The sequence below is a fragment of the Vreelandella neptunia genome (assembly GCF_022489065.1).
Classification (GTDB): Bacteria; Pseudomonadota; Gammaproteobacteria; order Pseudomonadales; family Halomonadaceae; genus Vreelandella; species Vreelandella neptunia_A.
In genome coordinates, this window is sequence record NZ_JAKVTW010000013.1 from 1 (window position 1) to 57,395 (window position 57,395).

The 57,395-nt window shown below is 51.8% G+C and carries 54 protein-coding genes (1 of these 54 running past the window's edge); 39 read left to right on the plus strand and 15 right to left on the minus strand.

Annotated features, from left to right (window positions below; all coding sequences use genetic code 11):
- Window positions 1–92 precede the first annotated feature (92 nt).
- From guaD to xdhA, 4 genes are read right to left on the minus strand one after another with little or no spacing between them, the layout of a single operon-like run.
- Window positions 93–1,409, minus strand: a complete 1,317-nt coding sequence (gene guaD, locus MLE19_RS15545) for a guanine deaminase (protein ID WP_240719051.1) — start codon at window positions 1,407–1,409, stop codon at window positions 93–95.
- Window position 1,410: 1 nt separating this feature from the next.
- Entirely contained in the window at window positions 1,411–2,280 is an 870-nt protein-coding gene (xdhC, locus tag MLE19_RS15550) for a xanthine dehydrogenase accessory protein XdhC (protein WP_240719052.1), read from the minus strand.
- Complete coding sequence (gene xdhB, locus MLE19_RS15555) at window positions 2,277–4,700, minus strand: xanthine dehydrogenase molybdopterin binding subunit (protein WP_240719053.1); 2,424 nt, start codon at window positions 4,698–4,700, stop codon at window positions 2,277–2,279. The genes xdhC and xdhB overlap by 4 nt, the downstream gene beginning before the upstream one ends.
- Complete coding sequence (gene xdhA / locus MLE19_RS15560; RefSeq protein ID WP_240719054.1) at window positions 4,684–6,141, minus strand: xanthine dehydrogenase small subunit; 1,458 nt, start codon at window positions 6,139–6,141, stop codon at window positions 4,684–4,686. The genes xdhB and xdhA overlap by 17 nt, the downstream gene beginning before the upstream one ends.
- 189 nt (window positions 6,142–6,330) lie before the next feature.
- Between xdhA and MLE19_RS15565 the strand changes: the two genes are divergently transcribed.
- The gene (locus tag MLE19_RS15565) at window positions 6,331–7,005 is read left to right on the plus strand and encodes a TetR family transcriptional regulator C-terminal domain-containing protein (protein WP_240719055.1); all 675 of its coding nucleotides are present in this window, start codon (window positions 6,331–6,333) and stop codon (window positions 7,003–7,005) included.
- 7 nt (window positions 7,006–7,012) lie between these two features.
- Window positions 7,013–9,451, plus strand: a complete 2,439-nt coding sequence (gene hrpB / locus MLE19_RS15570) for an ATP-dependent helicase HrpB (RefSeq protein ID WP_240719056.1) — start codon at window positions 7,013–7,015, stop codon at window positions 9,449–9,451.
- 24 nt (window positions 9,452–9,475) lie between these two features.
- On the opposite strand, the gene MLE19_RS15575 is transcribed toward hrpB, so the two are convergent.
- A complete protein-coding gene (locus MLE19_RS15575) occupies window positions 9,476–9,694 on the minus strand; it encodes a hypothetical protein (protein WP_240719057.1) in 219 nt (72 codons plus the stop codon).
- A gap of 200 nt (window positions 9,695–9,894) precedes the next feature.
- Here MLE19_RS15575 and MLE19_RS15580 point away from each other — a divergent pair, with 200 nt between their 5' ends.
- The 5 genes from MLE19_RS15580 (at window position 9,895) to MLE19_RS15600 (ending at window position 14,529) form a co-directional block, all read left to right on the plus strand.
- A complete protein-coding gene (locus MLE19_RS15580) occupies window positions 9,895–10,068 on the plus strand; it encodes a DUF2970 domain-containing protein (protein WP_240719058.1) in 174 nt (57 codons plus the stop codon).
- Between the two features lie 126 nt (window positions 10,069–10,194).
- Window positions 10,195–11,310 (plus strand): cytochrome c oxidase subunit II, encoded by a 1,116-nt coding sequence (coxB, locus tag MLE19_RS15585; RefSeq protein ID WP_240719059.1) that lies wholly within the window; start codon window positions 10,195–10,197, stop codon window positions 11,308–11,310.
- 48 nt (window positions 11,311–11,358) lie between these two features.
- Window positions 11,359–12,993: a cytochrome c oxidase subunit I gene (ctaD, locus tag MLE19_RS15590; RefSeq protein ID WP_240719060.1), complete on the plus strand. Its 1,635-nt coding sequence runs from the start codon at window positions 11,359–11,361 to the stop codon at window positions 12,991–12,993.
- Window positions 12,994–13,036: 43 nt separating this feature from the next.
- Window positions 13,037–13,672 carry a cytochrome c oxidase assembly protein gene (locus tag MLE19_RS15595; RefSeq protein WP_240719061.1) on the plus strand — a complete coding sequence of 212 codons (636 nt, stop codon included), beginning with the start codon at window positions 13,037–13,039 and terminating at the stop codon, window positions 13,670–13,672.
- Window positions 13,669–14,529: a cytochrome c oxidase subunit 3 gene (locus tag MLE19_RS15600; protein WP_240719062.1), complete on the plus strand. Its 861-nt coding sequence runs from the start codon at window positions 13,669–13,671 to the stop codon at window positions 14,527–14,529. Before MLE19_RS15595 ends, MLE19_RS15600 begins: the two co-directional genes overlap by 4 nt.
- A gap of 5 nt (window positions 14,530–14,534) precedes the next feature.
- On the opposite strand, the gene MLE19_RS15605 is transcribed toward MLE19_RS15600, so the two are convergent.
- Window positions 14,535–14,726, minus strand: a complete 192-nt coding sequence (locus tag MLE19_RS15605; protein WP_240719063.1) for a DUF2909 domain-containing protein — start codon at window positions 14,724–14,726, stop codon at window positions 14,535–14,537.
- Between MLE19_RS15605 and MLE19_RS15610 the strand changes: the two genes are divergently transcribed.
- The 13 genes from MLE19_RS15610 to MLE19_RS15670 all read left to right on the plus strand — a co-directional run bounded on the left by MLE19_RS15610 (window position 14,725) and on the right by MLE19_RS15670 (window position 27,548).
- On the plus strand, window positions 14,725–15,438 hold the full coding sequence (locus MLE19_RS15610) for an SURF1 family protein (protein ID WP_240719064.1): 714 nt from the start codon (window positions 14,725–14,727) through the stop codon (window positions 15,436–15,438). The two genes, MLE19_RS15605 and MLE19_RS15610, sit on opposite strands and share 2 nt — an antisense overlap.
- A 10-nt stretch (window positions 15,439–15,448) precedes the next feature.
- Window positions 15,449–15,958 (plus strand): hypothetical protein, encoded by a 510-nt coding sequence (locus MLE19_RS15615; RefSeq protein WP_240719065.1) that lies wholly within the window; start codon window positions 15,449–15,451, stop codon window positions 15,956–15,958.
- Window positions 15,959–15,990: 32 nt separating this feature from the next.
- The gene (locus tag MLE19_RS15620) at window positions 15,991–17,040 is read left to right on the plus strand and encodes a COX15/CtaA family protein (RefSeq protein ID WP_240719066.1); all 1,050 of its coding nucleotides are present in this window, start codon (window positions 15,991–15,993) and stop codon (window positions 17,038–17,040) included.
- Window positions 17,041–17,055: 15 nt separating this feature from the next.
- Window positions 17,056–17,973, plus strand: coding sequence for a heme o synthase (gene cyoE, locus MLE19_RS15625; RefSeq protein WP_240719067.1), 918 nt, complete (start codon window positions 17,056–17,058; stop codon window positions 17,971–17,973).
- A gap of 498 nt (window positions 17,974–18,471) precedes the next feature.
- Window positions 18,472–18,939: a DUF2489 domain-containing protein gene (locus MLE19_RS15630; RefSeq protein WP_240719068.1), complete on the plus strand. Its 468-nt coding sequence runs from the start codon at window positions 18,472–18,474 to the stop codon at window positions 18,937–18,939.
- Between the two features lie 335 nt (window positions 18,940–19,274).
- Entirely contained in the window at window positions 19,275–20,144 is an 870-nt protein-coding gene (locus MLE19_RS15635) for an OmpA family protein (RefSeq protein ID WP_240719069.1), read from the plus strand.
- Between the two features lie 220 nt (window positions 20,145–20,364).
- Window positions 20,365–22,287 (plus strand): threonine--tRNA ligase, encoded by a 1,923-nt coding sequence (gene thrS, locus MLE19_RS15640; RefSeq protein WP_240719070.1) that lies wholly within the window; start codon window positions 20,365–20,367, stop codon window positions 22,285–22,287.
- Between the two features lie 60 nt (window positions 22,288–22,347).
- Window positions 22,348–22,839, plus strand: coding sequence for a translation initiation factor IF-3 (gene infC, locus MLE19_RS15645; protein WP_009287797.1), 492 nt, complete (start codon window positions 22,348–22,350; stop codon window positions 22,837–22,839).
- 82 nt (window positions 22,840–22,921) lie between these two features.
- Window positions 22,922–23,116: a 50S ribosomal protein L35 gene (rpmI, locus tag MLE19_RS15650; protein ID WP_240719071.1), complete on the plus strand. Its 195-nt coding sequence runs from the start codon at window positions 22,922–22,924 to the stop codon at window positions 23,114–23,116.
- A gap of 63 nt (window positions 23,117–23,179) precedes the next feature.
- Window positions 23,180–23,533: a 50S ribosomal protein L20 gene (gene rplT / locus MLE19_RS15655; RefSeq protein ID WP_007114344.1), complete on the plus strand. Its 354-nt coding sequence runs from the start codon at window positions 23,180–23,182 to the stop codon at window positions 23,531–23,533.
- Between the two features lie 160 nt (window positions 23,534–23,693).
- Window positions 23,694–24,713, plus strand: coding sequence for a phenylalanine--tRNA ligase subunit alpha (gene pheS, locus MLE19_RS15660; RefSeq protein ID WP_240719072.1), 1,020 nt, complete (start codon window positions 23,694–23,696; stop codon window positions 24,711–24,713).
- Window positions 24,714–24,739: 26 nt separating this feature from the next.
- A complete protein-coding gene (gene pheT / locus MLE19_RS15665; protein ID WP_240719073.1) occupies window positions 24,740–27,121 on the plus strand; it encodes a phenylalanine--tRNA ligase subunit beta in 2,382 nt (793 codons plus the stop codon).
- 127 nt (window positions 27,122–27,248) lie between these two features.
- Window positions 27,249–27,548 carry an integration host factor subunit alpha gene (locus MLE19_RS15670; RefSeq protein WP_035579533.1) on the plus strand — a complete coding sequence of 100 codons (300 nt, stop codon included), beginning with the start codon at window positions 27,249–27,251 and terminating at the stop codon, window positions 27,546–27,548.
- A gap of 139 nt (window positions 27,549–27,687) precedes the next feature.
- Here MLE19_RS15670 and MLE19_RS15675 read toward each other — a convergent pair whose 3' ends face one another.
- On the minus strand, window positions 27,688–27,894 hold the full coding sequence (locus tag MLE19_RS15675; protein ID WP_240719074.1) for a DUF2788 domain-containing protein: 207 nt from the start codon (window positions 27,892–27,894) through the stop codon (window positions 27,688–27,690).
- 143 nt (window positions 27,895–28,037) lie between these two features.
- On the opposite strand from MLE19_RS15675, the gene MLE19_RS15680 reads away from it, so the two are divergent.
- The 8 genes from MLE19_RS15680 (at window position 28,038) to MLE19_RS15715 (ending at window position 37,603) form a co-directional block, all read left to right on the plus strand.
- Window positions 28,038–28,502: a flavodoxin gene (locus MLE19_RS15680; protein WP_240719075.1), complete on the plus strand. Its 465-nt coding sequence runs from the start codon at window positions 28,038–28,040 to the stop codon at window positions 28,500–28,502.
- 3 nt (window positions 28,503–28,505) lie between these two features.
- Window positions 28,506–28,883 carry a hypothetical protein gene (locus MLE19_RS15685; protein WP_240719076.1) on the plus strand — a complete coding sequence of 126 codons (378 nt, stop codon included), beginning with the start codon at window positions 28,506–28,508 and terminating at the stop codon, window positions 28,881–28,883.
- A gap of 286 nt (window positions 28,884–29,169) precedes the next feature.
- On the plus strand, window positions 29,170–30,522 hold the full coding sequence (gene tig / locus MLE19_RS15690) for a trigger factor (protein WP_240719077.1): 1,353 nt from the start codon (window positions 29,170–29,172) through the stop codon (window positions 30,520–30,522).
- Window positions 30,523–30,590: 68 nt separating this feature from the next.
- Window positions 30,591–31,208, plus strand: a complete 618-nt coding sequence (gene clpP / locus MLE19_RS15695) for an ATP-dependent Clp endopeptidase proteolytic subunit ClpP (RefSeq protein WP_113270706.1) — start codon at window positions 30,591–30,593, stop codon at window positions 31,206–31,208.
- 74 nt (window positions 31,209–31,282) lie between these two features.
- A complete protein-coding gene (clpX, locus tag MLE19_RS15700) occupies window positions 31,283–32,563 on the plus strand; it encodes an ATP-dependent Clp protease ATP-binding subunit ClpX (protein WP_240719078.1) in 1,281 nt (426 codons plus the stop codon).
- Between the two features lie 212 nt (window positions 32,564–32,775).
- Entirely contained in the window at window positions 32,776–35,187 is a 2,412-nt protein-coding gene (gene lon / locus MLE19_RS15705) for an endopeptidase La (protein ID WP_240719079.1), read from the plus strand.
- A 196-nt stretch (window positions 35,188–35,383) separates the two neighbouring features.
- Complete coding sequence (locus MLE19_RS15710) at window positions 35,384–35,656, plus strand: HU family DNA-binding protein (RefSeq protein ID WP_007114333.1); 273 nt, start codon at window positions 35,384–35,386, stop codon at window positions 35,654–35,656.
- A 126-nt stretch (window positions 35,657–35,782) separates the two neighbouring features.
- Complete coding sequence (locus tag MLE19_RS15715) at window positions 35,783–37,603, plus strand: SurA N-terminal domain-containing protein (protein WP_240719080.1); 1,821 nt, start codon at window positions 35,783–35,785, stop codon at window positions 37,601–37,603.
- A 66-nt stretch (window positions 37,604–37,669) separates the two neighbouring features.
- Here MLE19_RS15715 and MLE19_RS15720 read toward each other — a convergent pair whose 3' ends face one another.
- Genes MLE19_RS15720 through MLE19_RS23045 form a run of 3 tightly spaced genes read right to left on the minus strand, consistent with a single transcriptional unit; the run spans window position 37,670 to window position 39,051 of the window.
- The gene (locus tag MLE19_RS15720) at window positions 37,670–38,443 is read right to left on the minus strand and encodes a UDP-2,3-diacylglucosamine diphosphatase (RefSeq protein ID WP_240719081.1); all 774 of its coding nucleotides are present in this window, start codon (window positions 38,441–38,443) and stop codon (window positions 37,670–37,672) included.
- Between the two features lie 13 nt (window positions 38,444–38,456).
- A complete protein-coding gene (locus tag MLE19_RS15725; protein ID WP_240719082.1) occupies window positions 38,457–38,957 on the minus strand; it encodes a peptidylprolyl isomerase in 501 nt (166 codons plus the stop codon).
- Complete coding sequence (locus tag MLE19_RS23045; protein WP_008956874.1) at window positions 38,929–39,051, minus strand: hypothetical protein; 123 nt, start codon at window positions 39,049–39,051, stop codon at window positions 38,929–38,931. The genes MLE19_RS15725 and MLE19_RS23045 overlap by 29 nt, the downstream gene beginning before the upstream one ends.
- A gap of 62 nt (window positions 39,052–39,113) precedes the next feature.
- Here MLE19_RS23045 and MLE19_RS15730 point away from each other — a divergent pair, with 62 nt between their 5' ends.
- From MLE19_RS15730 to MLE19_RS15780, 11 genes are all read left to right on the plus strand, one after another.
- Window positions 39,114–40,793, plus strand: a complete 1,680-nt coding sequence (locus MLE19_RS15730; RefSeq protein ID WP_240719174.1) for a glutamine--tRNA ligase/YqeY domain fusion protein — start codon at window positions 39,114–39,116, stop codon at window positions 40,791–40,793.
- A 12-nt stretch (window positions 40,794–40,805) separates the two neighbouring features.
- Window positions 40,806–42,197: a cysteine--tRNA ligase gene (gene cysS, locus MLE19_RS15735; RefSeq protein ID WP_240719083.1), complete on the plus strand. Its 1,392-nt coding sequence runs from the start codon at window positions 40,806–40,808 to the stop codon at window positions 42,195–42,197.
- Window positions 42,198–42,313: 116 nt separating this feature from the next.
- A complete protein-coding gene (osmF, locus tag MLE19_RS15740; protein ID WP_240719084.1) occupies window positions 42,314–43,225 on the plus strand; it encodes a glycine betaine ABC transporter substrate-binding protein OsmF in 912 nt (303 codons plus the stop codon).
- Window positions 43,226–43,250: 25 nt separating this feature from the next.
- Window positions 43,251–44,450 carry an ABC transporter permease gene (locus MLE19_RS15745; protein ID WP_240719085.1) on the plus strand — a complete coding sequence of 400 codons (1,200 nt, stop codon included), beginning with the start codon at window positions 43,251–43,253 and terminating at the stop codon, window positions 44,448–44,450.
- Window positions 44,447–45,409, plus strand: a complete 963-nt coding sequence (locus tag MLE19_RS15750; protein WP_240719086.1) for an ABC transporter ATP-binding protein — start codon at window positions 44,447–44,449, stop codon at window positions 45,407–45,409. Before MLE19_RS15745 ends, MLE19_RS15750 begins: the two co-directional genes overlap by 4 nt.
- On the plus strand, window positions 45,402–46,175 hold the full coding sequence (locus tag MLE19_RS15755; RefSeq protein ID WP_240719087.1) for an ABC transporter permease: 774 nt from the start codon (window positions 45,402–45,404) through the stop codon (window positions 46,173–46,175). Before MLE19_RS15750 ends, MLE19_RS15755 begins: the two co-directional genes overlap by 8 nt.
- A gap of 239 nt (window positions 46,176–46,414) precedes the next feature.
- A complete protein-coding gene (locus tag MLE19_RS15760) occupies window positions 46,415–47,617 on the plus strand; it encodes a thiamine pyrophosphate-dependent dehydrogenase E1 component subunit alpha (RefSeq protein ID WP_240719088.1) in 1,203 nt (400 codons plus the stop codon).
- Window position 47,618: 1 nt separating this feature from the next.
- On the plus strand, window positions 47,619–48,596 hold the full coding sequence (locus tag MLE19_RS15765) for an alpha-ketoacid dehydrogenase subunit beta (RefSeq protein WP_007114321.1): 978 nt from the start codon (window positions 47,619–47,621) through the stop codon (window positions 48,594–48,596).
- Between the two features lie 38 nt (window positions 48,597–48,634).
- The gene (locus MLE19_RS15770) at window positions 48,635–49,876 is read left to right on the plus strand and encodes a 2-oxo acid dehydrogenase subunit E2 (protein WP_240719089.1); all 1,242 of its coding nucleotides are present in this window, start codon (window positions 48,635–48,637) and stop codon (window positions 49,874–49,876) included.
- A gap of 5 nt (window positions 49,877–49,881) precedes the next feature.
- Window positions 49,882–51,744 carry a protein kinase domain-containing protein gene (locus MLE19_RS15775; protein ID WP_240719090.1) on the plus strand — a complete coding sequence of 621 codons (1,863 nt, stop codon included), beginning with the start codon at window positions 49,882–49,884 and terminating at the stop codon, window positions 51,742–51,744.
- Between the two features lie 451 nt (window positions 51,745–52,195).
- A complete protein-coding gene (locus MLE19_RS15780; RefSeq protein WP_240719091.1) occupies window positions 52,196–52,576 on the plus strand; it encodes a histone-like nucleoid-structuring protein, MvaT/MvaU family in 381 nt (126 codons plus the stop codon).
- Window positions 52,577–53,084: 508 nt separating this feature from the next.
- On the opposite strand, the gene MLE19_RS15785 is transcribed toward MLE19_RS15780, so the two are convergent.
- From MLE19_RS15785 to MLE19_RS15805, 5 genes are all read right to left on the minus strand, one after another.
- Window positions 53,085–53,711: an ABC-type transport auxiliary lipoprotein family protein gene (locus MLE19_RS15785; RefSeq protein ID WP_240719092.1), complete on the minus strand. Its 627-nt coding sequence runs from the start codon at window positions 53,709–53,711 to the stop codon at window positions 53,085–53,087.
- A complete protein-coding gene (locus MLE19_RS15790) occupies window positions 53,708–54,649 on the minus strand; it encodes an MlaD family protein (protein WP_240719093.1) in 942 nt (313 codons plus the stop codon). The genes MLE19_RS15785 and MLE19_RS15790 overlap by 4 nt, the downstream gene beginning before the upstream one ends.
- 6 nt (window positions 54,650–54,655) lie before the next feature.
- Window positions 54,656–55,480: an ABC transporter ATP-binding protein gene (locus MLE19_RS15795; protein ID WP_240719094.1), complete on the minus strand. Its 825-nt coding sequence runs from the start codon at window positions 55,478–55,480 to the stop codon at window positions 54,656–54,658.
- Entirely contained in the window at window positions 55,480–56,616 is a 1,137-nt protein-coding gene (locus tag MLE19_RS15800; protein ID WP_240719095.1) for an MlaE family ABC transporter permease, read from the minus strand. Before MLE19_RS15800 ends, MLE19_RS15795 begins: the two co-directional genes overlap by 1 nt.
- Before the next feature lie 119 nt (window positions 56,617–56,735).
- On the minus strand, window positions 56,736–57,395 hold the 3' portion of the coding sequence (locus tag MLE19_RS15805) for an IclR family transcriptional regulator (protein WP_240719096.1). 162 nt of this gene lie beyond the right edge of the window; the window shows 660 of its 822 coding nt (coding positions 163–822); the start codon falls outside the window, past its right edge; it ends in the stop codon at window positions 56,736–56,738.

Consider the following 57,395-nt stretch of genomic DNA (forward strand, 5'->3'; position numbering starts at 1 on the left):
GATGCCTTGGGGGATTTTTTTGCGTGAAATTTAGTGAGGCGTAAGTGGTGAATCGTGAGTAGAAAAACATTCTCACCATTCACCACGACCTTTCATACATCCCGGCGGTGTTGGCAAATGCCACCCGCCCAGGTTTCATAAATCGCGCGGTCGTCAGCCAGCATCATTAACGCAAATAGCCGTTCACCTAACGTGGTGCAGTGGCTGATGCGACGAGAAAGTAACGACGTCGCTTGAGTATCGATCACAACAAAATCAGCTTCCAGCGTGGGAGCCAACTGACCGATATGGCTATCTAGCGAGAGGGCTTTGGCATTGCCCATGGTTAAGCCATAAAAGCCTTGCCAAGCGGTCAGCGGTTGGCCACCCAATTGACCCACTTGATAGGCCGCTTTTAGCGTGCCAAAGCCCGACAGATCGGTGCCTGCGCCGATATCGCTAGCATAAGTAAATGCCATCCCAGTCTCTTTAGCGGCTTCTCGGTCAAAAAGACCGCTGCCAAGGAAAAGGTTTGAGCTAGGACAAAAAGCGATATTGGCGCCTCGATCCGCCAAACGCTTACGCATGCCGTTATCTAGGTGAATACCGTGCGCAAAGGTGCTGCGGGGGCCAACTAAGCCCGCTTCCTCATAAACAGCCAAATAGTCGCGACTACCGGGAAACAGTTCGGCTACCCAGTCTAATTCACCGCTGTTTTCAGCCAAATGAGTCTGTAACCAGAGACTTGGGTCATTACGTAGAAGGGCGCCTGCTGCATCCATCTGTATTTTAGTCGACGTAGGGGCAAAGCGCGGGGTGACGCTGTAGCCGAGCCGCTGCTTGCCGTGCCAATCTTCAATCAGTCGCTCGCTATCGGCAATGCCCGAAGCACCGTCCATTAGCGCCTCGGGTGCGTTACGATCCATCAATACCTTGCCCACCAGCATACGCAACTGACGCTTTTGACAGGCAGTGAAAAAGGCGTCCACGGAGCCAGGGTGGCTAGAGCCAAATACCTGAGCCGTTGTAGTCCCTGCGCGTAGCATTTCATCCAAAAAAGCGTTAGAGAGCGCTTCTGCATGGGCATGATTAGCAAAGCGACACTCTTCTGGAAAAGTGTAGTCGTTTAGCCAGTCCAGCAGTTGGCGCCCATAAGATGCCATGATATCCAATTGGACATAGTGCACATGGGTATCGATAAACCCGGGCATAATCAGTTTGTCATGATAATCGAGAACTTCCGCACCTTTGGGTAACGAAGGTGAAAGCTCGGCGAAATGACCGACAGCATGAATATGCTGGCCTTTTAGCCAGAGCAGGCCGTCGCCATAATGTTCTAAGCTGCCCGCTTTGGGGGTGTCGCCATTCCCTGGGTCGTGCACGAAGCTAATTAATTCGGCACGAATAAACGTATCGGTAAAAGAATTCATATTAACTCGTGGTCGTCAGAGGGTCGGTCAATAGTGTTCGCAGTGACTGGGAGTCCAATCCGCGGTTTTCTTGAGAAGAGGGCGTATCCGTTAGCCAAAGGAGCTCAGCCACCACCGTTAGCGCAATCGCATAGGGCGTTTTATTATGGAGTTTGGTGGCGTGAATGCGCCCAATGGGGCTTCGCACTCGAGCCATTTGCTCATCAGTGTACCCGTCGCGTTTCAGCCGCCCTGAAAAGCTTGCCCATTTGCTGTCTGAACCAATTAGCCCAATCGACGCTACATCATCGCGCTCAATCAGCGCTTTGATCAGCATGTAGTCTTCGTCATGATTGTGCGTCAATACCAGTGTATGGGTATTGGCAGGTAAGTCTGCGACGCTTTGCGCAGCATCGTTAAGCGAATAACAGTGAAGTCGCGGTTGCTGCTGCCTGGCAAAAACATCGCTACGGCTATCGTACCAATGTAACTGCCAGGGAAGCGGGGCGCCTAGCTTAACGATCTCTTGACCAACGTGGCCTGCCCCAAAGATGGCGATGAGGGCCGTAGCGCCGGGAAAAGCTTCCAGGAGGATATTCACGAAACCACCGCAACACTGCCCGCTTCGTCCACCTAGAGAAAAGGCTTCTAAGCTGAGGCCATAGCGCTGTTCGGCTAAGCAAGCCCGTGCGGCGGAGATGGTTTGCCACTCAAAAGTACCGCCCCCCAGCGTATCGAAAATGGCATCGGCGGTGATCACCATTCGCGCGCCAGGCTCGCGAGGCGTTGAACCTGCGCTGGTTACCTGAGTGGCTAATACATGAGGGGTACCATCGCGCTGCAAGCGGTTCAGCGCCGCGTGCCAGGTTTCGGGTACTTGCAGATTACTCACAGCGCTCGCTTCCTGATGGCATTGGACGCCAGCATCACCCGTTCGGGCGTGGCCGGTGTGTCTAAGTGAGGTGATATAGCGTAATCGGTAAGGCTCGAAAGGGCGTCACGCAGCGCCGACCAGACACAAATACCCAGCATAAACGGTGGCTCTCCCACTGCTTTTGAGCGGTAGAGACTGGCCATGGAGTTGGGGTGCCCCTCCAAAAGCGCGACATTGAAAATAGGCGGTAAGTCGCCAAAGGTAGGAATTTTATAAGTGGCTGGCCCATCGCTAACCAGCACGCCTTTATCATTCCACTTAAGCTCTTCGCTGGTTAGCCAGCCCATTCCTTGGATAAAACCACCCTCCACCTGACCAATATCAATGGCAGGGTTTAGTGAGTCGCCCACATCATGCAGAATATCGACACGATCCACCTGATACTCACCGCTTAACGTATCTACGCTCACTTCGGCTACCGCCGCCCCAAAGGCATAGTAATAAAAGGGGCGTCCCTGACCGATAGAGCGATCATAGTGAATAAGAGGCGTGGCGTAGAACCCTTTTTCTGAAAGCGAGATACGATTGAGGTAGGCCGTTTGCACTAACTCACCCCAGGGAATGCGGCGTTCGCTCTCGCCGAACCCTGCTACCAGCATGCCATCCGCTAAGCGCATACCTTCACGATCCAGGCCCTCTGTAAAGTGACTTGCAGCGAAGTCAAACAGGCGATCGCGCAGTTTGCTGGCGGCATCCCGTGCAGCCATACCATTCAAGTCAGCACCGCTAGAAGCAGCGGTTGGGGAGGTGTTGGGTACTTTATCGGTTCGTGTAGCAGTAATACGAACTTTATCCAAATCCAGGCCCAACTCCCGAGCCACTACCTGACAAATTTTGGTATGCAGCCCTTGTCCCATCTCGGTACCGCCGTGATTAATCATCACGCTGCCGTCGGTGTAAACATGCAGAAGGGCGCCTGCCTGATTAAGGTGCTGTGCGGTAAACGAGATGCCAAATTTAACCGGAGTCAGTGCCAGCCCTTTTTTAATGACAGGACTGGTGGTATTGAAGTCCTTAACCGCTTTGCGCCGCACCCAGTAATCACTATCGCTTTCGAGGGTTTCAACGAGGCTATGCAGGAGTTGGCGCTGATCGACCTGCTGGCCGTAGTGGGTCACCTCGCGGCCATCGCGGTAGAAGTTGCGCTTCCGAACGGTCAGTGGGTCTTCGCCAATCTGGCGAGCAATATCATCCATGGCCGCTTCGATAATCATCATGCCTTGGGGGCCACCAAAGCCCCGGAAGGCGGTGTTAGAGGCAGTGTGGGTTTTTGCTCGATGACCGACTACCTGAGCATCACCTAATGAGTAAGCGTTATCGGCATGAAACATCGCACGGTCAACAATGGCATCGGAAAGATCCGGTGAATAACCACAGTCACCAACAACGGTAATTTTGCCACCTTGAATGACGCCCTTGGAATCAATAGCAAGTTGATAGCAGTTATTGAAAGGATGGCGTTTACCCGTCGCGTGCATATCTTCACTGCGCGGTAAGCGCAGGCTGATTGATTTGCCCGTACGGCGGGCAATAATCGCGGCGATGCATGCCCATGGCGAAGCTTGAGTCTCCTTACCGCCAAAGCCCCCGCCCATCCGGCGCACTTCTACGGTCACTGCATGAAAAGGGATATTGAGCACTTCGGCCACTAGCTTCTGGGTTTCACTGGGGTGCTGGTTGGAAGTATGGACGATAACGCCCTCATCCTCGGTAGGGTGAGCCACGCACGCCTGGCCTTCCAGGTAGAAGTGCTCTTGACCGCCGACGAACAGCTCACCTTTAATAATCTGTTCCGCTTGATCAAGCGCCTGCGGCCAATCACCACGGGTCTGCACATGACTCGGGCGCACAAACTCTTCCCGCTCTACTGCAGCCACCGGGTCTAAACTGGCGGGCTGCTCGTCTATGCCAATGGTGGCTAGTTTGACGGCACGGCGCGCTGCCAGCAGCGACGTTGCCGCAACCGCAAACAGGCATTGACCTGCATAGCTAATCTCATGATCGACAAATATAGGGTCGCCTGGAAAGACCGGCCCAATATCGGTATGTCCCGGCACTTCATGAAAGGTAATCACATCGACCACCCCAGGCGCCTCTTTCACCTTAGAGAGATCAAGCTGAGTTAAGGTGCCGTGCGCCACGGGCGATAAGCCTAGCGCAACATACAGAGCATCGGCGGGGAGTGCTAAGTCATCAATATAAGCGGCCTTGCCGGTGACGTGTTTTTCAGCACTCTCGTGAAAGCTTGAGCTCCCTGCTTGACGCTTGCCGGTACTATCGACCGTATGACGTGCCAAAGGGCCAGAGCCTTGAATGTGGTCGTGTAATTCATCGCGGGCACGGCTGCTATCGCCGTCCAGTTTAGTGAGCGTACGCATGGAGCATCACCTCATGGTCGGGCGCTGAGAGAGAAAGATAGAGACGTTCAAACAGGTTCTTGGCAACTTGCTGGCGATAATGCTGACTGCCACGCACGTCACTCATGGGTTGAAAGTCGTCAACGAGTGCCTGCTGAGCGGCGCGAAAAGCTGCTTGAGTAACGTCGCACCCTTCGAGCGCCGATTCGGCACCGTGCGCGCATTTGGGAATAGCGGCCATGCCACCAAAAGCGATCCTTACATCGCGTAAGATACCCTGCTCTATGCGGTAGCTAAAGACGCCAAGTACCGCAGAAATATCGTCTTCACGACGTTTGGAAAGCTTCCAAATACGTAGCTGACTGCTGTGGGTCGGCTGCGGAATAAAAATCCGCGAAACCACTTCATCAGCCGCCAAGGCGGTCTTTTTGTAGTCGAGGAAGAAATCCTTCAGCGCTAAGCAGCGCTTGCCGTTCACGCTGGCAAGCTCTACCTGAGCACCCAAGGCAAGCAGCACAGGGGGCGTATCACCGATCGGGGAGGCATTGGCAATGTTGCCACCCAGCGTTCCTCGGTTGCGAATTTGCTGAGAGCCTAGCCGGTGCAACAGATGAGCAAACGCAGGAAAGTACTTTTCAAACAGCGGCTCAAGCTGGGTATAGGTAACCCCAGCGCCTATCCACCAGCCACTTTGGTTCTCATGTGTGGATTCTTCAACTGTTAACAGTTCGGCAACACGTGAAACGTCAATCAACTGGTCAAGGGAAGCCAAGCGCTGAGTGCTCTCAAGCCACAGGTCAGTGCCGCCAGCCACTATGCGAGCCTTGGGAGCGGCTTGGCGTAACGCTGTTAACGCTGTCAGAGTCGTTGGCTGGGCAAAAAATGGTGCTGTTTCCGTTAAGGCACTGGGTTGAGCGTCGCTCTCTGGCGCGGGTGATGTCGCGTCGAACCATTGAGGCCGCTCGTAGGGGATGTCATTCATGCGTACGGCAGCATCGCGGATAGGGCGATAGCCCGTGCAGCGGCATAGATTGCCTCCCAAGGTGGCCTCAAGACGTTCCGGAGTAAGCGGAGCAGGGCGTTGAGCAAGATCGTAATGCAAGCTGAAAAGGGACATGACAATACCTGGCGTACAAAATCCACACTGGCTGCCATGGCATTCAACCATGGCTTCCTGAGCCGGGTGGAGATTTCCATCTTTGGCCAATCCTTCGATGGTGACCAGATGCTTACCCTGGAGCTGGTGGGCGGGGGTGATGCAAGCATTGGCGGTGGCAAAGCCTTGAGTGTCTGCTATTGATTCACCGATAGCTACGGTGCAGGCACCACAGTCACCTGATGCGCAGCCTTCTTTGGTACCTGTATGGGCCAAATGCTCGCGTAATAGGGTTAAAATGCTCGTATCCGGTGAAACATCACACCGCTGAGGGGTACCATTGAGCAGGAACGCAATCGTTGCCATGCCAAACTCCATTGTGATTGTATAGACCGGGATTGTGCTGACCGATCGGTCAATATACGTTGAGCTTGGGACAAAACGCTGTACCTTGCAAGTATTTGCTCACTGCACGGGAGTGGGGCAAGCTTATGCGAAATGCCATAATTTGGGGCGATTAGCCTATCGCCGTCTCTTATCGAAGGAACACTGTTAATGACCGCTGTATCCGTCACGCATGAAAGCCCAAGCCGAGAAAGAATAGAGACAAATATTCTGGTGGCTGCTGAACAGGTGTTTTCACAGCACGGCTACCGAGGGGCGAGCTTACAAGTGATCGCCGATCAGGCCGGTCTTCCCAAAGCTAATATCCTTTACTACATGGGAAGCAAGCAAGCACTCTACGTGCGGCTACTAAATCGGATGATGCGTCGCTGGAACGAAGTGCTTGAAGACATTACGCCTGACAGCGATCCGGCAACGGTTCTCAGTGACTTTATACGCACTAAAATGGTGCTCGGACAGCGCTATCCAGAAGGTTCAAAACTCTTTGCCGCGGAAATTTTAGCCGGCGCTCCCTTTTTAAGTGATTATCTGGCAGGTGAGTTACGCGATTGGGTGGCTTCTCGTGCCGCTATCATTCGCCAATGGTCAGATCAGGGCAAAATGGACGCTGTCGACCCACGTTGGCTGATCTTCCTAATTTGGTCGGCCACCCAGCACTACACTGAATATAGTGCCCAAGTTAGCGGTATTCTAGGACGCGATGCATTAACAGACGATGACCTTGAGTCTATCTCGACCTTTCTGGAGCACGTTATCTTAAAAGGCTGCGGGGTCACTTTACCCGCGCCTAAGCCAAACACTGACGCTTGCAGGGTAGATAAGTGATCAATACATGAGCGATTTGCCGATTGATCAACATCTCGACCATCTTAAAAGCGTCTTGAGCGAAAGCAATCGGTTGATGCTAGTTGCCCAACCGGGTGCGGGAAAAACGACGCGGGTACCTATTTGCCTATTGGAAGAGGCATGGGTCAAAGGCCAAAAGTTGCTTTTGCTTGAGCCTCGACGAGTCGCGGCGCGACTGGCTGCTAGCTTTATGGCCCAACAGTTGGGCGAAAGCGTTGGGCAGACAGTGGGTTATCGCATGCGAGGTGATAGCTGTGTAAGCGTGCATACCCGCTTGGAGGTAGTGACCCAGGGCGTACTCACCCGGATGCTGCAAGATGACCCACTGCTGGAAGGCGTTGCCGGAATCATCTTTGATGAGTTTCATGAACGCAGTTTAGAGGCTGATGTTGGCTTGGCGCTAACCCTGGATGTGCAAACCAGTGTCCGTAACGATTTGCGCCTACTGGTGATGTCGGCAACCCTGGATATAAAAGCGCTCAAGCGAGTTCTGGGCGAGCAGGTGCCGGTGATCGAATGCCATGGTCGCCAGTATCCGGTAACCACCTTTTATCGACCTGCTTTAAATAGTGAAGAGGGCGTGAACCATGTGCTGCGTGTAGTGAATGAAGCACTGCAAATGCCCAATACCCAGGACTTATTGGTCATTTTACCGGGCGTGGTGGAAATAAAGCGTTTAGTACAGGCGTTGGAAATAGCATTACCTGACCTCGCTATACGGCCATTGCATGGCAGGATGAGTATCGCTGAACAGCAGGCAGCCTTGGCGGCTCACACATTAAAACAGCGCATTATTGTGTCCACTGCCATCACCGAATCGAGTATCACCGTGGATGGTGTGAACGTCATGATTGACGGTGGTCTAGAGCGGGTGCCGCTTTTTCAGTCCCGTACCGGTTTAACCCGTTTAGCGACCCGGCGTATTAATCGCGCCAGTGCTGATCAGCGGAGGGGGCGTGCAGGTCGCCAGCAGGAAGGCTGCTGTTATCGGCTTTGGGGTCAGGAACAAACATTAACGGCTTACGGTGAGCCTGAAATCCAGCAAGCAGACCTATCATCATTGGTGCTCGAGCTGGCGTGTTGGGGTGTCGCATTACCTCAAGCTCTAAGCTGGGTTACACCGCCGCCAGAGGGCGCATGGCGCAGTGGTCAAGCACTGTTGGTGCAACTGGGTATATTAGACGAACACTACAAGCTCACCCCCTTAGGCAGCCGCTGTGCCAAGTGGCCAGTTGAACCGCGTATAGCGGTGATGTTGGAGCGGGCTTCAGACTTCGGGGCCGTGCCCCTGGCGTGTGGATTAGCTGCCATGTTGGAGGAGCGCGACAGCACAGAGCGCTCTTTATACGATGCGCTAGCCCTGCGCTTTAATCAGCCTAAGCGTTTCCCAAGTTGGCAGCGCGAAGCGCTTAGGCTGGCGAAGAGAGCAAAAGTGAGGCTGTTTGATGCCAAACCAGAGCCCCTTGGATCACTTCTGGCGCTGGCATACCCCGAACGCATTGGTCAGCAAATAGAGCCCGGTAAGTTTCGGCTTGCGAATGGTAAAACCGCGACACTGTCTTTAAACGATACGTTGGCGCACCACTCCTATTTAGTTGCCGTTGCATTAAATAGCGCGGCAGGCGATCAAGCGCGAATTGTCACAGGTGAGCCGCTATCACTGGAAACACTGCTTTCGCTCTATCCTGTTATTCAGCATTGGCAGCCGCAGGTTACCTGGTCGCGAGAGCAGGGGCGTTTAATTGGTGAAGAGGTTCAGGCGCATGCAAACCTTATCATTGCCAAACGGCCTTTGGTCCACTTACCTGAAGAAGCGGTTAAAGAGGCGTTATTGAACGCGTTGCGTCAGCAGCCGGAAAAGCTGTTTAGCGAAAAGTTGCAGCAGTTGCAGGGGCGAATGGCGTTGCTGCGAGAGAACTTAGGAGAGGCGTGGCCCGATTGGTCAGAGCAGGCGCTACTAGCGTCGCTAGAGAACTGGTTAGCTCCTTACCTCATCGGTATTAATCGATTGAGTCAAATTGAGAAATTGCCGCTAGAACGCTATTTGCTCGATTCACTGCCTTGGGATGCGCAGGGTGAATTTGAGCAGTTAGCTCCGTTAGCTCTCGAGGTGCCTAGCGGCAAGAGGGTTGCTTTAGATTACCTACCTTGTCTCACTGAGCGGCCGCCAGTATTAGCATTGAAGCTGCAAGAGGCCTTTGGCTGGCGGGTAACACCGACTGTGGTAAATGGTGCCGTTGCGGTGATGATCCATCTGCTTTCGCCCGCGCGTCGTCCGCTACAAGTCACTCAGGACTTAGTGAGCTTTTGGCAGCAGGGTTATCCAGAGGTGCGCAAAGAGATGCGTGGCCGCTATCCAAAGCACCCCTGGCCTGAAGATCCCCTAACGGCACCTGCCACCGCTTATACCAAGCGAAAAGGTTAATTGATTTCATATACCTGCAGAGGGTTACTCGGTGTGGTTTTCCGGTATCTCATCTGGAATTCGGTAGCGCACGCCATCTACGCGCTCTTCCTCGTAACGTTGATTTTCTTCTTCTGGAACAACGCCAATGACAGTTTCCTGTGAGCCGTCGGGCCAAGTGTAGGTCGTACAACCTGTTAGAAGCAGAAGCGAAAGAGCAGTAAAAAAGCTTTTCGCGGGTAGGGACGGGCTGCGCTTGAGCATGAGTCACTCCATTGGATGGTGCTAGATCCTGTTAGAAATGTAGTATCGCATAATCAGAACTATAGATTGCCATTTACCTGCCTGTAAATGCTTACATTTTTTGGGTTTATCGCACCGTAATACCTTTGTCTCTCTATGATAATGAAAGGGAACCATGAATCCTTAGGAGCGTTGGTGGGTCAGTCCCGATCGGAGGTTTTATGTGGTCAGTGGTGAAATCTGTGTTAGCGGCGCTGTTGGGTGTGCAGAGTAATCAAAAGCGGCAGGAAGACTTTAGCAGTGGCAAACCAGCAGCGTACATTGTGACGGGATTAATCGTTACTTTTATATTCGTTATGTTGCTCCTCGTTCTGGCATCGTTTGCTGCCCGCTGAAAAGCGTTGATAGTAATAAGTATGTAAAGCGTGACGTATCCAACATATTTTCTATACTGCTAATATCTCATTTATCCTGCCCTAATCTAAAAGCAGGTAATAACAACTATAAGTATGGAGGTATCTATGCGAACAGCATGGCGGTGGCTTTTAGTCACTCTCTTTTCGATGAGCGGATCGCAGGTCCTGGCTAGCGATTGGAACATGCCTGTCGGGGTAACTGATGTGAGTGCCGATATCTTTGGTCTCCACATGTCGATTTTTTGGATATGCGTTGTCATCGGTATCGTCGTGTTTGGCGCAATGTTTTACTCCCTGTTTCGCTACCGCCACTCTCAAGGCGCTAAAGCCGCTAACTTCCATGAACACACCAGCGTTGAGGTGCTCTGGACGGCCATTCCTGTCTTGATCCTGGTAGGTATGGCTGTCCCTGCTACAGCGACGTTAAAAAACATGTACGACGCTTCAGATGCTGAGTTGGATGTCATGATTACTGGCCAGCAGTGGCGTTGGCGTTACGAGTACCTGGGGGAGGATGTCGCTTTTACTTCCAATATGAGCACGCCACGGACACAGATAAGCGGAGCTGAGACGCGGGGAGAACACTATTTATTGGAAGTGGATGAGCCACTTGTTTTACCTATCAATCGCAAAGTACGTTTTTTGATGACGTCAGATGACGTTATTCACTCCTGGTGGGTACCCGACTTAGCCGTTAAACAAGACACGATTCCCGGCTTTATTAATGAGAATTGGGTAAAGATCAATGAGCCGGGTATCTACCGTGGACAGTGCACTGAGCTATGTGGTGTTAACCATGGGTTTATGCCAGTGGTGGTTCATGCCATGGAGGAGGAGGAGTTCGATGGCTGGCTTGCCGAGCGTAAAGAGGCCGCTGAGGAAGAAGCAATGGGGGTCGATCGCGAGTGGGGTATGGAGGAGTTGGCGGAGCGTGGCCAGTCAGTTTATCAATCGATCTGCTCTTCTTGTCACCAAGCGGAAGGACAGGGGTCGCCGCCAGCCTTCCCGGCGCTGGCAAATAACCAACAGCTTATCGAAGACGTAGATTGGCATCTTGATAAAGTTATCAATGGTGTATCGGGTGCAGCAATGCCAGCTTTTCGGAGCACGCTAAATCCGGTTGAAATTGCCGCCGTAGTGACCTATACGCGTAATGCCTGGGGTAATGACACAGGAGATGTGGTCCAGCCTTCTGAAGTGGCTGAGTTAATTGCCCAATAATGATGGTTTGCCACTTAATGTGACAACAACAAAATTTTGGAGAGCGTTATGTCGCCCAAACTACCCCCCCAGCCACCTTTGCAACATAGCACCACGGCCGTTGCTGATGGGCAAAGCCATGGTCATGCTTCGCCACCAAAAGGGATATTACGCTGGTTATTAACCACTAATCATAAAGAGATTGGCTCTCTTTACCTGATTTTCTCGCTCACAATGTTTTTCGTTGGGGGCATCTTTGCCTTAGTGGTGAGGGCTGAACTTTTTCAACCGGGTCTTCAGTTGATCCAACCTGAATTTTTCAACCAGATGACCACGATGCATGGTTTGATTATGGTGTTTGCCGCCGTCATGCCGGCATTCACCGGGTTAGCTAACTGGATGATACCGCTGCAAATTGGGGCGCCAGACATGGCGTTACCTCGATTGAATAACTTCAGTTTCTGGTTGCTTCCTGTGGCTTTTACGCTACTTCTTTCAACTCTTTTTATGCCGGGTGGTGGGCCAAATTTCGGCTGGACCTTTTATGCACCGCTTTCGACGACTTATGCGCCCCCTTCAACCACCTTTTTTATTCTTTCCTTACATATTGCTGGTATCAGTTCGATTTTGGGGGCGATTAATATCATCGCGACTATTTTGAACATGCGTGCGCCGGGTATGCGCTTAATGGATATGCCGCTCTTTGTATGGACTTGGTTAATTACGGCCTTCCTGCTGATTGCGGTAATGCCGGTCTTGGCAGCAGTCATTACGATGATGCTGATGGACATTAACTTTGGCACCAGTTTCTTTAACGCGGCAGGCGGGGGTGACCCGGTATTATTTCAGCATCTCTTTTGGACGTTTGGTCATCCTGAAGTGTACATCATGATTTTGCCCGCCTTTGGTATTGTCTCCGCCATCATACCGACCTTTGCTCGGAAACCATTGTTTGGTTATGCATCAATGGTGTATGCGACGGCGGCCATTGCATTTCTGTCCTTTTTGGTCTGGGCCCATCACATGTTTGTGGTAGGTATGCCCTTGGTGGCAGAGCTGTTTTTTATGTATACAACAATGCTGATCGCCGTGCCCACTGGGGTGAAGGTGTTTAACTGGGTTACCACACTATTTCGCGGCTCCATTAGCTTTGAATCGCCGATGCTGTTTGCGCTTGCCTTTGTCGTGCTCTTCACTATAGGCGGTTTTTCTGGGCTAATGCTGGCGATCGCTCCAGCGGATTTTCAGTACCACGATACCTATTTTGTGGTTGCCCATTTCCACTATGTGCTAGTCCCTGGGGCGATCTTTGCCATTATGGCGGGGGTGTATTATTGGTTGCCTAAATGGACGGGGCACTATCCTAACGAGCGGCTTGCTCAGTGGCACTTCTGGTTCTCGATTATTGGTGTCAACCTGACGTTTTTCCCGATGCACTTCGCTGGCTTAGCGGGCATGCCTCGCCGCATCCCTGACTATGCACTGCAATTTGCTGACTTCAATTTACTCTCCAGTATCGGTGCGTTCTTCTTTGGCGCATCACAGTTGCTCTTCGTATTAGGGATCATTCTGTGCGTTCGTGGTGGAAAAAAAGCACCAGCAAAAGCCTGGGAGGGTGCAGAAGATTTGGAGTGGACAGTGCCCTGTCCTGCACCACTACATACCTTTGAAACGCCCCCGGTATTTCATCGCACTGCTCACTAACAAACGGCATAAACCACGTAGGTCAATAGGCCAAAGAGGTGTTATGGAGAGTCAAGAGCAAAACCGGGCGGGAGTGCGCCGGACGGTGATTAGAACACTGGCCGTGCTGGTCGGTATGTTCGCCTTTGCTTTTGCGTTAGTGCCGCTATATGACGTTTTTTGTCAAATTACCGGTATTAACGGCAAAGTCGATGCAACGGCACAAAGCATCGTGCATGAAGAAGTGGATGACTCCCGCTACGTTAACGTGCAATTTATCACGCGAGGTAGCCCGGGACTGCCGTGGAGAATGAGTGTTGAAATGCATCAGATGAGCGTACATCCGGGGCAAACAGCGGAAGTTGATTTTACCTTTACTAATAACAGCCACAATGAAAGTTGGGGGCGGGCTGTGCCGAGCGTCTCTCCTTCAAACGCGACTCGCCATTTACGCAAAGTGAGCTGTTTTTGTTTTGAGGAGCAGCTACTGCAGGGAGATGAACGCTTGACCATACCTCTGGTTTTCCAACTAGCGCGTGACCTGCCAGCAGAGATCAATACCATCACGCTGGTGTATACCCTTTATCCAGTTGACCATGGGACCCAGAGCGCATCACTAACGAATATAGGTAATGATAGCTTTATAAACGATCCCAAAAATGAGCAAAAAAACAATAAAGCGGCGGGAGAAACGATATGAGCAGTGGTAGCTATTACGTACCGGCGAGTAGTCGGTGGCCTGTTCTTGGTTCGGTGGCACTCGGAGCAATGATGGTCGGAACTGGCATTATGCTCGTTTACGACACAGGGCTGCCGCTTTTATTAATTGGTCTGATTGGCATAATGGCTGTCATGGGGCTCTGGTTTCGGGATGTGATCAGTGAGTCACGTGGTGGGCTGTACGATGCTCAAATGGACCGTTCGTTTCGCTGGGGTATGGGCTGGTTTATTTTTTCAGAAGTCATGTTCTTCGCCGCTTTTTTTGGGGCGCTGTTTTACGTAAGAATGTTCACCCTGCCTTGGTTAGGCGGGGAGGGGGCTAAAGGGGTTTCAGCGTTACTCTGGCCTGATTTTGTCTCGACGTGGCCGCTATTGAATCCGCCAGATACCTCCATTGAGGGGCCTCAACAAGTTTTTAGTCCCTGGCAACTCCCTCTCGTCAATACCCTTATTTTGATTACATCCAGTATTACGTTAACGGTTGCCCATGAAGCTTTAAAAGTGGGCTATCGGAGAACTTGCCGCAACTGGTTGGCAGGGACGGTGCTGTTGGGGTGCTGTTTTATAATGATTCAAGGCATTGAATATTATGAGGCTTATGCGCACTACGGTATTACATTGGAAGCCGGAATTTTTGGGGCGACGTTCTTTATATTGACCGGCTTTCATGGGCTACACGTGATTATCGGCACGATCATTCTTGCCACTATGTTGGTACGAATCATTAAAGGTCATTTCGCCGACGAGAATCATTTTGGTTTTGAAGCGTCGTGTTGGTATTGGCACTTTGTCGATGTCGTATGGGTTGGGCTCTTTATTTTCGTTTATGTTTTGTAAACGGGCTAGCCTAGTCGGCCGGACCAAAAGCCAAAAATAATGAGGGTCATTAATAGACAAGCTAGTCCAATGCGCCACTTAAGTGAAACAAGTAAGCGACGAGACGAGGAGCCATCACGTAAAAGAAAACCAGCTCCCATGGCTAGGCTGACGACCATGGCGATAAACACGGCGGCAATGAGTAGTTGTAACCACATGATGAAAACCTCTCTGCAATGGCGTTTTTATAGTTGGTGTCTTTTCTGGTCTTTGTTGGTGGTGTTAGGCACCTATTTAGGACTATGGCAGTGGGAACGGGCAGATGACAAGCGTTTAGCAATGACTGTTCGCCAGGCTGCTCCTGAATTGGTGCAACCTACCATGCAGCCGCCCCAAGGTGCCCAGGTAACATTGCGTGGCGAGTACCTGGCTGAGCACACCCTCTACTTAGATAATCGAATTGTAGATGGAAAGCTGGGTGTGGCGGTACTGACACCACTGCGTGATAGCTATGGACAACTTTGGCTAGTGCAGCGTGGTTTTTTAGCGACAGGCCCGCTTCGCGAGCCACCTCAGGCGGTTACCCCAAGCGGTAGTGTGGAAGTGAGTGCGGAATGGCAAGAGGTGCAATCAGGAGGGCCGTTATTTGGAGATAATAGAGAAGGTTTAAGGCTGCAGCAGCTAAGTCTTGACCCTTGGTATACGGCACTGGGCTCTTTTAGTTATGAGGGATGGCTGCACGCTAGCGAAGGCGATGGTGTTCTGACTCCCTGGTGGAAAGCCAACGTTATGCCAGCCAGTCGCCATATGGGCTATGCCTTCCAATGGTGGGGGTTAGCGTTGGCTGCTTTCATTGTCATGATTATCGGCGGTCGACGCTTGCGTCGCGATGCGGCTCAAACGATGTCATTGCTGAATAAAAATAAATAGGGGGAAGACTATGCAGGATGCTAAACACATTCGCCGCCAGCGGCTTAAATTAATGCTTATTTTTGTAATATTTGCTGCACCCATGGTCGCCGCTTGGGGGATGGTTGAGCTTCGTATTGGCATACCTGATCGCCATACGGCGCATGGCGAGGTCGATCTTACGCTGCCTATTTTAGATGAATGGCCATTGACAACGCTTGCCGACAATGAAGAAGAGACGTGGATTCTGGCTTTTGATTGCACTAAAGAGTGTGAAGCGCGGCAGGATGAGCTGTGGAGATTACACCGTGCTTTAGGTCGCGAAGCTCCCAGGCTAAAGCGTTTGCGAATCGGCGGAAGTGTTGAGTTGCTACCGGGTGAAGTGGTCAGTGAGTGGCAGCACTTACCACCATGGCATAAAGAAAATTCAGTATGGTTGCTCGACCCGATGGGTCGTCCAGCATTAGCATTTAATCAAAGTGTTGCGACCAAATACGTACTCGACGATATACAGCACCTTTTTAAAGTCAATCCTCAGTGAAGTGCACGAAACCTTGTCGTTAAGGAAGCACCATGTACGATATTTATGAGCGTCGCCTGAAGTGGTTAGTGCGATTAACGCTGATAGGAACTCTTTTTACCGCAGCGGTAATGTTGGTTGGTGCTTGGACACGATTAGTGGATGCAGGGCTGGGCTGCCCTGATTGGCCAGGATGCTATGGGAAGCTTTTAGTGCCCGATAACGATCATGCCACTCTACGCCATCCTGATGTGCCTTTAGAGCCCTTTAAAGCATGGGTTGAAATGATACATCGTTATATCGCTAGCCTACTCGGATTAGTGGTGCTGAGCGTTGTTGCGTTAGGTTGGCCGTTACGTAAAACGAGCGGTTACCCATGGGGGATCAGCTTGACGCTCCTGGCGGTGATTATAGTGCAAGGAGCCTTCGGTGCCTTCACGGTCACACTTCGGCTATGGCCTCAAGTCGTTACTCTTCATCTTTTGGGGGGGCTAAGTGTATTGCTGCTGTTTTTTTGGTTGCATCTTCGCTTACGCCGCGCTCAGCGAAGTCCAACAATTGAGCCTCGGCGAACTAATTTTTTGTGGGCAATGGCGGCCTGTTTACTCATAGGGCAATTAGCCTTGGGTGGGTGGGTCTCCAGCAACTATGCAGGCATTGCTTGCCAAGGATTCCCTACCTGCAATGGGCAATGGTGGCCTGAATTAGACTTAAGCGAGGGCTTTCACCTGACCCAAACCGTTGGCCCCAACTACTTGCATGGCCAGCTACATGCCGATGCTCGTACAGCTATTCATATGGTGCACCGCTTAGGCGCCATCTTGTTGGGGGTGGGGATACTAGCCCTTTGGTTGCGCTATCGTCACGCGCAGCATATCGCCAAACCATTAACGTTGGTTGTCTCTCTATACGCTTTGCAGGCCCTATTAGGCATCGCCAATGTAGTGTTATGGCTGCCTTTATGGCTGGCATTGCTACATACGGCAGGCGCCATTGCCTTATCTATGGGATTCATTTGGGCTTGGTGGTGCTGGCGCTACCATGAGGCTGGCGTTTACTCAGCGCCGCCTCGCACGATTTATAGCAACGTTATCGTTGACTGAAGAGGTCAGGCTTCCATGCGAAATATAACAATGACACTACCTGCATCCCTGCCTTTTGTAATGTGGGGCTGGAGAGAGTTACTTGGGCTGTGCAAGATAAAAGTCGTAGTAGTTATGTTGGTGTGTACTGCCGTGGGGATGGCATTAGCGACCCCAGGTTTACCACCGATGTCGAACGTACTCTTTGGCCTAGCCGGTATCGGCTTGGCTTCCTGCGGTGCGGCTGCTTTTAATCACGTTGTTGATCGCCATCTAGATGCGGTAATGACGCGTACCTCTCGCCGCCCAGTAGCTAGCAAGCGGCTACCGGTGCCGGTAGCGCTAAGTTGGGCGAGTCTACTTTCCGTAATGGGTGTGGCGCTCTTGGCTTGGCAGGTTAATCAACTAACGGCCCTGCTCACCTTTGCTTCTTTGATTGGTTATGCACTGATCTACACTGCGTTTCTTAAACGCGCAACGCCTCAAAATATTGTTATTGGAGGCGTGGCTGGCGCGGCGCCGCCGCTACTAGGCTGGGTTGCGATCACAGGTCAGATCTCCCCTGAACCGCTACTATTAATGCTGATCATTTTTGCTTGGACTCCGCCACATTTCTGGGCTCTCGCAATTCATAAGCGAGACGACTATGCACGCGCTGGTATTCCCATGCTGCCCGTTACTCATGGCATTCCATTTACGCGGCTGCAAATTTGGTTGTATGGATGGCTGACAGTATTAACGACATTGCTTCCGGTAATGATTGGCATGAGTGGCATTCTCTATTTAGCCATTGTGCTCTGTCTCAATGCGCGATTCATGTTTTGGAATTGGCGGGTATGGCGGGGGCAAGATCCTGCGGCGCCCATCGGTGCATTCTGGTTTTCGATTCGCTACTTATTAGGTGTTTTTGCCGCACTGTTGCTTGATCACTATGCAGCCACGCTGGCTTGGTGAGCCTGCGATGAGGGTGAAAACAGCAAAAAGTTATCGAAATAGTCGGATTAGGCCGTAGGCCAGCACCGTAACCAGGGCCGCGCTAAGTCATTTCAGCGTAAAACCCGCTGGGTTTTAATGTATTCGCCAGCAAATACCATAGCGAGCGGAGTCGCTAAAGGGATAAAGGACACTAGTAACAGGCTAACAGGGCCTAGCCGTACGCCGATGGGGGAGGCATTCAAAGGTTTTTTAATCTGATTTTGCTCTCGTTCGTCCATGCAGGTAATATCCTTATAATTGAGTTATAAAAAAATATCGTACAGCCTGTTCAGTTTAAATCGTGTTGTCGATTTGTGTATGAATAGCAACAGACACATTGAGCCTTGTGACTCTGTGTCAGAGGGTGATGTAGGCCATTTCGCTGGCTATCACGCGAACGTAGATGACATTGGCTGTTTGGTGGTATAAGGGTGTACAATTTTCGTCAAGTAATTTACACGCTTAATAAGGAGTTTCATGAACTCGACGGGAGCACTAATTTTACTGGCGGTGGCGATTGCAGTAATAGTAGGGTTATGCTTTTACGCATGGACCCTACGTAACGAAGTTAACCGCCGGGAAGCTTACCGACGCGATGAAGATGCTCGTGCTCAACAAAACAGCTTAGAAAATCTTGATTATGTAGCCAGTGCGCTTGTTCAAGAGCAGGTGGATATTACTGAGGGTGCCTGGCGCTGCAAAGTGTTGCTTGAAATTATCGATCCTAGTTTAACCGAGAGGAGTCAGTTTCAGGCATTTGCTGAGCACTACAACCGAACTCGTCACCTCAAAACGCATTCTGCTCGCCAGCAATTGACCCCCCGAGAGCGTATGCAGGAAGATAAAGATCGGTTGATGGTAGAAAATGACATGCGTGAAGCCGTATTAGAAGCCGCCAGGGAAGTGCTAAAATGGCGTGCCAAAGGTTCAAGCGCACTGCATTAAATAACGGTTTTGAGCGACTTTTAGTCGCCAAAAAGCATAGCATGCTATTTTTTAGTGCCCATTGTGGCAATTTTGCTATGCTGAGTGATGTCGGTATTGGCAAGAAGTTGATATCTCGGCATTGTTGCCTTCTTGCGCTTAAGCGTTAATGATAGGCACACCGTTCTATATCGACTGGGTACTGAGCTATTAGTACTTCATTAGTAGTACTGGTATTTTGGTACCATTATCAGCGATGTAGAGCAGGCGAAAAATGGATGCTCTCGCAATAAGAAGCATTGGATAGATTTGGTCACTTATGGCCATTTCAGCATTGGATCAAGAAGGAGTCTTGCATGAAAAAATCAACGACTGGCTTGCTAATCGGTTCCGCACTGGTAGTTGGCCTTTCTGGCTGTGCCAGCTCGGCCTCACAGTCTTCCAGCCAATCAAGCGCTAGCAGCGACGGCAGCTGGTACCAGCATCCGTTTGTTTGTGGTCTAGCAGGCAGTGTTATCGGTGGCAGCATCGGCTACGCCACCAGCAGTAGTTCTGATGAAGAGAGTGGAGCTGCTACCGGTGCTGTTGCCGGTGCTGCTATCGGCGGTCTGCTGTGTGCTGATCGTACTCCTGAGCCGGTTGCACCGCAGTGCCCGAGCTATGGCGAAGTACCTGCCGGTGTTGCTGTTGACGCTGAAGGTTGCCCGCTAGACTCTGACGGTGACGGCGTTCCTGATTACCGCGATCAGTGCCCAGGTACTCCTGCAGGCGTTGAAGTTAACGCTAACGGTTGCCCGCTTGATTCCGATAACGACGGTGTGCCAGATTACCGTGACCAGTGCCCGAATACGCCTGCTGGCGTAGAAGTTAACGCTCTGGGTTGCCCGGACAGTGTTGTTCTGCAAGATGTTAACTTTGAGTTTGATTCTGCTCAGTTAACGTCTAACGCACAGAATGTACTGAACGGTGTTGCTGAGCGTTTGGTCAGTAACCCTGATGTTCGCGTAAGCATCGAAGGCCACACTGATTCACGCGGTTCTGACGAGTACAACAAAAACTTGTCACAAGAGCGTGCTCAATCTGTTGCTAACTACTTAGCAAGCCGTGGCGTACAAGCTAACCGTATGCGTGCAGTAGGTTACGGTGAAGAGCAGCCGATCGCGTCTAACGAGACTGAAGAAGGCCGCTTCCAGAACCGTCGCGTTGAATTGGATGAGTGGAACTAAGTTCACTTATCTTCTGAGGTTTGCAGAGGCCATATAAACGGTTAACTGCAGTCCCCAGTAAAGAAGCGGGAGGCTTATGCCTCCCGTTTTTATTTTAAGCGGTAGGTAAGTCTGCTAGGCTTGCCTACCGCTTTTTAGCTGTAATTGTTGCACCTCCCAAGACCATTGATAGCGAAATGTGATCCTTGGTATGGATCACCACTGCGCTCAAGGAACCTGAATGCCTATTGTTACTCTGCCTGACGGCAGTCAAAAAACCTTTGAAGCACCGCTGACCATTATGCAGCTCGCAGAATCCATTGGCCCTGGTTTGGCTAAGGCCTGCATTGCTGGAAAGATCGATGGTGTGCTGGTGGATGCCGCTGACCTGATTGAAAAAGATGCAACAGTGGCGATTATCACTGCGCGTGACGATGAAGGGGTGGAAATTATCCGTCACTCCTGCGCTCACCTGATCGGTCATGCGGTCAAGCAGATGTACCCCGAAGCCAAAATGGCGATCGGGCCGGTCATTGATGACGGTTTTTACTACGATATCGAGTTTGGTCAATCCGTAACGCCGGAAGACCTGGAAGCGATAGAAAAGCGTATGCAGTCACTGATTGAGCGTGAGTACGATGTCGTTCGCGAATATGTTGATCGCGACCAGGCAATGCTGACTTTTTTACATCGTGATGAGCCTTATAAGCAGGAAATCGTTCGCGATATCCCTGGTGATGCGGCAATCCGACTTTATCATCACGAAGAATACACCGACATGTGTCGCGGCCCACACGTGCCGAATACCCGCCACTTAAAAGCTTTCAAGCTCACTAAGTTAGCCGGTGCCTATTGGCGCGGAGACGCAGCCAACACCATGTTAACGCGCATCTACGGCACCGCATGGAGCGATAAAAAGCAGCTCAAAGCGTATCTTAAGCGGCTTGAAGAAGCTGAAAAGCGCGACCATCGTAAGCTCGCCCGCAAGATGGACTTATTCCATATTCAGGAAGAAGCGCCGGGAATGGTTTTTTGGCACCCCAATGGCTGGACGATGTATCAGGCCTTGGAAGAGTACATGCGCAACATTCAGCGCGAGCATGGCTACCAGGAAATCAAAACGCCTCAGGTGGTTGACCTCTCTTTGTGGAAGAAATCCGGGCACTGGGGTCACTACAGTGAGCTGATGTTCACCACCGAGTCTGAGAAGCGCGAATACGCAGTCAAACCCATGAACTGCCCTTGCCATGTGCAGGTCTTTAATCAAGGTCTGAAAAGCTACCGTGATCTACCCCTGCGTTTGGCCGAGTTCGGCAGTTGTCACCGGAATGAACCTTCTGGTTCGCTGCATGGTCTGATGCGCGTGCGCGGCTTTACCCAAGATGATGCGCATATTTTCTGTACAGAAGGTCAAATTCAAGCGGAAGCGGAAGACTTTATAGCGCTCACACTGCAAGTGTATAAGACGCTTGGCTTTGAAGATGTCGAGCTGAAGCTTTCTACCCGTCCGGACGATTTCCTGGGCGAAGCTGAAATGTGGGATCAGGCCGAGCAGGGACTTGAGGCTGCATTGAATGCGACGGGCTTGGAGTGGGATCTACAGCCGGGTGAAGGTGCTTTTTACGGTCCTAAAATTGAATTCGCACTGCGTGATTGTCTGAATCGTGTCTGGCAGTGTGGTACCCTACAGCTCGATTTTAACTTGCCAGGGCGTTTAGGGGCTCAGTACGTTGATGAAGATGGCGTACGTAAGACCCCAGTGATGCTTCACCGCGCGATTTTGGGCTCCTTCGAGCGTTTCTTGGGGATTCTGATTGAGCACTATGCGGGCGCTATGCCATTATGGCTTGCGCCACAGCAGGCGGTTGTCATGACTATCACCGATTCACAGCGTGAATATGCGCTTGATTTGGAGAAACGTCTGCAAAAAAGTGGCTTACGTGTTAAAGCGGACTTGAGGAACGAGAAGATCGGCTTTAAAATCCGTGAGCATACGTTACAGAAAGTTCCCTATCTCCTTGTGGTAGGAGATAAGGAAGTCGAAGCTGACTCAGTGGCCGTGCGAACACGCAGCGGCGAAAACCTCGGTACAATGACGGTCGATGAATTTATTGAACGCCATACTGCCGAGAGAGCAGCCCTGGCGACATCGTCAATTGCCTAAGGAGACGGAACGATCAAGAGAAGCAACCAGCGCGGGCGTCCAGCAGACAAGCGCCCACCAATGAACGAGCGAATTGTCGAAGAAGAAGTGCGTCTTATTGGTAGCGACGGTGAGCAGTTGGGTGTTGTGCCCACCACCGAAGCGCTAGAGCGTGCTGAATCTGAAAGCTTAGATCTCGTGCAAATTTCGAATGCCGACCCCATCGTCTGTAAGATCATGGATTACGGCAAGTTCGTTTTTGAGACCAAGAAGCAGAAAGCGGCTCAAAAGAAGAAGCAGAAGCAAATCCAGGTTAAGGAAGTTAAATTCCGTCCTGGCACCGACGAAGGCGATTATCAGGTCAAGCTTAAAAACCTGACGCGCTTTTTGGAAGGTGGTGACAAGGGCAAAGTCACACTGCGCTTCCGTGGTCGCGAAATGGCGCACCAGGACATCGGTCGTAAGCTGATGGAACGGATCGCGGCAGACCTGGAAGAGATCGGAGTGGTAGAGGCTTTTCCGAAAATGGAAGGCCGCCAGATGATCATGATTATTGCCCCGAAAAAGAAGTGATCCAACGGCGTTGTCAACGGGCCACCGTTAAACCGGTGGTCGGCCCTGGGTTTTCTAAAAAATATCGAGCGGAGTTTTCCTCATGCCGAAAATCAAAAGCAACAGCGGCGCTGCCAAGCGCTTCAAGAAGACTGCTAATGGCTTTAAGCACAAGCAGTCTCACCGTAGCCACATCTTGACCAAGAAAACGACCAAGCGTAAGCGTCAACTGCGTGGAATGAAGCAAATTCACGCGGCTGATAAAGCACTTATCCAGCGTATGCTGCCGAATCTATAATTCGGGTTTTCGTTTTTCTGGGCGCATAATTTTTTGCCCCAGCCTTAAAGTCAGGAGTGTGTTATGACTCGAGTTAAACGTGGCGTAGTAGCGCGTCGTCGCCATAAAAAAGTATTGAAGCTTGCTAAAGGTTACTACGGTGCCCGTTCGCGCGTTTTCCGCGTTGCTAAGCAAGCCGTTATCAAGGCTGGTCAGTATGCCTATCGTGACCGTCGTAACCGTAAGCGCCAGTTCCGCGCGCTATGGATCCAGCGTATTAACGCCGGTGCACGCGTCAACGGTATGTCTTACAGCCGCTTTGTAGGTGGTCTTAAGAAAGCCGGTATCGAAATCGACCGTAAAGTATTGGCCGATTTGGCAGTACACGAGAAGGCTGCATTTGCTGCCATCGTGGAAAAAGCCAAGGCTGCCCAATAAGGTAGTGTTTGCTGGGCTTTTGCCCGTGCAACGTACCTGAGGTCATTTAAGAGTGACCCATACAGGGGAAGAGCAGCCGCTCTTCCCCTGTTTTTTTTGTCACCTTCAACGTGCCACGCCATCTTCAGGGATGGACACCGCTTAATTCGGAGTGAAACGGATGGATCACCTTCCTACTCTGGTATCTGAGGCTCGCGACGCCATTCAGGCTGCGCAGAGTGTCGCCGCACTAGACGAGTTACGAGTACGCTACTTAGGTAAGAAAGGTGAGGTAACCGCCTTGCTGAAAGGCCTGGGGAAACTGTCAGCCGAAGAGCGCCCGGCAGCGGGTGAGCGTATTAATCAGGCTAAGCAAACGCTGGCCGACGAAATTGATGCCAAGCGCCAGCAGCTTGAAAGTGTTGCGCTCAATGCCCGTTTGGCTGCTGAGAGTATCGATGTCACCTTGCCAGGGCGTGGCCAAGCCGAAGGCGGTCTGCATCCTGTGACGCGTACGCTTGAGCGCATAGAGGGGCTTTTCACTCGGATTGGTTATGATGTGGCGGTAGGGCCCGAGATTGAGGACGACTATCACAATTTCGAAGCCCTCAATATTCCTGCTCACCATCCTGCTCGTGGTATGGCCGATACCTTCTATTTTGATGCCACTCGCCTGCTCCGCACCCACACTTCGCCAGTGCAAGTGCGCACGATGAAAAGCAGCGAACCGCCGATTCGTATCGTTTGCCCAGGGCGGGTGTATCGCAGTGACTCTGATCTGACCCACACGCCCATGTTCCATCAAGTCGAGGGGTTGCTAGTCGATGAGGGCGTTAGTTTTGCTGACCTCAAAGGTACGATCGAAGACTTTTTGCAGGCATTTTTCGAGCGCGACGACCTTTCGGTGCGTTTCCGTCCCTCCTACTTTCCATTCACTGAACCTTCCGCCGAAGTAGATATTCAGTGCGTGATGTGCAGTGGGGCGGGCTGTCGTGTCTGTTCTCATAGCGGTTGGCTGGAAGTGATGGGTTGCGGCATGGTTCACCCTGAAGTCTTCCGCCATTCGGGCATTGATACCGAGCGCTATACCGGTTTTGCCTTCGGAATGGGGGCTGAGCGTTTGGCAATGCTGCGGTACGGCGTGAATGACTTACGCCTGTTCTTTGAAAACGATCTGCGTTTTTTACGTCAATTCGCTTAAGACCGCCGCCGAATACAGGATCAACGATGAAATTTTCAGAACAGTGGCTGCGTGAGTGGGTATCGCCGCAGCTTGAAACGCAGGCAATGGCCGACCAAATCACCATGGCGGGCTTGGAAGTTGACGCTGTGGAAGCGGTAGCCGCTGCATTTAGTGGTGTCGTGGTGGCTGAGGTGTTGACTAAAGAGAAGCACCCAGACGCGGATAAGCTCAATGTATGTACCGTTAATGACGGTAGCGGGGAGCCTGTTCAGGTTGTCTGCGGGGCGCCCAATGTAGAGGTTGGCCAGAAAATTCCCTTTGCCCAGGTGGGTGGAGTGTTGCCGGGTGACTTTAAGATCAAAAAGGCCAAGCTCCGTGGCGTAGAGTCTCGCGGGATGATCTGTTCCGCATCGGAGCTGGGGCTTGAAGAGGAGGCTTCGGCCGGCATTCTGGTGCTGTCGTCAGCTGCGCCTGTGGGCATCGATTTCCGCGAGTTCATGCACCTTAATGACATGACGATTGAGGTCGATCTGACACCCAATCGCGGTGACTGCTTAAGCATTAAGGGGCTGTCGCGCGAAGTTGGTGTGCTCAACCGATTACCGGTTAAAGGGCCAATGATAAAGCCGTTGGCTGCTGAGATTGAGGATAGCTTCTCGGTTAGTATTGAGGCGCCTGAGCAGTGCCCGCGCTATATCGGCCGCGTGATCAAGGGTGTCAATGTTCATGCTGAAACACCCCTTTGGATGGCTGAGCGTCTGCGCCGCAGTGGCGTACGTTCTATTGACCCAGTGGTGGATATTACCAACTACGTCATGCTGGAACTGGGCCAGCCGATGCACGCTTTTGACCGTGACAACCTGCAAGAGGGCATAGTGGTTCGCATGGCCAAGCCAGGCGAGAAGCTAACGCTGCTTGATGGTAATGAAGTGGCGCTCCGCCCTGAAACGTTGTTGATCGCCGATCAATCCGGGCCGCTTGCCATGGCAGGCGTGATGGGGGGCGAAAACTCCGGCGTTAATAAAAATACCCGAACTATTTTTCTTGAGTCAGCATTTTTCACGCCGCTTGCGATTGCAGGACAGGCGCGCTCTTACGGTTTGCATACCGATGCATCGCATCGTTTTGAGCGCGGTGTCGACCCGCAGCTCACGCCAGTAGCTGTAGAGCGAGCTACACAGCTTTTAATTGAAATATGTGGCGGTCAGGCGGGTCCTGTGGTTGAAGTGACAAGTGCTGAGCATATGCCCGCAGAACGCGCGATTATATTGCGCAGCGAGCGTTTAGAAAAAGCGCTTTCCAAGGCCCTTGATAGCGATGACGTGACCGATATTCTTCAGCGTCTAGGGCTTAATGTCACTATGCAAGGTGGCGATTGGGCCGTTACTGCACCCAGTTGGCGCTTTGATCTCGCCATTGAGGAAGACCTGATCGAAGAGGTGGCGCGCATCCATGGCTATAACAATTTGCCAGTGCGTCGTCCTGCAGCACGCTTGGCGCTGCGCTCTGCGGATGAGGCGAAGCTCACCCAATCGCGACTGCGTCGACAGATGGTCGCTCGTGGTTTCCAGGAGGCGATCACTTACAGCTTTGTCGCCCCTGAGTTGCAAGCGGCGCTGTTACCAGATGCCGTAACCCCCGTGCTTGCTAACCCTATCTCAGCTGATTTGTCGGTAATGCGCGCAAGCTTATTTCCAGGTTTGGTGCGTGCCATGGAGTACAACCTCAATCGCCAGCAAACCCGCGTGCGGTTATTTGAAACTGGGCTAGTATTTAACGGCGAGCTGGATGCTTTATCGCAAGTGCCTATGCTGGGTGCGTTAGTGTGTGGCCCGCGTGAAGCGGAAGGGTGGAGTGGCGCCAAAGAGCGCGTCGACTTTTATGACTTAAAAGGTGACTTAGAGAGCGTCATCGCTTTGGGTGGTGAGGCTGATGCATGGCGGTTTGAGCCTGCTGAACACCCGGCGCTTCATCCAGGACAAAGTGCGCAGCTGATGCATAACGGTGAGCCTGCAGGTTGGATTGGTACTTTGCATCCCCAAGTGCGAGCTACGCTTGGTTTGAAAATGGATGCTGTGCTGTTTGAAGTGCGTTTGGATATGCTAAGCCAGGGTAGCGTGCCAGCCTTTGAGCCGCTATCTCGCTTTCCGGAGGTGCGTCGGGATTTGGCGTTTATGCTTAAGGAAGCTACTCCTGTTCAATCGTTGCTGGATTGTGCCAAGGAGCAAGCGGGCGATTATCTGCAGGATATCAAGTTATTTGACGTTTATGCGGGTAAAGGGATCGCTGAAGGCTATAAGAGTATTGCGTTGGGCTTGACCTGGCAGCATCCATCGCGCACGCTAAACGACGAGGAAATCAACCAGTTGGTCGATTCAATTGTGACACAAGTGCGTGTCAAGCTGGATGCGGAGCTGCGCGGCTAATAAGTAGTTAAGCGAATGCTTAGGCCACGCCACGATGCTTATCACGCTCTTGGCAATGCGTTTGCTACTGTACGGTTGATACGGTGCGTTTGAAACTGTATCTGCTTCAAGGATAAGGAGAAACCTTATGGGTGCGTTGACCAAAGCAGAACTGGCTGAGCATTTGCATGCTGAGCTGGCCCTGTCCAAACGAGAAGCGAAGGCCATGGTCGAAGCTTTTTTTGAAGAGATTCGAGCTTGCCTTCGTGAGAACGAACAGGTGAAGTTATCAGGATTTGGCAACTTTGATCTGCGTGATAAGCGCGAGCGACCAGGTCGGAATCCTAAAACCGGGGAAGAAATTCCGATTTCTGCTCGGCGGGTGGTAACGTTTCGTCCAGGGCAGAAGCTTAAGCAACAGGTAGAGCATTACGTGGGTGGCGAGTAGCGTTTTGGAAGATAGGCGTATTGGCTTGGCTTAATATTGCTTAGCGCTCTCATATACTCTAAAAGGAGTGCCTTCGGGCGCTCCTTTTCTCGTTCTATTTATGCGACCTAATTCGCGGCTATTTTTATAGCCAGCATAATTACACGCCACCGCCCTCAATTAGCCACGTTATTACCACTTTAATGACGTAACCCAGCATGCCTGCTCCTAGCACAACAAACAGCATGATGGTGCCAAATTTGCCAGCGTTAGACTTTTTAGCCAAGTCCCAGATAATGAAACACATAAATATGATTAAGCCGCCAACCATGATTGGGGTGATCCAAGTCTCGAAGGTTTGCTGCATAGGTACTCCCAAGTAGTGTGTTTTAGCCAAGCACCGCGAGTGGTGTGTTTCATTCTAACCAGTCATGTTAATATTTGAGCAAATTCATCGGGTATTTGTCGACTTGACGGTTGGCGCTGTGACACTTTGACAGGGGAGTGACAATGCCAAAACTGAATATTTTGGTGGGCACCATGTATGGCGGTGCCCTTGATGTGGCAGAGCAAGTGAAGCCCCTTTTTGAGCAGGCCGGTTATGTGGTGGAGATTATAGAGCAGCCATCTGTTAATGATATTGCCCATGGTGATGCCGATTTGGCGCTGTTCTGTGTATCGACGACGGGCAGTGGTGATTTTCCAGGTAGCTTTGTTCCTTTCGTGCGCAGTCTGCGCGATCAAAGCCCCGAGCTCTCTTCGTTACGCTACGGTCTTATTGCCTTAGGCGATAGCTCTTATGGCGATACCTTTTGTGGCGCGGGTCGCGCGCTGGATGAGCTGCTGATAGATCATGGCGCCACTCGATTGGGAGAGCGTTTAGAGATCGACGCCATGGAAACCTTCATGGCCGATGATGCCGCTATCCCGTGGGTAGAAGAGTGGATTGTTGCCCAGCAGCTAGAGGCCGTTTGAGCGATGCAGCAAGCTCCTTCCTCTCCTGAACGTATAAGCGTTGCGGTGGGTGTGTGTGTGGTTATGCTCGCCACGTTGCCACGTTACATGGCGGGCGGGCATGAAACGCGTCAAACACTCATTGCTATTGCTTTTACGCTAGTTGCTGTTGCGGCCATTGTTCAGTGGCGCCTATTGCCGGTACTGTCTCGCCAGCGACTACCTAAGTTATTCAAAAGGTTAGTCGCGATGTTGCTGCTTGGGACGGTGATAATGGGGGGTTGGCACGCCTTGTTTACTGACTGGATCAGTTGGCAAGTATTCATTTCCCACGGTGCCACCCTTGGCGTGCTCCTTCATGCGGTAAGTTTATGGTGGTCAAAAGAGCGCCAGCTAGGCTAGAACCAGTTAATAAGTGAAGCACAAGTTGAAAAAGTCGCTGCACGTGTCACAAAGCAGTAGAATGGTAAAAATGGCGCAGCATAGGGCTAATAACGATGTTAAGTACGCCCTAAAGCAGTTAATTGATCGCATATTCCCTTGTTTTTGCAATCACTGCCCCCATGTTGCGAGCATGGTGCTTGCCACCGTGCGTTGGGGTTCTTAAAATTGCCCCTTTGATCTTTTTAGACGCAATCAGCACAATTACACGCAATCAACACAACGCCCAGCCGTTAGAGGACAATTCATGCAAGTTTCTGTCGAGACGACCTCCCAGATCGAACGCCGCATCACCATTCAAGTGCCGGCGGCCGAAATTGATGGGGCCGTTAGCGCTCGCTTGAAAGACACAGCGAAGAATGTTCGCTTGAATGGTTTTCGCCAGGGCCGGGTGCCAATGGCAGTAGTTCAGCAGCGCTACGGCCAAGACGTTCGTAACGAGGTGGTCAGTGAAGTAATGCGCGAACGCTACGTGCGCGCTATTGCTGAAGAAGGCCTAAACCCGGCTGGCTTCCCACAAATTGAGCCTTCCGTTAATGAATCAGGCAAAGACCTTGAGTTCGTGGCGGTAATGGAGATCTACCCTCAGGTAGAGCTGGCTTCAATTGAAGGTACTGACATTGAACGCCCAGTGGTAACCGTTAGCGATGCAGATGTCGATGAAATGATCGACACGCTGCGTAAGCAAAACGCCGCTTGGGAAGAAGTCGATGCTGCTGCCGCCGACGGTGATCAAGTGACTATCGACTTCCAGGGCTATATTGATGACGAGCCGTTCGAAGGCGGTAGTGCAGAAGGTCATTCACTGGTCATTGGTTCTAATAGCTTTATTCCAGGTTTTGAAGAGCAGTTGATTGGCGCCAAAGCAGGCGAAGAAAAAACACTCAGCGTCACCTTCCCTGAAGATTACCAAGCTGAGCACTTAGCTGGTAAAGAAGCGAGCTTCAAGGTCACGGTCCATAAAGTCAGCAGCCAGAAACTACCTGAGGTAGATGCTGAATTTATCGAGCGTTTTGGTGTGGAAGGCGGTGACCAAGAAAAATTCCGCGCTGAAATTAAAAAGAACATGACTCGCGAAGCCTCGCAGGCGGTTGATAACCGCGTGAAGCAGCAAGTGCTAGATGCGCTTAAAAAGGTTAACGAGATTCCTGTTCCGAGCGCACTGGTTCAGCAAGAAACGGATGGCATGAAGCGTCAAGCGGCTCAGCAGTTTGGCCTAGGTGAAGATTTTGACGTTAGCCAGTTGCCCAATGAGCTTTTCGAAGAGCAGGCAAAAGGTCGTGTTCAAGTTGGTTTATTGCTGGCTGAAGTGATCAAGGCTAACGAACTGGATGCTGACGATGACGCTATCAAAGCTAAAGTGACCGAGTTGGCTGAGCAGTACCAGGATCCTGATGAAGTGGTCAGCTACTACATGGGTAATGAAGAGCTGAAAACCCAGGTTAAATCTGCCATTCTCGAAGAGAAAGCGGTTGCTAAGCTGCTTGAGCAGACCAACATTAAAGACGTTGAAATGACTTATCAGCAAGCCCTTGCCGCTGCGCAAAAGCAGGCAGAGCAAGATGAGGGTGCTGAAGAAGGCGAGCAAGCTAACGCCTAACACCCTGGAGTGTGGCGCACCCCTATGTCGGTGCGCCTTTCCCTTCCCGGACGCAAGGAATCACCTGAATGAGTGAGTTTGATATTCAAAACGCCGGCGGTCTAGTGCCCATGGTGGTTGAGCAGAGCGCCAAAGGGGAAAGAGCCTACGACATTTACTCACGCCTTTTGAAAGAGCGTGTGATCTTTTTGGTAGGCCCTGTAGAAGATTACATGGCTAATTTGGTTGTCGCCCAGTTGCTGTTTCTGGAGTCAGAAAATCCAGATAAAGATATTCACCTGTATATCAACTCGCCAGGTGGTTCAGTCACCGCGGGGATGTCGATTTACGACACTATGCAGTTCGTGAAGCCGGATGTTTCTACGGTCTGTATTGGGCAAGCCGCTAGCATGGGCGCGCTGCTGTTAACAGCAGGTGCTGCTGGCAAGCGTTATTGCTTACCCAATTCACGAGTGATGATTCATCAGCCGCTGGGTGGCTACCAAGGCCAGGCGTCTGATATTGAAATTCATACCCGTGAAATCCTGGGTATTCGTGAGAAGCTGAATCAAATTCTGGCTCATCATACGGGCCAAGATATTGAAACTGTCTCGCGTGATACGGACCGGGATAACTTCATGAGCGCCAATAAAGCCAAAGAGTATGGCTTGATTGATGCAGTGCTGGATAAGCGGCCTACATCCTGATAGCGTGATAGGATTCTGCTTTTCTAACGAGCTTTTCCGGCGGCGTAAGCCGCCGCAGTGATAGAGGTATGCGAATGGCCGACGGCAAAGGCAAAGACGAAGGTGGCAAACTGCTCTACTGCTCGTTTTGTGGTAAAAATCAAAACGAAGTACGTAAGCTGATTGCGGGCCCGTCCGTCTATATCTGCGATGAGTGTGTCGACTTATGTAATGACATCATTCGCGAGGAAGTTCTCGAAGCCGATGCCGAGAGCGACGACGAGCGTTTACCTACACCTCGCGAAATACGCCATACGCTTGATGATTACGTCATCGGACAGGATCGCGCCAAAATGGTGCTTTCTGTAGCGGTGTACAACCACTACAAGCGTCTAAAAACAGATGTGCGAGACGGCGACGTTGAGTTAGGTAAATCGAATATTCTGCTAATTGGCCCGACGGGTAGCGGTAAAACGTTGCTGGCGGAAACCATGGCTCGGCTGCTGAATGTGCCTTTTACCATTGCAGATGCAACCACGCTGACCGAAGCCGGTTATGTCGGTGAAGATGTTGAGAACATCATTCAGAAGTTGTTGCAGAAGTGCGATTACGACGTCGAAAAAGCTGAACGCGGCATTGTTTATATCGATGAAATAGACAAGATTTCACGCAAATCAGATAACCCTTCCATCACTCGAGACGTTTCGGGTGAGGGGGTTCAGCAGGCACTGCTTAAGCTAATTGAAGGCACTACCGCTTCTGTCCCCCCACAAGGTGGGCGTAAGCACCCGCAGCAGGAGTTTGTCCAAGTTAATACTGGCAATATTCTGTTTATCGTTGGCGGTGCATTTGCAGGTCTTGATAAAGTTATTCGAGATCGTGCTGAAAAGGGCGGTATTGGTTTTAATGCGGCAGTGAAAAGCAAGGAGTCCTCCCGTGGGGTGGGTGAATTGCTGGCTGACGTTGAGCCTGATGATCTCGTGAAGTTTGGCCTGATTCCTGAGTTTGTTGGTCGCCTACCAATCATAGCGACGCTGATGGAACTCACAGAAGATGCGCTAGTGCAGATTCTGACAGAGCCTAAAAATTCACTGATCAAGCAGTACGCCAAGCTATTTGAAATGGAAGGTGTGGCGCTTGAGTTCAGAGATGAAGCGCTACGTGCCGTTGCCGAAAAAGCGATGGAACGTAAGACAGGTGCTCGTGGCCTGCGCTCTATTTTAGAATCTGTGCTGCTAGACACCATGTACGAGATTCCGTCCCTTGAAGGCGTCAGTAAAGTCGTGATTGATGGCTCAGTGATTGCCGGTGAGAGTGAACCTCTGCTGATTTACTCTCAGCAGGAAGAAGCGCGTGTCGACGGCACTGATGGTTAGTGACTAATTGATACCGGCCCCAGCTTTAACCGCTTGCGCTAAAACCAAGGGGTCGCTTAGGCGACCCCTTGTTGTTGAAGAGCGTTGTTGCGAAGTGTTACTGCCCAGTCCGTTCAAAGCTAATGTGTTAAAGCCAGTTTATTGACGACTCTGCAGTACTTTTCCAAGTACTCTTTTTAAGTACTCATTCGATTTGCCGAGGAACGTCTGCGATGCAGCAGAACGCCGAACAGACACAATGTCTACCCCTTTTACCATTGCGCGATGTGGTTGTTTATCCGCAAATGGTCATCCCCCTTTTTGTAGGGCGTGAAAAATCGATCCAGGCGCTTGAGGCGGCGATGGAGGCTGATAAGCGTGTACTACTGGTGGCCCAGCGTGAAGCTTCTCAGGATGAACCGGATAACGCTGATCTTTATTCTATGGGTACCGTGGCTGACATTATGCAGCTACTCAAGCTTCCTGACGGTACCGTCAAAGTGCTCATTGAGGGTAATTTTCGCGCGGATGTCCTGAGTGTCGAAGAGAGTGAGTCCGGCTACACGCAGGCGCATTTAACGCCCCGAGAGAGTGAACCACTCACCAGCCGTGAACAAGAAGCGCTGGTTCGCGTGCTGCTTAATCAATTTGAGCAGTACGTAAAACTGTCCAAAAAAGTCCCCAACGAAGTGCTTAACTCACTGTCGGGGATAGAAGATCCAAGCCGCCTGGTGGACACCATTTGTGCTCACCTGTCGCTTAAGATCGGTGATAAACAAGAGCTGCTTGAAATGGATCGCGTGCGTGATCGCATTGAGCACCTAATGGCGCTGATTGAGTCTGAAATTGATCTGCTTCAAGTAGAGAAGCGCATCCGCTCGCGCGTAAAGGAGCAGATGGAGAAAACCCAGCGTGAGTACTATCTCAACGAGCAGATGAAAGCTATCCAGAAAGAGATGGGTGAGCTGGATAATGTGCCAAATGAAGCTGAGAAGTACGAGCTGGCGATTAAAGAATCAGGTATGCCGAAAGAGGCGTTTGAGAAAGCCACGCAAGAGCTTAATAAGCTCAAAATGATGGCCTCAAACTCCGCCGAAGCGACCGTGGTGCGCTCCTATCTTGATTGGTTGGTGGCGGTGCCGTGGAAAAAGCGCACACGTGTAAAGCATGATCTCGTCAAGGCACAGCAAGTGCTTGATGAAGATCACTACGGCCTCGAAGAGGTCAAAGCACGCATTTTAGAGTATCTGGCCGTACAGACGCGTGTACGCAAGATGAAAGGCCCTGTGTTGTGCTTGGTAGGCCCACCTGGCGTAGGTAAAACGTCTCTCGGCCAATCCATCGCCCGCGCTACCAACCGTAAATATGTGCGTTTGGCGCTGGGTGGGGTTCGTGATGAGTCCGAAATTCGTGGCCATCGACGCACCTATATTGGTTCGTTGCCAGGCAAATTGATGCAGCGCATGAGCCGTGCCGGGGTTAAAAACCCCTTGTTCCTGCTTGATGAGGTGGACAAGCTGGGTATGGATCATCGAGGTGATCCCGCGTCTGCACTGTTGGAAGTGCTTGATCCCGAACAGAATAATAGCTTTAGTGACCATTATTTAGAGCTTGACTACGATCTTTCAGAGACGCTGTTCATTTGTACCGCCAACTCGATGAATATCCCCAGCGCTTTGCTTGATCGTATGGAGATAATTCGTCTGCCGGGTTACACCGAAGATGAGAAGCTAGCTATCGCTAAGCGCTATTTATTGCCTAAGCAACTAGCAGCCAACGGGTTGAAAGGCGTTGAGTTAACGCTGGAAGACAGCGCTCTATTGGAGCTTATTCGCTATTACACCCGTGAAGCAGGTGTGCGTGAGCTCGAGCGGCAGATTGCCAAAGTGTCGCGTAAAGTGCTGCGTGAACGTCTTGAAAATGAGCGTGATCCAACCTCTGATAAAGGCGGACAAAGCTTAACGGCTGATCAGATTGAGCACTATGCGGGTGTGCGCCGTTACAGTTATGGCTTGGCAGAGAAAGAAGATCAAATTGGCCGTGTCACGGGTCTTGCCTGGACATCCGTGGGTGGTGAACTGCTCAACATTGAGTCAGTAGTCACGCCAGGCAAAGGCCGAATTAACAAAACTGGCTCACTTGGCGATGTTATGAAGGAGTCGGTTAGTGCTGCGCACACGGTGGTCAGGGCCAGGGCAGAAGCGTACGGAATTGATCCTGAGCGGTTTGAAAAAGAGGATCTACATATTCACGTACCTGAAGGTGCAACGCCTAAGGATGGCCCCAGTGCGGGTATTGCGATGGTGACGGCGATTGTCTCTGCCTATACTCAGCGAGCAGTGCGTTGTGACGTTGCTATGACCGGCGAAGTCAATCTGCGTGGAGAAGTGCTGCCAATAGGTGGCCTGAAGGAGAAATTGCTGGCAGCCCGCCGCGGTGGTATAAAGACTGTGCTAATTCCTGAAGAAAACCGTCGTGATCTCAAGGAAGTACCTGACAATATCAAAGGAGCATTGGATATTCGTCCGGTACGTTGGATAGATGATGTCTTAGCCGTCGCGCTAGCTGATAAGGTTGAAGATGGTGCGCAGTTGAAAAGCACCGACGCATCGTTTAGCAATAACGTAGTTGCTAGTACCCATTAAGCTGTTAAAGTCCTCCGTGGTCTTTAATTTTACTTAATATTAATGCTCGCTGCTACGTGTGGCGGGTATCTCACGGCATGGTTGCTTGACAGATGTTTCATGGCATTGCTATAAAACGCAGCTATGCTTTGATCGTCGTACCCACCGGTGACCATGCCGTTCAGAGCCATTTTTTGAAACAGTCAAGGGGTGAAGAGTGAATAAGTCCGAGCTGATTGAAGCCATTGCCGCATCTGCAGATATCCCGAAAGCAGCGGCAACCCGCGCATTGGATGCCATGGTGGAGTCTGTCACCGATAGCCTTAAGAAGGGTGAAAGCGTATCACTGGTAGGTTTTGGTACCTTCGCAATCAAAGAGCGTGCAGCGCGAACTGGCCGTAACCCACAAACGGGTCAGCCAATTCAGATCAGTGCTGCAAAAGTACCCAGCTTCAAAGCAGGTAAAGCACTGAAAGACGCCGTCAACTAATTTGACCGCGTTTGCTGTAACCTTATGGGCGCATCGCACTGGCGATGCGCCCATGTTATTTTCTGGCCCTCTATTTGTTAGGATTTAGCGGGTCAATGTGTTTGGCTGTGACAATCTGAGGCTAGCATGCTGCAAAGTATTCGAGATGGCTCCAGGAGCTGGGGTGCCAAAATTATTATCGGTGTTATGGTCGCGGCCATGGCACTTTTCGGGATTGAGTCTCTGTTTGGGCTTTTTGGCAGCGATCCAGACGAAGTAGCGAGTGTTAACGGGCAGCCGATTATGCGCCAGCAAGTTGAGCTAGAAGTTCAGCGCGCTTTACGTTCAGGGCAGGTGCCACCGGAGCAGGAGCGAGCCCTGCGTAGCGATATGCTTGATCAGCTCATCACCCAGCAACTGCTATCTCAATACGCTGAAGATGGTGGTTTCAGCGTGTCGGATGAGCAGTTAGACCAAATGATTGTCAGCCTACCTGAATTTCATGACCAGGATGGTCGATTCTCCGCTGAAGTATTTCGTAACCGTTTAGCTGGCGCAGGCTATACGCCATTGTCATTTCGCCAGGAGTTACGTGTCGATATTCAGCGGCAGCATTTGCAGCAAGGGTTAGCCTTTAGTGATTTCAGCCTACCTAATGAGCAAGAGCGGTTGGCAGAATTGCAGCGCCAGCAGCGGAGTTTGCGCTACGTTGTATTGGATGGAGATGACGTTGAGGCTGACTCCAATGTGAGTGAGGAAGATCTTCAAGCGTTTTACGATGCCCACCAGGACCGCTATGAGCGCCCTGAACAGGTGCGCATTGAGTATGTCATGGTTGATCGTCAGGAAATGGCTGAAGGCCGTGACGTAGATGAAGAGGCATTGCGCAATGCATGGCGCGAGCAGAACCGTGATGCTGATCGCCGTGTATCCCACATCATGATCACCTTTGGCAATGAGCGAACCCAAGAAGAGGCGCAGCAGTTAGCCGAAACAGCCCGGGAAGCGCTCAATAACGGTGAGTCCTTTGCAGATACTGCTCTGCGCTATTCTGACGACACTGCTAGTGCAGAAGAGGGCGGTGATCTTGGCGTTATCACTCGTGGCTTCTTTGGCGACAGTTTTGATGAAGCTGCTTTTGGTCTTGAAGAGGGGGATGTGTCCCAGCCGGTTGAATTGGATAGTGCTTTCCACATCATTCAGGTTACCGATATTCAAGGCCCGACGTTTGAAGAGCAGCGCGATGAGCTGGCACGTGAAGTAGCGCTACGTGATGTTGACGATGAGTTTAATCAGCGCGTTCAGCAACTCATTGATGAAAGTTTCGCTGCAGACGATCTGGAAAGTGTGGCTGAAAGCATTGGACTGACACTCAATGAGAGCGATTGGCTGGCTCGTGACGATTTGGCGGACGGTGTGCTATCGGAGCCTGGCGTTATGTCAGCAGCGTTTAGCAGCGACGTGTTGGAAGAGGGGTATAACAGCGAAGTTATCGAGTTGGATCAGGATCGCCGCATGGTGCTGCGTGTTGCTGAACAGCGTGAAGCGACCGTTTTATCCCAGGATGATGTCCGTGAAGAAGTCGAAATTTCTGTGGCTGCCGAACAACAGCAGCAAGCCCTGCGTGAAGAGGCGCAATCGCTAATCGCAGCGCTGCAAGAAGATAGTCAGGTTGAGGTTGATTGGCTCGAAGCCAACAACGTGAGCCGGCAAGCCGATACCACCGTACCTCAAACGATTGTTCAGGAGGCTTTCCGTATGCCGCGTCCTGAAGAGGGTGGAAGTGTTTATCGGGCAGTTGAGCTGCCTCAAGGTGTAGCCGTTGTAGCGTTGGATAGCGTTACCGACGGTGAGGTCGATGAACAAATGGAGACATTCGTTTCACAAATGGCCGAGCAGTTGCGCGCTCAATCAGTTCTGCAGGGGTTGGTTGCTGACTTGCGCAGTGATGCAGATATAGAGCGATAGATACGCTTAAATTGATCCAAAAAAAGCCGATCTCGCGATCGGCTTTTTTATATCTGTCAACAGTGGTCAGGTGTCAGGTAATTCGGTGTAAGAGAACTGACGCAATCTTGGCGCTGTGTGATCCGAGCGTTCGACCACAATATCCCAACCATATTCAGCATTCCAATCGCCTAATACATAACGCGTAGCGGGGACGTCTTCAACCGTCAGGTCGTGTACGTCAGGGCGATGAGTGTGCCCATGAATCATGGTGGCAACACCAAACCGCTCCATCAACGAGACGACTTCCTGTTGGGTCACATCCATGATTGCCTCCGCTTTATTGGCGTTGGCCTCACCGGACTGCATGCGCAGGCTTTTGGCCAGCTCCAGACGTTGCTCTAGCGGTAGAGCCAGCATTTGCGCTTGCCACTCTGGATTACGGGACTGCTGACGGAAGGCCATATAGGCCTCATCCTGAGTGCATAAGCTATCGCCATGAAGAAGTACCACGGGTACCCCTTGAAGCTCGACTTCCTCAATGTCAGAGAGCAGCATTGCCTGACAGGCGTTAACAAAGCGCTCGCCGAGTAAAAAATCACGATTGCCGTGCATCAAATAGACAGCGGTGCCCTCGCTGCTAAGCTTTTGTAAACGCTTAATGACCTCTTGGGCGACAACGCTAAGGGGATGGGTCTCGGCATCCAGAAGATCATCTCCAATCCAAGCGTCAAAAAGGTCGCCCAAAATGTACAGAGCATCTGCTCCTGGGGCAGTATGCTCAAGGTAACGGTAAAACCCCTGATTAATCTCAGGGGTATCGCTACTCAGATGCAGGTCAGCAATAAGCAGTGTGCGCATAAGGCTCCCGGGGTTATTCCGCTTCCTTGACGTAAGCGCGCTCGATAATCACATCTTCAGACGGAACGTCCGCGTGCATGCCGCGACGGGTCGTGGCTACGTTTTTAATTTCGTTGACCACATCCATACCGTCAACGACTTCGCCAAAGACCGCATAGCCCCAGCCTTGAAGGCTTTTACCGCTATGATCCAAAAAGCTATTGTCGCCCACGTTGATAAAAAACTGCGCCGTCGCAGAGTGTGGATCCTGGGTGCGAGCCATGGCTAGCGTACCGATAGTGTTTTTTAAGCCGTTGTCGGCTTCGTTATCGATAGGGTCGCGGGTCGGTTTTTGCTCGAAGTCTTTATCGAAACCACCGCCTTGAACCATGAACCCGTCAATTACCCGATGAAACAGGGTACCGTCATAGAATCCGTCGCGAACGTACTGCTCAAAATTCGCCGCGCTAATCGGCGCTTTTTCGTGGTTAAGAGCGATGGTGATGTCACCGTGGTTCGTCTGTAATACGATCATTGATAAATTCCTGTTCAATAAAGGCGTTCGCCTTGGCGCTGTGCATCGGCGTCACGTTATAATAGCGGTTTTGCCCTGCACCGCGAAGGGCCATAGGAGTATCCTATGTCCTCCCGGCTCAGCACGCCATCCACCATGAGGTTATCAAACACCACCATGACCAACGAGACCACCCCAGCGCCGAACTTCATTCGCAACCAAGTACGCGACGAAATCGAGGGCGGCCAGGTCACTAAAATCGTGACGCGCTTCCCCCCGGAGCCCAACGGCTTTCTACATATCGGCCATGCGAAGTCGATCTGTCTAAATTTCGGGCTGGCGGAGCAAATGGGTGGCGAGTGTCATCTACGCTTTGATGACACCAACCCGGCGAAAGAAGAGCAAGCGTACATCGATGCGATCAAAGAAGATGTCAGCTGGCTAGGCTTTGAATGGGCGGGCCCGGTACGTTTTGCCTCCGACTACTTTGACCAGCTCTATGCCTGGGCTCAGCACTTAATGCGTGAAGGAAAGGCCTACGTTGATGACCTTTCGCCAGATGAAATCCGTGAGTATCGCGGCACCCTAACGGCACCGGGTAAACCCAGCCCCTACCGCGAACGCAGCATAGATGAAAACCTTGATCTGCTTGAGCGGATGAGCAAAGGTGAGTTTGGTGAGAGTGAAAAAGTGGTGCGCGCTAAAATTGATATGGCCTCGCCTAATATCAATCTACGTGACCCGATTCTGTACCGCATTCGCCATGGCAGCCATCACCAGACCGGTGATAAATGGAAAATCTATCCCTCTTACGACTTTACCCATGGCCAGTCTGACGCCATTGAGGGGATTACCCACTCAATCTGCACGCTGGAATTTGAAGATCACCGTCCGCTGTACGAGTGGTTCTTAAATAATTTACCGGTACCTGCAAAGCCACGTCAGATTGAATTCGCACGACTGAATCTCGATTATACCCTGACCTCCAAGCGCAAACTAAAGCTGCTGGTAGACGAGAAAATAGTTGATGGTTGGGATGATCCTCGCATGCCGACGATCTCCGGTATGCGCCGCCGCGGTTACACGCCGGCGTCTATTCGTAAATTCTGCGAAATGATTGGTGTAACCCGCGCTGACGGTGGCTTGGTCGATATCGCCATGCTTACTCATGCGATTCGCTCGGATCTGGAAGACAATGCCCCCCGGGCCATGTGCGTGCTAAATCCGTTAAAAATCGTACTTACCAACGTGCCGGAAGATCACGAAGAAGTGTACGAAGTGCCAGGGCACCCTGCACGTGAAGACATGACGATGCGTAAGGTGCCGTTTGGCCGCGAGTTGTACATCGATCAAGATGACTTTATGGAAGATGCGCCCAAAAAGTTCTTCCGCCTGGCACCGGGTAAAGAAGTACGCCTGCGCAATAGCTACGTGATTCGTTGCGACGAGGTGATCAAAGACGCCGCCGGAGAGGTCACCGAACTGCACTGCTCGGTCGATTTCGATACGCTGGGCAAAAATCCCGAAGGGCGTAAGGTGAAAGGCGTCATTCACTGGGTCAGCGCTACCCATGGTGTGCCTATGGAAGTGCGTCTTTACGACAACTTGTTCACCGTTGAGCAGCCGGATCGCGATAAAGATGTCGATTTTCTCGATCACTTGAATCCAGACTCTTTGGTCGTTTGCCAAGCCATTGGTGAGCCAAGCCTTGCCGCTGCAACGCCTGAGTCACGCTTCCAGTTCGAGCGCGTCGGTTATTTCTGCGTAGATCGTCATGACTCAACGCCAGAGCATTTGGTGTTTAACCGTACCGTAGGTTTGAAAGATAGCTGGGCGAAAATAAAACAGAAGGGTTAAGGAAAACGTCATATGCACATTTACAATACGCTGACGCGTCGCAAGGAAGTCTTCACTCCGCTAGTGGCGGGAAAAGTGAGCATGTATGTCTGCGGCATGACGGTGTATGACTATTGCCACCTAGGTCACGCCCGCGTCATGGTCGCCTTTGACGTGATCACACGCTATTTGCGTGAACGTGGTTATGACGTTAATTACGTGCGCAATATTACCGATATCGACGATAAGATTCTCAAGCGTGCCGATGAGAATGGTGAAAGTATCACCGCGCTGACCGAGCGTATGATCGATGCCATGCATGAGGACGAAGCTCGCCTCAACGTCTTGCCGCCAAGTCACGAGCCGCGTGCCACGGGGCATATCGGCGATATCGTAGCAATGATTGAAACGCTGATTGAAAAAGGCTTTGCCTACCCGGCAGACAATGGTGATGTCTACTACCGGGTGCGCAAATTTGCCAATTACGGCAAGCTCAATAATCGCCAGCTCGACGATATGCGGTCTGGTGCGCGGGTTGAAGTGGATGTTCATAAAGAGGATCCGCTCGATTTTGTGCTCTGGAAGGCGGCTAAGCCCACAGAGGCGCACTGGTCGTCACCCTGGGGCAATGGTCGGCCAGGTTGGCACATCGAGTGCTCCGCGATGTCAACTTGCTGCCTGGGCGAAACCTTCGATATTCATGGCGGTGGGCCGGATTTGACCTTTCCGCACCATGAAAACGAGATTGCGCAAAGTGAAGCAGCCACGGGTAAAACCTACGTCAATACCTGGATGCATGCCGGTGCGGTGCGGGTGAATCAGGAGAAGATGTCTAAATCGCTGGGCAATTTCTTTACCATTCGCGATGTGCTCGCCGAGCATGACCCAGAAGTGGTGCGTTTTCTGCTGGTGGCCAGCCACTACCGTAGCCCGATAAACTACTCGGTCGATTCACTGACCGAGGCGAGAAAATCGCTCACGCGCTTATACACGGCGTTGGAAGGGGTTGAAAGCGATGCGATCAGCAGTCAGACATCTAATTATCGCGAGCGCTTTACTCAGGTAATGGACGATGACTTCAATACCCCTGAAGCTCTGGCGGTGATGTTTGAATTGGCTCGAGAGGTCAACCGAGCTAAACAAGAAACCCCTGAGCAAGCGCCTAAACTGGCGGCTGAACTGAAGCAGCTAGGTGCTGTTTTGGGTCTTCTTCAGCAGGTGCCGCAAACGTTTTTAAAAGGCACGCAGCAGCAAGGTATGCCGCTTAGCGAAAGCGAGATCGAAGCGAAAATCGCTCAGCGTATTGATGCCAAAGCGAATAAAAATTTCGCCCAAGCGGATGCGATTCGTGATGAGCTTGCAGCCTTGGGGATTATTCTTAAAGACTCCCGAGAAGGGACGTCTTGGGTATTTGAGGCGCCTTAATCAAAAACCTTAATCACTCGTTGGCAGCTTATGCGCTAACTTAAACGCTGATGGCTCTTATAATGGTTTTATAAGAGTCTCAGTCGTTAAAAGCCCACTGCAAAAGGAATTCAAAGATGCGCTTTTCAATTAAGCCACTCATCGCTACCTGTGCTGTATCTGCGCTTGCTCTTTCTCATGCCAGTGCCAACGATCCCGTCGTGGTTTCATCCAAAATCGACACAGAAGGCTCGGTGCTGGGCGAACTGATTATCCAAACCCTAGAACGCAATGATATTGCGACCGAAAATCGCTTGCAGCTTGGCGGTACCAGCGTTGTGCGTGCGGCTTTGGAAGCTGGTGAGATTGATCTTTACCCTGAATATACGGGCAATGGTGCTTTCTTTTTTGATATGACCGACAGCCCGGTATGGAACGATGCCGAAGAGGCTTATGAAAGCGTGCGTGAGCGTGACGCTGAGCAAGACCTTATTTGGCTGCAGCCCGCCAGTGCGAATAACACCTGGGCGATGAGTATTCGCGAAGATGTCGCCGCTGAAAATAAGTTGGTGAGCTTAGACGATCTGGCTGCCTATTTGGCCGATGGTGGTGAGTTCAAATTTGCTGCAAGCGCTGAGTTTGTCGAATCGGCTCAAGCGCTTCCTGCCTTTCAGGAAGCCTACGGCTTTGAGTTAAGTGATGACCAACTGCTAGTACTCTCTGGCGGTAATACCGCTGCCACTATGCGTGCCGCTGCCCAGCAAACCAGTGGCGTTAATGCCGCCATGACTTATGGCACTGATGGGGGCCTAAGCGCATTGGGGCTTGTTGTACTTGAAGACTCCAAGGGCGTGCAGCCGGTGTATCAGCCTGCACCCGTAGTTCGTGCTGATGTGCTTGAAGCGTATCCGGAAATGGAAGCCCTCCTCAACGAGGTCTTCGCTACCCTCGATCTGGTCACCCTACAAACGCTTAATGCGGATGTTGCCGTCAATGGTTTGTCTCCTACCCAAGTGGCCAGTGACTACCTTGATTCGCTTGATAATTAATGTTGACGCTCGGGATGACTGATTAATGTCACTACTGGATGCACTGCCCACCCCGCGGCTTAGGTGGGGCCGGCTGCACCCTAACATTGTGCTTGTTAGCCTTAGCCTTATCATGCTGGCCGCATTCTGGTTGCTTGATGTGGTTAGCATGGCCCCTAATCGGATCGTATTGGGAACAGGGCACAGCGCGCTTGAAGCCTTTGGCTGGCCTGGCGCACTGCTGGCCACGCTACTGATCGCAACCGTTGGTATTTTCGCGTGTCAACCAAGCCAACGACACTATCGCGCTTTGCTGGCGACAATCGTTTTGTTGATGGCATTAATGCCAGTGGGGTTGATTGCCAGCAGTTATTTGCTCATTGATCCAGAGCTTCCTCAGGCGCGTTTGGGTTTAGGTGCGGCGTATTGGGTAGTGCTGTTTGTGCTGTTGCTGTGCTTAATTGAAATACGCTTACGATTAAACCTTACCCGCCTTTGGCCCACACTGTTGCTAAGCGGTGTAGCGTTGTTGTGGTGGTTGTGCGCCACATTCTGGCTGGATAGCCTTGCACTAGTACAAGAGTTTAAAGCCCGAGATCAACAGTTTGTGCGCGCTATTGGCCAGCACATAAGGCTGGTAGGGATCGCTGTCAGCATTAGCGTGGTTATGGGCTTGTCACTGGCGATGCTGATGCGCCGCTATGAGCGCTTGCAGAAGGGAGCTTTTGCGGTGCTTAATTTTCTACAAACGATACCCAGCCTGGCGCTATTTGGGCTGCTGCTTGCCCCACTTGCCTGGCTTGCCGCTAACGTGCCTTTTTTAGATCGAATTGGTGTAAGCGGGATTGGCACAACGCCCGCCTTGATCGCATTGGTTGCCTACAGCCTGCTACCCATGGTGCGCAATACCTATACCGCACTTGAAGAAGTAAGCCCTGATACATTAGAAGCCGCCAAAGGCATGGGCATGCGAGCTGGCCAGCGCTTCTGGCAGGTGCGGTTACCACTGGCACTACCGGTGCTGTTGGAAGGAGTTCGGATCACCACTGTGCAGGCTATTGGGCTCACTGCCGTTGCCGCCCTGATTGGTGCCGGCGGGTTAGGCACTTTTATTTTTCAAGGCTTAGGCCAAGCGGCCATGGATATGGTGTTACTCGGTGCGCTACCCATTTTAATGTTGGCTCTGATGGTCGATGCAGGCTTAGGTGCGCTAGCCGAAGCGCTGCGCCCCGGAGGAATAAGATGATTGAGCTTTCCCACGTCTCAAAGCGATTTGGTGAAGAAACAGCGGTAGATGATATTTCGCTACGCGTGGCTAAAGGCAAATTCTGTGCATTAGTAGGTACTTCTGGCTGTGGAAAATCGACCACACTGCGCATGATCAACCGTTTAATTGAGCACAGCGAGGGCGACATCCTTCTTGATGGGCAGGCGATAGAAGTATATGACCCGGTAAAACTGCGCCGTCGAATTGGCTATGTTATCCAACATACCGGCCTGTTTCCTCACTGGAGTGTGGCGCGCAATATCGGCTTGGTGCCACGTCTATTAAAGTGGTCAGCAGCAGACGTTCAGACGCGAGTCGAAGAGTTGATGGATTTACTCGGCTTGCCAGTGGGGGAGTTCGCCCATAAATACCCTCACCAGCTTTCTGGCGGCCAGGCTCAGCGGGTAGGGGTGGCAAGGGCTCTCGCTGCCGACCCCGATATTTTGCTAATGGACGAACCCTTTGGCGCGCTTGATCCGATCACTCGCGAAAAATTGCAGGATGAACTCGCCAAGCTGCAGGCGCGGCTACATAAAACAGTGGTGTTCGTGACCCACGATATGGATGAAGCGCTCAAACTGGCAGATCACCTAGTGGTCATGCGTGAAGGTCGTATTGTCCAGCAAGGCACGCCGCTGGCGCTGTTACAACACCCGAGTGATCCCTTCGTGGAGTCAATGCTGGGAGGGCTTGAACGGGGGCTCAAGCAGGCGGCACTCACTCGGGTTAAAGATCACATGACATCTATGGGGCCCACGTTGCCTGCACAGTCCCGTATCCCTTCAGATTTTTCGTTGCGCCAGGCGCTCTCCATGATGCTGCGTGATCATAGTGATCGGCTTACCGTCGTCGATCAGCACGATGTGCCGATCGGAGAGCTTTCATTGCGGAGAATTATCAAGGAAGCCCAACTCGATAAAGGAAGCGCGCGTGAGTAATTCGCTCGGCGCTGCGCGACAGCGTCAACAGTCTTCACCGTGGCTGTGGCCACTCATTTGGGGGGCATTGCTGCTAATTAGCGTGGTAGCCATGGCCAGTGCCGAGCCTCTCTTCCGCTGGATTGAGCCTGATGCCCGCCAAGTAATCTATGGGCGTGCCGATTTTTATGTGCTGCTTGGGCGCCACTTGTTAGTGGTGGGCATTGCGGCTTTGGTGACGATTATTATCGGCGTGTTGGCGGGCATTGCGGTCACACGTGAGCGTGGGGGTGACTTTCTGCCCCTAGTGGGTCAGTTAGCATCGCTTGGCCAAACCTTTCCACCGGTGGCCGTCTTAGCGCTGGCTGTGCCTGTCTTGGGGTTTGGTACTTTACCTATTATTGTCGCCTTGATGCTCTATGGACTGCTGCCAATCGTGCGTAACACGCTTACTGGCTTGCAGGAAGTGGATCCCGATATTAAAACCGCGGCCCATGCAATGGGTATGACTGCTGTGCAAACCCTACGTCAGGTAGAGCTGCCCTTAGCAGCGCCGATCATTCTGGCAGGCATACGCACCTCAGTGACCATTAATATCGCTACCGCTGCGCTGGGAGCGACTGTGGGCGCGAGTAACCTGGGTGACCCGATTATTTCCGGTATCGTGAACGGCAATATGGCCTATGTGATTCAGGGCGCGCTAACTATTGCGTTACTGGCGTTAACCGTTGATAGCTTATTTGAAGTGCTGCAGCGTCAACTTCGTTCTCGTCTTTCTACTTCATAACCTGTCTGCTTCATAACCACTCTGTTTTAACATTCCTGTTTTAACTTCCCTACTTTAACCTCTCTGTTTTAACTGATCTGCGCCTTAAGTAGCATCCCTAAAGTGCTTGTGCTGCGTTACTGTCCTAGTGTTGTGGTAGCCCTAGATGTTGTGTTGGCCAATGGCAGATAAATCCACTGGCAAAAACGGTCAATACCAACAACACTGCCCTCAAAAGGGGTAAAACAAGGACAATAATGATGACACAGTTTGTACACCAGCCGGACTTTATGACCGGCGACGAATTTTCAATTCCTACCTTCAGCCTGCTTAACGCCGAAGGTGAGCTTCATGGTGGTGCTGTTGAGCCCGCGCTGGAGCGTGATCACGCTCGGCGCATATACCAAGCGATGCTTGCCACACGTATTCTCGATGAGCGGATGATGGCAGCTCAGCGTCAAGGACGGCTGAGTTTCTATATGCAGTGTACCGGCGAAGAGGCCGCCGTAGTGGGCGCTACTGCTGCGCTCAATGATGCCGATATGATCATGGCGCAGTACCGTGAGCAGGGCGCCTTGATGTATCGCGGCTTCTCGATTGATGAATTTATGAATCAGCTGTTCGGCAATGAGCTGGATTACGGCAAAGGCCGCCAAATGCCGATTCACTATGGGTCGCGTAAGCTACACTATATGACCATCTCTTCTCCCTTAGCCACCCAGATTCCTCAGGCGACGGGTTACGCTTATGGTCAAAAACTCGCGGGGAATGGTCACTGCACGTTAACTTTTTTTGGTGAAGGCGCAGCGTCGGAAGGTGATTTTCACGCCGCGCTGAATATGGCCTCAGTGCATCATGTGCCAGTGATTTTCTTCTGCCGTAACAATGGTTATGCCATTTCCACGCCAGCTGTCGAGCAGTTTGCGGCCGATGGTATCGCCCCGCGTGCCTTTGGGTATCACATGCACGTGATTCGGGTCGATGGTAACGATGTATTGGCGGTGTATGAGGCAACGCGACTAGCGCGCAAGATAGCCGTAGAGCAAAATCAGCCAGTCTTGATTGAAGCCATGAGCTATCGCCTTGCTGCGCACTCCTCCTCTGATGACCCTTCAGGCTACCGCTCAAAAGATGAAGAAGAGATATGGCGCGCCAAAGATCCCTTGCTGCGGCTGCAAAAGTGGCTGTTGAAGAAGCAGTGGTGGAGCGAAGAGGAAGAAGCTACGCAGCAGGAAACCCTGCGCAGAGAAGTACTGGAAACCATGAAGCGGGCTGAAAAGCGCTCATCGCCGCCTCTAGAAAGCCTGATCAGCGATGTGTATGCCGATATTACGCCAGCGCTGCAGCGCCAATTCGATCAGTTAAAACGCCATATTCGCCGCTATCCAGAGGCTTACCCCCGCGGGGCACAGTCGTTGGACTTGGATGTTGGCACAGACACTGATTCGCAGGGAGAGGCGTAATATGGCTACTATGAACATGCTCCAGGCGATCAATAACGCCCTGGATATCGCCATGGCTGAAGATGAAAAAGTCATCTGCTTTGGCGAAGACGTGGGTATTTTTGGTGGTGTATTTCGGGCCACCAGTCACCTGCAAGAGAAGTACGGCAAAGCGCGCTGTTTTAATACACCGCTGGTTGAGCAGGGAATTATCGGCTTCGCCAATGGCTTAGCGGCTCAAGGATCGGTGCCCGTGGCGGAAATTCAATTCGCCGACTATATCTTTCCCGCCTTTGATCAAATTGTTAACGAAACCGCCAAGTTCCGCTACCGCTCCGGCGATCTGTTTAACGTGGGTGGGCTAACCATTCGCACGCCTTACGGTGGGGGCATTGCGGGCGGCCTTTACCACTCCCAATCTCCGGAAGCCTATTTCACCCATACCCCTGGCTTAAAAGTGGTGGTGCCACGCAACCCTTACCAAGCCAAAGGGCTGCTCCTCGCCGCGATTCGCGATCCGGATCCCGTGCTGTTTTTGGAGCCCAAACGCCTCTACCGCGCCGCAGTAGGCGAAGTGCCCGAAGAGGATTACCAGCTACCCATTGGAGAAGCTGAAATCACTAAAGAGGGCACCGATATTACCGTGGTGGGCTGGGGTGCACAGATGGAGGTGATCGGCAAAGCAGTCGAATTAGCCGAAGAGCAGGGCATCGCCTGTGAAGTGATCGACCTGCGCTCACTGCTGCCCTGGGATGCGGATACGGTGGCTGAATCGGTGTTAAAAACCGGCCGGCTCGTGGTGAGCCATGAAGCCCCGTTAACCGGCGGCTTTGCTGGTGAAATCGCCGCCACTATTCAAGAGCGTTGTTTTCTCTACCTGGAATCGCCGATTGCACGGGTGACCGGGCTGGATACGCCTTTTCCCTTGGTATTGGAAAAAGAGTACCTGCCTGATCACCTGAAAATTTTTGAAGCGATTCGCGAAAGCGTCAACTTTTAGTGGCTATTAATGCCTAAGAACGCATGGGGAGAACAACAATGAGCGATTTTTTACTGCCGGATATTGGCGAAGGCATCGTTGAGTGCGAAGTGGTCGAGTGGCGGGTCGCCGAAGGCGATCAAATTGAAGAAGACCAGCCCATCGTTGAAGTCATGACTGATAAAGCGCTGGTGGAGATTACCGCCCCCGAAGCCGGTGTAGTGACCAAGCTCTATGTGGCCCAGGGCCAAATTGCCAAAGTCCACGCGCCGCTATATGCCTATCAAGTAGATGGGGATAGCCAGGCCGAGTCAGAAACTCCACAATCGGCTGCCGATGACACGCAGAGTGAACGGTCGGCAGCTGCCTCCACTGCTGAAAGTACTTCTGCTGCGGGCCGCTTATATAACAAGGTTCCCGCCAGCCCCGCCGTTAGGCGCCTGGTGCGTGAACACTCTTTACTACTCACGGAGATCGCGGGTAGCGGTAAAGATGGCCGGGTGCTGAAAGAGGACGTGCTGGCGCACCTTGACCAAGCACCGCAAGCAGCCGCTTCATCTAAGCAAGCCGCCGTTAAAACCCAAACCGAAAACAGCGCGACCAGGGTTGAGCCACTGCGCGGCGTGCGAGCGGTGATGGCCAAGCGTATGGTCGAAGCGGCCAGCACCATTCCGCATTTCCATTACGGCGAAGAGATCGACGTGACCGCACTGTTAGCGCTTCGGGAACGCTTGAAACCGGTAGCCGAGGCCCAGGGCGAACGGCTAACGCTAATGCCTTTCTTTATGAAAGCCATGGCGTTAGCGGTCGCCGAAGAGCCTATCGTAAACGCCCAGTTAAAAACGGCAGGGAATGAGCTGCACTACTACCCCCAGTGTAATATCGGTATGGCGGTGGATAGTAAAGCAGGCCTGATGGTGCCCAATGTTAAAAACGTCGAGCTCTTAACGCTGCTGGAGATCGCTCGTGAAGTAGGCCGGTTAACCACGGCGGCACGGGAGGGGCGGGTTGACCAAGCGGATTTAAAGGGAGGCACGATTAGTATTTCCAATATCGGCGCGCTCGGTGGCACCTACGCTGCGCCGATTATTAACGCTCCTGAAGCCGCTATCGTGGCGATTGGGAAAACCCAGTGGCTGCCACGTTTTGACGACCAGGGTGCAGTGCAGCGCCGGGCGATTATGACAATCACTTGGGCAGGTGATCACCGTTTTATCGACGGCGGTACCATTGCGCGCTTCTGCAATGCTTGGAAGGGCTTTCTGGAGGCGCCGGAAACCATGCTGCTTCACTTGGGCTAACAGGCATGCCTCAGGCGCCGCTTCAGCAGTTCTATATACCCGAAGAGCAGTCGGTTTATCTGCTGAGCCATCACGATGCCCGCAAGCTGAAAGACTGGGTGGCGCTGTGTCAGGCGCAGCTCACCCAGTTGGGCTATCAGGGTATCGAACTCATTGGCAAGGGCGCCTACGGCTTTGTATTTGCCGGTAGTACCGTCCATCAGGGTGATACTGCCCATTATGTGTTTAAGTTCTCACGCATCACTCTACCCACACATCTGCAAGAGCGCCTCGAAGAGGAGGCGTTTATGCTGGATCAGGTCTCGCACCCGCGCATACCTGGCTTAATCGCCTATCAGCGCTCTCGAGGCCAATCTATTTTGGTCATGGAGCGAGCGCCAGGCCTAAATTTAGAGCAGGTGTCGCTTAAACAGGGACGCCTTTCCGCACGCTTGATTGTGCGCATCGCGGCGCAGTTAGCCGATATTCTGATTACGCTGCGCCGAGAAACCGGCCCTCAGTCCCGGCCCGTCGTGCATGGCGATATCAAGCCCTCAAACTTGGTGTATGACGCCGAAAAGGAGTCTGTTGCGCTGATTGATTGGGGCTCATCGGTCTTTGCCCAGCTAGACGCGCAGCTGCAGTTTGTGGGTGCCAATGTTATGGAACTCATGTCCGATAATTTGCAGCAAACCAATGCTCGCCTGGGCGATGTGTACTTCATCGGAGAAGAGCAGTTGAACGGGGCGCTCTCTTCGCCGCGCTTTGACGAGCAGGGAGTCGCCGGGACACTTTATGCCCTGGCGTCGGCACAATCCTGCCGCTTTGGTCATCGAGCCATTCCCGCCAGTTCGCTGGGCTTACCCATGGAGTTTGCTCGCACCTTGGACGGCATGCTTGATCCCGACCCTCAGATAAGGCGCAACGCGGGTGACTACTTCGTGCAGAGTATGTCGCGTATGGCCAGAGTCGTGATGATTGATTTTCCTGCTGGCGTGCAAGTTCCCCTAGTGCCGGTTTGGGGGCGTCCTGCTGAGCAGGAGATTGATACGGTCGTGTATAGCTCACGCAAAGCCTTTCTGCGTGAAGTCTTTTCACAAGAAGAGCATGCTCAAGAAACTCTGAATGACGTCAATGATGTGCAGCTAGACCGCTACTACAAGCAGTTTATGCAGGGGATGGGAGAGACCGAAAAGGCTTTTTTGGCCTCAGTGAGCCGGTTGGGAAAATATCCTGTAGTGGGAGGATTGGCGGTGCGATGGGAACGGGAAGGGGTATATATCGACTCGTCGTTAAATCTTCACGACCCGGCGCTAAAGCCTGCCTTTATCGAAGCTGTTAATAATATGGTGCACCTGGCGCGGGCGATTCATCGCCAAGGGGTATTCAAAAGCTGCCTGTTCAATGCCCGCCAAACACTGCACTTAGAACGAGCTTCAGTGGACGAAGCCTTTGTCAGCGAGCCAAACATGGAGATCAGTTATGAGCTCAGTGCAGTGCCGGAGCTTGAAGATCGCACCCGTCAGCACAGCTATTTTGAAGATGGGCCCGATCCCGAAGAGCTGCTCGTGCTGCCTGAATCGATAATGCGCGTGCTTCAGCAACTAAACGACATACATCATACCGGTATGATTATTTTTGAAGCGTTACCCCAGCACCTCAAAATTCATAGCTACTACCGTTTGCTTGATCCTGCCAAAGAGCATGAATTTCGCACGCTGCTGGCGAGTATCCTTGCGTCGGTAAGCCAAATTGAAGGTTTAGGGGTCTCCGGCTTTATGAAAATGCCCTATAAAGACACCCGCTATTTTGCTCACATGGAAAAGCAGCCAGAGCGCTACTACCCCCGGGACCCGCGTGAGTATGTGAAAAAATTGTCTGAACATTAATGGCTTTGCATATTCAGCGTTACTAGCCAGGCTAGCAGCTATCTAAGGTAAAACACGCTATTGATATCATTCTTGCATGACGAGTGGAATGTATTTATGGGCTGCTCAGTATGTAGAGTTTAGGCATGCAGATGCTTAACTATTGCAGTGATGATAAAGCAATTAAAATGCCTTCGAGTTTGTGTATAAGCTATTGTGTGTTTCTTTGAAGAGTAACTCTATTGATTTTGCTGTTATCGAATTTATCGTGCGTCAAAAAGTCGCTATGGGCAGTACCAGCGCCGACTTGCAAGCCGGTAGAGGCTAAGCGAAAAATTGATAGAATTGAAAACAATGGTAAAACCAAAGGGTTGTTTCGGCCAGGCAGGTGCATATCATCTTGCTTCATTGGCAATGTGATATTAAAGTGAATATGCGGGAGCTTTAATTCAAAAAAATCTAGGGTAATTAAATGTCAGTATTGAGCGACTATATCAAGAAAGAACAGATGCTTAAGCAGTTGCAAGAGGAGCTGCAAGCACTTGAAAGCAACAGTGAACTACAGCAAGAGCTAGAGTTCAAAGACGCTCTAACGCGCTTGATGACAGAGTACGGCAAAGTGTCACGTGATGTCTGTGAAATGTTAGACGCCAGCTACAGCGCTCCAAAGGCAGCTAAGAAAGCAACTAGCAGCACTGACGGACGCAAGAAACGTATGCTTAAAGTATATAAAAACCCGCATACGGGTGAAATTGTTGAAACGCGTGGTGGCAATAATAAGGTAATTCAGGCGTGGAAATCTGAATTTGGAAATGAAGAAGTAGTTAGCTGGGTGATTGAAGAGAAAGCATGAAGTCATCGAAAAGCCCCTCAAAGGGGCTTTTTTTTGGCAATGAAGGAGCCAAGACCTAATGGCTAATAGTGGAAAGAGGCTATGAATAATCCATGTGCCTTTTGCAATAACCACTTTTAAATTCAGAGTGAATATTGAGCAAAAAATATCAGCGTTGAAAAGAATAAATGTTAAAAAGGCAGGAGTGATGAAAGTCACCGAAACGCTCGCGGCTTTATCCACCTAGAAAGCCAGCCCGAGCGCTATTAACTCCGCAGCCATGGAAAAATCATCTGAACATCGATACCTGGCGTGACAAAATAAGCCAGGATCAGGTGTCAGTAAGTGGCGTTCGCCAGAGTCGGAATCAAGTCTTATCTAATTCTGGCCGTTCCGCCACCCATGGTGAGGTGATCAGCGGTCAAAAGCAGTGTCCACTAATGAGTTCATAGCTCCCTTACGATGGCTGCGTCTGGTGTTTTAATCCCTTCGTGATGTTATGTATTAATTCAGTTTTTATCGGACTTCACTAGCGTCCTGTAGTGCCAATAACATCAGGCTGCTGCGCCAACCAAGCTGCCAGCTGTTCGGTCAGCTCATCGCTAGCGCTACCAAACGCATCGACCACATCCGCAATATCGACGCTGCTTGCCTGCGCGCTGGTGCTGAAGTTCCTGGCGGCGAGTGGCGTTCGGTTTTGTGTGCCCACCAATTGAACATCGAGCTGGATTTTAACCGTGGGCGGGTCAGTCACATAATCGCTCTGGAAGTGGCGCAGTTCACTCAGCAACAGCAGATCATGCGGCAAGCGGTCACTACCCACACCGGCAAATATCTGGCTCTGCTGGAGCCCTTCAATCAAGCGTGCCCTGAGTAAGTCAGGGGCGTTTACATGCCAGCGGGCGCCCTCGTACACATTGACCACAGTACGCTCAGGGTAGACCACAATCCGGTTGCTATTGATAAGATGCCCCGCTTCTGGGTCGGCAATGCCCAAGCGCTGGCGGGCGCTATTAGAAGTGATAGCCGTTGACGGCAAGTCGCTAGCGGGCAAACGGTAAAGCGTGGCAGGCTCGCTTTCGGGCAGTATCGAACAGCCTGCGCTAAGTAGCAGCGCAGCACTGACTAGAATAGTGGCGGGTATACGTAAACTCATGGGCGGAACTCCTCTACCTGATCACGGCCCAGGAAAAAGTCTGTCGGGCTCTCTTCCAACTGGCGGGTAATGCGGTCTAGCGTACTCAGCGTGGAGCGCAGCGAAGAGAGCGCTGGCGCAATGTCCTGCGCACCCTGCAAGCTGCCTTCAATGGCTCCTGCGTTAGTCTCCACTAACTGCTCAATACGCTGGGCAGCGCGGGCCACATCGCGACTGGCATCGGCAGCGCTCTGCATGACTATGCGGCCATCCTCGCGCAGCAGTTGGGTGGCCTCATGGCTGAGTTCATCAATGCTGGTAAGGGTAGTGGTCGCCTGACGTGCAGCGTCGCCAAACAGCGCCATATTGTCATCAAGAGCTTCCTGTTGAGTGGCTATCATCTCAGTGATCTGGGCAATGTTGGTCAAGATATTGCCTGCCTGCTCACGGTTATTATCGTCAAACAGCGCGTTAACGTTTTGAAGGATCGAATTAATGTTCTCGATCATCTCTTCCCCCTCATCGAACAGCGTGGCGATAGGGGAAGGGTCGGCCTGGATAAATGGCGCTTCATCGTTAGTTTGGTCAATCAAGAGAGGGCTCTCTGGAGTGCCGCCATGCAACTGAACCGACATACTGCCGGTGATACTGGCAAAAGCGAGTTTTGCCCGGGTGTCGGTTTTAATTGGCGCATCATCGTACACACGGATATTGGCAATCACTTGGCGTGGGTCATCGGGGTTAAGGTTCAGCTCAGTGACATCGCCCACCTCAATACCGTTATATTGAACCCGGCTACCGATCGATAAACCGCTAACGCTGCGCTCAAATAGAATACGGTAAGGCTGATAGCTGCGCTCGCCTGCGGCGTAACTCATCCATAGCGCAAACAGAAGCGCGGCGGCGGCGGTACCCAGTGTGAACAGACCAATTAAAACGTGATGCGCCCGTGTTTCCATGTGCAGTCACTCCTGGACGTTAGCGTTAGTTGTAGAGATGGAATGAGCGCTTTGTGCGGCTCTACCACGGGGCCCGTGAAAGTAGTCTTGAATCCATTCATCGTCGGTTTCTGCCACCTTGTCGATGGTATCGACGACTAACACGCGTTTTTGCGAGAGCACGGCGACACGGTCGCAGGCGGCGTAAAGCGTATCCAGATCATGGGTGACCAGGAAAACGCTGAATCCTAGCGCATCGCGAAGCGTTACCAGCAGTTGGTCAAATGCTGCCGCGCCAATAGGGTCAAGCCCCGCGGTAGGCTCATCAAGAAATAGAATATCGGGATCAAGCGCTAAGGCGCGTGCCAGAGCGGCACGCTTTACCATGCCGCCAGATAGTGACTCAGGGAACTGCAGTGCAGCTTCAGGGGGTAACCCAACCAGCGAAAGCTTTACCCTGGCGAGATGTTCGGCATCTTCGCGAGGTAGTTTGGCGTGCTCAATCAGCGTAAGAGCAATATTCTCTTGCAGGTTCAAAGAGCTATATAACGCGCCGCGCTGAAAGAGCACGCCAAAACGGCGTTCAATATGGCTACGCTCTTGTTCGCTAAGCTCGTTAAGGGTGGTGCCAAGGACTTCAACCGTGCCGCCATTAGGACGTTTTAAGCCAACGATACTGCGTAAAAGCACCGATTTTCCGGTGCCGGAACCACCCACGACCCCAAGAATTTCGCCGCGCTCAAGAGTAAGGTCTAAGTTTTCATGCACCACATGGGTGCCGAAACGGTTCACTAACCCCCGCACTTTGATCACCGGTGGTTTTTTTGACTCTGCTGATGTGTCTGCATCCATTACCAGCCCATCTCCATAAAGAACAGCGCGGCGAGGGCATCAATCAGAATCACCATGAAAATCGACTGGACCACGCTTGAAGTGGTATGCGCCCCCACGGATTGGGCGCTACCGCTGACCTTAAAGCCTTCCAAACAGCCAATAACGGCAATCACAAAAGCAAATACCGGGGCTTTGCTGAGTCCTACCAAAAAGTGCATCACCGAAACATCTTTCTGCAGCGTGTTCATAAACTGAGCAAGGGATATATCCAGCGATAGGGAGGCGACCATAGCACCACCTGCCAAGCCGCTGAGCATGCCTACAAACGCAAGCATAGGCAGGCTAATTAACATCGCCATTACCCGGGGCAGCACCAAAAGCTCAATAGGATCTAGCCCTTGGGCTTGCAGTGCGTCAATTTCTTCGTTGGATTTCATGGCGCCAATTTGTGCCGTAAAGGCACTGGCAGTTCGCCCCGCTAACAGTATGGCGGCGAGCAGCACGCCAAACTCGCGCAAAAAAGAGAACGCCACCAGGTCAATGGTATACACCGTGGCACCAAAATCCTGTAACACGGTAGCGCCCAGGAACGCCACCACGGCGCCGACCATAAACGTCAGCAGGGCAACGATGGGTACCGCATTAAGACCGCTCTGCTGAACATGGGCTACCGTTGCGGTCACGCGCCAATGGCGCGGCCGTAATATCAGCTGGAATAGGGTAGCAATAACCAAACCAATAAAGGCCAGTAGTTGGCGCTGCTGGGACCAAAGCCCCACCATTTGTTGGCCTACGCTGGCAAGCGCTTGGCTGATGCGCGAATAAGAGGGCGTTTCAACATCAAGTGGCGCATTCATGTCCACGGCAATACGCAAAAGCAGTGCCTGCTGCTCTTTAGGCAGTTCACCTGCCCATTCTGCCACCGTTTGCGCTTTCTCGATGCCAATCAGGTCAATAACGAGTATGGCACCAGCCGTATCAAGACGAGTGATCGCTTTTAAAGAGACCGTTTCATCCGCATTATTGCCTGTCTCAGTTCGAGATTGGGATTTGTGATGGGAAAGCGACGATTTAATATCGTTATAATTGGCAAGCGTCCACTCGCCTTGTAACACTAAGGTTTGATCATCACGCGCAACCCACTCGCTTGGCATCCCCACTCCTTGGCGCTAATCGTATTGATGAGCGGTCTTGATAAATAGCATCAATACGCTTGTTTAGAGGACTATGATGCATTCAAACGAGCGTTAGTTAAAGGTTTCCTAGTTGAAGACTACCTGGAAGGTCGATATCTAGGTGCCAATTCCTGCTTAATCTGGTTGGCGACTTCTTTCAGCCGTGGGCCTAGGTTATTGACCAAACGGTCGTGATCCAAGCGCAGGCTGGAGCCGCCGCAGTTAATCGCCATGACTTCGGCGCCATCTTCCAAAATCAGTGGCATTGCCACCGCGCTTATATCGCGCTGCCAGTCTTGCTCCGAAAGGCAAAAACCATACTGCGAATAGTCCTTAAGGCTCTGCTGAATGCCTGTTTCATACTGCGGCCACTCGTTGCCATAAACCTCAGCCAGCTCTTGAAGCACCTGCTGGCGACGCTCCTCAGATAAGCCGCATAGCCAGGCACGGCCAATCGCAGAGGTGGCAATGGGCAGCCGTGAGCCAGCATCCAGTCGAATAATAAGCGGGCCGTGACCGTGGCAAGTTTCCAGATAGACCATATCGCTGCGGTCGGCGCCACCCAGGCTTACGTTGCAGTCGGTGGCATCGGCAAATTTTTGCAGATGGGGGCGGGCAATTTCACGAATACCCATATTGGCGAGAAAGCGATACCCCAGCGCTAATACGCCAGGGCCGAGGCGATACTTCTCTAAATGGGTGTTGTGCTGCAAATAGCCAAGCTGGGTAAGGGTATAGGTCAGCCGTGAGACCGTCGG

Bases quoted from the DNA above. Each gene is read 5' to 3' on its own strand.
- MLE19_RS15720 (WP_240719081.1), bottom strand. From the start codon at position 38,443: ATGCGCACACTGCTTATTGCTGACCTGCATCTGAGTAGCGATACCCCT.
- clpX (WP_240719078.1), top strand. From the start codon at position 31,283: ATGGCCGACGGCAAAGGCAAAGACGAAGGTGGCAAACTGCTCTACTGC.
- MLE19_RS23045 (WP_008956874.1), bottom strand. From the start codon at position 39,051: ATGGCCCTTCGCGGTGCAGGGCAAAACCGCTATTATAACGTGACGCCG.
- clpP (WP_113270706.1), top strand. From the start codon at position 30,591: ATGAGTGAGTTTGATATTCAAAACGCCGGCGGTCTAGTGCCCATGGTG.
- infC (WP_009287797.1), top strand. From the start codon at position 22,348: ATGAACGAGCGAATTGTCGAAGAAGAAGTGCGTCTTATTGGTAGCGAC.
- MLE19_RS15680 (WP_240719075.1), top strand. From the start codon at position 28,038: ATGCCAAAACTGAATATTTTGGTGGGCACCATGTATGGCGGTGCCCTT.
- MLE19_RS15765 (WP_007114321.1), top strand. From the start codon at position 47,619: ATGGCTACTATGAACATGCTCCAGGCGATCAATAACGCCCTGGATATC.
- MLE19_RS15685 (WP_240719076.1), top strand. From the start codon at position 28,506: ATGCAGCAAGCTCCTTCCTCTCCTGAACGTATAAGCGTTGCGGTGGGT.
- MLE19_RS15780 (WP_240719091.1), top strand. From the start codon at position 52,196: ATGTCAGTATTGAGCGACTATATCAAGAAAGAACAGATGCTTAAGCAG.
- MLE19_RS15635 (WP_240719069.1), top strand. From the start codon at position 19,275: ATGAAAAAATCAACGACTGGCTTGCTAATCGGTTCCGCACTGGTAGTT.
- rplT (WP_007114344.1), top strand. From the start codon at position 23,180: ATGACTCGAGTTAAACGTGGCGTAGTAGCGCGTCGTCGCCATAAAAAA.
- MLE19_RS15575 (WP_240719057.1), bottom strand. From the start codon at position 9,694: ATGCTCAAGCGCAGCCCGTCCCTACCCGCGAAAAGCTTTTTTACTGCT.
- MLE19_RS15795 (WP_240719094.1), bottom strand. From the start codon at position 55,480: ATGGATGCAGACACATCAGCAGAGTCAAAAAAACCACCGGTGATCAAA.
- hrpB (WP_240719056.1), top strand. From the start codon at position 7,013: ATGAGCGATTTGCCGATTGATCAACATCTCGACCATCTTAAAAGCGTC.
- thrS (WP_240719070.1), top strand. From the start codon at position 20,365: ATGCCTATTGTTACTCTGCCTGACGGCAGTCAAAAAACCTTTGAAGCA.
- MLE19_RS15565 (WP_240719055.1), top strand. From the start codon at position 6,331: ATGACCGCTGTATCCGTCACGCATGAAAGCCCAAGCCGAGAAAGAATA.
- MLE19_RS15745 (WP_240719085.1), top strand. From the start codon at position 43,251: ATGTCACTACTGGATGCACTGCCCACCCCGCGGCTTAGGTGGGGCCGG.
- pheS (WP_240719072.1), top strand. From the start codon at position 23,694: ATGGATCACCTTCCTACTCTGGTATCTGAGGCTCGCGACGCCATTCAG.
- MLE19_RS15730 (WP_240719174.1), top strand. From the start codon at position 39,114: ATGACCAACGAGACCACCCCAGCGCCGAACTTCATTCGCAACCAAGTA.
- MLE19_RS15610 (WP_240719064.1), top strand. From the start codon at position 14,725: ATGATGAAAACCTCTCTGCAATGGCGTTTTTATAGTTGGTGTCTTTTC.
- MLE19_RS15800 (WP_240719095.1), bottom strand. From the start codon at position 56,616: ATGCCAAGCGAGTGGGTTGCGCGTGATGATCAAACCTTAGTGTTACAA.
- tig (WP_240719077.1), top strand. From the start codon at position 29,170: ATGCAAGTTTCTGTCGAGACGACCTCCCAGATCGAACGCCGCATCACC.
- xdhA (WP_240719054.1), bottom strand. From the start codon at position 6,141: ATGGCAACGATTGCGTTCCTGCTCAATGGTACCCCTCAGCGGTGTGAT.
- MLE19_RS15615 (WP_240719065.1), top strand. From the start codon at position 15,449: ATGCAGGATGCTAAACACATTCGCCGCCAGCGGCTTAAATTAATGCTT.
- MLE19_RS15620 (WP_240719066.1), top strand. From the start codon at position 15,991: ATGTACGATATTTATGAGCGTCGCCTGAAGTGGTTAGTGCGATTAACG.
- MLE19_RS15750 (WP_240719086.1), top strand. From the start codon at position 44,447: ATGATTGAGCTTTCCCACGTCTCAAAGCGATTTGGTGAAGAAACAGCG.
- MLE19_RS15670 (WP_035579533.1), top strand. From the start codon at position 27,249: ATGGGTGCGTTGACCAAAGCAGAACTGGCTGAGCATTTGCATGCTGAG.
- xdhB (WP_240719053.1), bottom strand. From the start codon at position 4,700: ATGCGTACGCTCACTAAACTGGACGGCGATAGCAGCCGTGCCCGCGAT.
- MLE19_RS15725 (WP_240719082.1), bottom strand. From the start codon at position 38,957: ATGATCGTATTACAGACGAACCACGGTGACATCACCATCGCTCTTAAC.
- cysS (WP_240719083.1), top strand. From the start codon at position 40,806: ATGCACATTTACAATACGCTGACGCGTCGCAAGGAAGTCTTCACTCCG.
- guaD (WP_240719051.1), bottom strand. From the start codon at position 1,409: ATGAATTCTTTTACCGATACGTTTATTCGTGCCGAATTAATTAGCTTC.
- cyoE (WP_240719067.1), top strand. From the start codon at position 17,056: ATGCGAAATATAACAATGACACTACCTGCATCCCTGCCTTTTGTAATG.
- MLE19_RS15770 (WP_240719089.1), top strand. From the start codon at position 48,635: ATGAGCGATTTTTTACTGCCGGATATTGGCGAAGGCATCGTTGAGTGC.
- MLE19_RS15580 (WP_240719058.1), top strand. From the start codon at position 9,895: ATGTGGTCAGTGGTGAAATCTGTGTTAGCGGCGCTGTTGGGTGTGCAG.
- lon (WP_240719079.1), top strand. From the start codon at position 32,776: ATGCAGCAGAACGCCGAACAGACACAATGTCTACCCCTTTTACCATTG.
- coxB (WP_240719059.1), top strand. From the start codon at position 10,195: ATGCGAACAGCATGGCGGTGGCTTTTAGTCACTCTCTTTTCGATGAGC.
- MLE19_RS15790 (WP_240719093.1), bottom strand. From the start codon at position 54,649: ATGGAAACACGGGCGCATCACGTTTTAATTGGTCTGTTCACACTGGGT.
- MLE19_RS15715 (WP_240719080.1), top strand. From the start codon at position 35,783: ATGCTGCAAAGTATTCGAGATGGCTCCAGGAGCTGGGGTGCCAAAATT.
- MLE19_RS15775 (WP_240719090.1), top strand. From the start codon at position 49,882: ATGCCTCAGGCGCCGCTTCAGCAGTTCTATATACCCGAAGAGCAGTCG.
- MLE19_RS15600 (WP_240719062.1), top strand. From the start codon at position 13,669: ATGAGCAGTGGTAGCTATTACGTACCGGCGAGTAGTCGGTGGCCTGTT.
- MLE19_RS15675 (WP_240719074.1), bottom strand. From the start codon at position 27,894: ATGCAGCAAACCTTCGAGACTTGGATCACCCCAATCATGGTTGGCGGC.
- MLE19_RS15605 (WP_240719063.1), bottom strand. From the start codon at position 14,726: ATGTGGTTACAACTACTCATTGCCGCCGTGTTTATCGCCATGGTCGTC.
- MLE19_RS15785 (WP_240719092.1), bottom strand. From the start codon at position 53,711: ATGAGTTTACGTATACCCGCCACTATTCTAGTCAGTGCTGCGCTGCTA.
- MLE19_RS15630 (WP_240719068.1), top strand. From the start codon at position 18,472: ATGAACTCGACGGGAGCACTAATTTTACTGGCGGTGGCGATTGCAGTA.
- rpmI (WP_240719071.1), top strand. From the start codon at position 22,922: ATGCCGAAAATCAAAAGCAACAGCGGCGCTGCCAAGCGCTTCAAGAAG.
- osmF (WP_240719084.1), top strand. From the start codon at position 42,314: ATGCGCTTTTCAATTAAGCCACTCATCGCTACCTGTGCTGTATCTGCG.
- MLE19_RS15595 (WP_240719061.1), top strand. From the start codon at position 13,037: ATGGAGAGTCAAGAGCAAAACCGGGCGGGAGTGCGCCGGACGGTGATT.
- ctaD (WP_240719060.1), top strand. From the start codon at position 11,359: ATGTCGCCCAAACTACCCCCCCAGCCACCTTTGCAACATAGCACCACG.
- MLE19_RS15760 (WP_240719088.1), top strand. From the start codon at position 46,415: ATGACACAGTTTGTACACCAGCCGGACTTTATGACCGGCGACGAATTT.
- pheT (WP_240719073.1), top strand. From the start codon at position 24,740: ATGAAATTTTCAGAACAGTGGCTGCGTGAGTGGGTATCGCCGCAGCTT.